The 43387-nt window shown below is 54.9% G+C and carries 37 protein-coding genes, 1 tRNA gene and 2 rRNA genes; 17 read left to right on the top strand and 23 right to left on the bottom strand.

Going from position 1 to position 43387, the window contains the following annotated elements:
* Window positions 1–70: 70 nt before the first annotated feature.
* The 3 genes from rrf (INF77_RS12090) to rrf (INF77_RS12080) all read left to right on the top strand — a co-directional run bounded on the left by rrf (INF77_RS12090) (window position 71) and on the right by rrf (INF77_RS12080) (window position 435).
* A 5S ribosomal RNA gene (gene rrf / locus INF77_RS12090) occupies window positions 71–186 on the top strand.
* 14 nt (window positions 187–200) lie between these two features.
* Window positions 201–276, top strand: a tRNA-Thr gene (locus tag INF77_RS12085).
* Window positions 277–319: 43 nt separating this feature from the next.
* Window positions 320–435 (top strand): 5S ribosomal RNA (gene rrf / locus INF77_RS12080).
* A 106-nt stretch (window positions 436–541) separates the two neighbouring features.
* Here rrf (INF77_RS12080) and INF77_RS12075 read toward each other — a convergent pair.
* The 7 genes from INF77_RS12075 to INF77_RS12045 all read right to left on the bottom strand — a co-directional run bounded on the left by INF77_RS12075 (window position 542) and on the right by INF77_RS12045 (window position 9931).
* On the bottom strand, window positions 542–1300 hold the full coding sequence (locus tag INF77_RS12075; protein WP_041907797.1) for an amino acid ABC transporter ATP-binding protein: 759 nt from the start codon (window positions 1298–1300) through the stop codon (window positions 542–544).
* Between the two features lie 7 nt (window positions 1301–1307).
* Window positions 1308–2411 carry an amino acid ABC transporter permease gene (locus INF77_RS12070; RefSeq protein ID WP_047367023.1) on the bottom strand — a complete coding sequence of 368 codons (1104 nt, stop codon included), beginning with the start codon at window positions 2409–2411 and terminating at the stop codon, window positions 1308–1310.
* Between the two features lie 9 nt (window positions 2412–2420).
* Window positions 2421–3602, bottom strand: a complete 1182-nt coding sequence (locus INF77_RS12065; RefSeq protein WP_048959000.1) for an amino acid ABC transporter permease — start codon at window positions 3600–3602, stop codon at window positions 2421–2423.
* A gap of 67 nt (window positions 3603–3669) precedes the next feature.
* On the bottom strand, window positions 3670–4695 hold the full coding sequence (locus tag INF77_RS12060; RefSeq protein ID WP_047367025.1) for an amino acid ABC transporter substrate-binding protein: 1026 nt from the start codon (window positions 4693–4695) through the stop codon (window positions 3670–3672).
* Window positions 4696–5143: 448 nt separating this feature from the next.
* A complete protein-coding gene (locus INF77_RS12055; protein ID WP_008502867.1) occupies window positions 5144–5365 on the bottom strand; it encodes a lipoprotein in 222 nt (73 codons plus the stop codon).
* A gap of 301 nt (window positions 5366–5666) precedes the next feature.
* Complete coding sequence (locus INF77_RS12050; RefSeq protein ID WP_193543073.1) at window positions 5667–8780, bottom strand: efflux RND transporter permease subunit; 3114 nt, start codon at window positions 8778–8780, stop codon at window positions 5667–5669.
* 11 nt (window positions 8781–8791) lie between these two features.
* On the bottom strand, window positions 8792–9931 hold the full coding sequence (locus INF77_RS12045) for an efflux RND transporter periplasmic adaptor subunit (protein ID WP_193532991.1): 1140 nt from the start codon (window positions 9929–9931) through the stop codon (window positions 8792–8794).
* 384 nt (window positions 9932–10315) lie between these two features.
* On the opposite strand from INF77_RS12045, the gene envR reads away from it, so the two are divergent.
* Window positions 10316–11032 (top strand): acrEF/envCD operon transcriptional regulator, encoded by a 717-nt coding sequence (envR, locus tag INF77_RS12040; protein WP_063155260.1) that lies wholly within the window; start codon window positions 10316–10318, stop codon window positions 11030–11032.
* Here envR and INF77_RS12035 read toward each other — a convergent pair.
* The 14 genes from INF77_RS12035 to INF77_RS11970 all read right to left on the bottom strand — a co-directional run bounded on the left by INF77_RS12035 (window position 10948) and on the right by INF77_RS11970 (window position 23877).
* Window positions 10948–13029, bottom strand: coding sequence for a bifunctional diguanylate cyclase/phosphodiesterase (locus INF77_RS12035; protein WP_193543072.1), 2082 nt, complete (start codon window positions 13027–13029; stop codon window positions 10948–10950). The genes envR and INF77_RS12035 overlap by 85 nt on opposite strands.
* Window positions 13030–13167: 138 nt before the next feature.
* Window positions 13168–13332, bottom strand: a complete 165-nt coding sequence (locus INF77_RS12030; RefSeq protein ID WP_014885446.1) for a DUF2556 family protein — start codon at window positions 13330–13332, stop codon at window positions 13168–13170.
* Between the two features lie 179 nt (window positions 13333–13511).
* A complete protein-coding gene (gene fis, locus INF77_RS12025; protein WP_000462905.1) occupies window positions 13512–13808 on the bottom strand; it encodes a DNA-binding transcriptional regulator Fis in 297 nt (98 codons plus the stop codon).
* 23 nt (window positions 13809–13831) lie between these two features.
* Window positions 13832–14797, bottom strand: coding sequence for a tRNA dihydrouridine synthase DusB (dusB, locus tag INF77_RS12020; RefSeq protein ID WP_193532843.1), 966 nt, complete (start codon window positions 14795–14797; stop codon window positions 13832–13834).
* Between the two features lie 330 nt (window positions 14798–15127).
* The gene (locus INF77_RS12015; RefSeq protein ID WP_041907814.1) at window positions 15128–15868 is read right to left on the bottom strand and encodes a carbonic anhydrase; all 741 of its coding nucleotides are present in this window, start codon (window positions 15866–15868) and stop codon (window positions 15128–15130) included.
* Window positions 15869–16005: 137 nt separating this feature from the next.
* Window positions 16006–16887 carry a 50S ribosomal protein L11 methyltransferase gene (prmA, locus tag INF77_RS12010; RefSeq protein WP_028014613.1) on the bottom strand — a complete coding sequence of 294 codons (882 nt, stop codon included), beginning with the start codon at window positions 16885–16887 and terminating at the stop codon, window positions 16006–16008.
* An 11-nt stretch (window positions 16888–16898) separates the two neighbouring features.
* Complete coding sequence (gene panF, locus INF77_RS12005) at window positions 16899–18350, bottom strand: sodium/pantothenate symporter (RefSeq protein ID WP_193532846.1); 1452 nt, start codon at window positions 18348–18350, stop codon at window positions 16899–16901.
* Window positions 18340–18582: a YhdT family protein gene (locus tag INF77_RS12000; protein ID WP_006178860.1), complete on the bottom strand. Its 243-nt coding sequence runs from the start codon at window positions 18580–18582 to the stop codon at window positions 18340–18342. The genes panF and INF77_RS12000 overlap by 11 nt, the downstream gene beginning before the upstream one ends.
* A gap of 108 nt (window positions 18583–18690) precedes the next feature.
* A complete protein-coding gene (gene accC / locus INF77_RS11995) occupies window positions 18691–20040 on the bottom strand; it encodes an acetyl-CoA carboxylase biotin carboxylase subunit (protein ID WP_003860388.1) in 1350 nt (449 codons plus the stop codon).
* A 10-nt stretch (window positions 20041–20050) separates the two neighbouring features.
* Window positions 20051–20515, bottom strand: coding sequence for an acetyl-CoA carboxylase biotin carboxyl carrier protein (gene accB / locus INF77_RS11990; protein WP_008502856.1), 465 nt, complete (start codon window positions 20513–20515; stop codon window positions 20051–20053).
* 21 nt (window positions 20516–20536) lie between these two features.
* Window positions 20537–20989, bottom strand: a complete 453-nt coding sequence (gene aroQ / locus INF77_RS11985) for a type II 3-dehydroquinate dehydratase (RefSeq protein WP_028014610.1) — start codon at window positions 20987–20989, stop codon at window positions 20537–20539.
* A gap of 234 nt (window positions 20990–21223) precedes the next feature.
* Window positions 21224–21823 (bottom strand): protein-methionine-sulfoxide reductase heme-binding subunit MsrQ, encoded by a 600-nt coding sequence (msrQ, locus tag INF77_RS11980; protein WP_193031327.1) that lies wholly within the window; start codon window positions 21821–21823, stop codon window positions 21224–21226.
* On the bottom strand, window positions 21824–22825 hold the full coding sequence (gene msrP / locus INF77_RS11975) for a protein-methionine-sulfoxide reductase catalytic subunit MsrP (RefSeq protein ID WP_028014608.1): 1002 nt from the start codon (window positions 22823–22825) through the stop codon (window positions 21824–21826).
* Between the two features lie 77 nt (window positions 22826–22902).
* Window positions 22903–23877: an MDR family oxidoreductase gene (locus tag INF77_RS11970; RefSeq protein WP_047367033.1), complete on the bottom strand. Its 975-nt coding sequence runs from the start codon at window positions 23875–23877 to the stop codon at window positions 22903–22905.
* 182 nt (window positions 23878–24059) lie between these two features.
* Between INF77_RS11970 and csrD the strand changes: the two genes are divergently transcribed.
* The 8 genes from csrD to tldD all read left to right on the top strand — a co-directional run bounded on the left by csrD (window position 24060) and on the right by tldD (window position 36324).
* Window positions 24060–26000 (top strand): RNase E specificity factor CsrD, encoded by a 1941-nt coding sequence (gene csrD, locus INF77_RS11965; RefSeq protein WP_193532844.1) that lies wholly within the window; start codon window positions 24060–24062, stop codon window positions 25998–26000.
* A 282-nt stretch (window positions 26001–26282) separates the two neighbouring features.
* Complete coding sequence (gene mreB, locus INF77_RS11960) at window positions 26283–27326, top strand: rod shape-determining protein MreB (RefSeq protein ID WP_000913396.1); 1044 nt, start codon at window positions 26283–26285, stop codon at window positions 27324–27326.
* Between the two features lie 61 nt (window positions 27327–27387).
* Window positions 27388–28404 (top strand): rod shape-determining protein MreC, encoded by a 1017-nt coding sequence (mreC, locus tag INF77_RS11955; RefSeq protein WP_028014605.1) that lies wholly within the window; start codon window positions 27388–27390, stop codon window positions 28402–28404.
* Window positions 28404–28892 carry a rod shape-determining protein MreD gene (mreD, locus tag INF77_RS11950; protein ID WP_008502849.1) on the top strand — a complete coding sequence of 163 codons (489 nt, stop codon included), beginning with the start codon at window positions 28404–28406 and terminating at the stop codon, window positions 28890–28892. The genes mreC and mreD overlap by 1 nt, the downstream gene beginning before the upstream one ends.
* 9 nt (window positions 28893–28901) lie before the next feature.
* Window positions 28902–29495 (top strand): nucleoside triphosphate pyrophosphatase, encoded by a 594-nt coding sequence (locus INF77_RS11945; RefSeq protein WP_041907832.1) that lies wholly within the window; start codon window positions 28902–28904, stop codon window positions 29493–29495.
* Window positions 29485–30954: a ribonuclease G gene (gene rng / locus INF77_RS11940; RefSeq protein ID WP_008502847.1), complete on the top strand. Its 1470-nt coding sequence runs from the start codon at window positions 29485–29487 to the stop codon at window positions 30952–30954. The genes INF77_RS11945 and rng overlap by 11 nt, the downstream gene beginning before the upstream one ends.
* Before the next feature lie 42 nt (window positions 30955–30996).
* Complete coding sequence (yhdP, locus tag INF77_RS11935) at window positions 30997–34794, top strand: AsmA2 domain-containing protein YhdP (RefSeq protein WP_193532845.1); 3798 nt, start codon at window positions 30997–30999, stop codon at window positions 34792–34794.
* 84 nt (window positions 34795–34878) lie between these two features.
* Window positions 34879–36324: a metalloprotease TldD gene (tldD, locus tag INF77_RS11930; RefSeq protein ID WP_028014602.1), complete on the top strand. Its 1446-nt coding sequence runs from the start codon at window positions 34879–34881 to the stop codon at window positions 36322–36324.
* Between the two features lie 46 nt (window positions 36325–36370).
* Here tldD and INF77_RS11925 read toward each other — a convergent pair whose 3' ends face one another.
* Together INF77_RS11925 and aaeR are read right to left on the bottom strand one after the other, a co-directional pair.
* Complete coding sequence (locus INF77_RS11925; protein WP_032644925.1) at window positions 36371–36985, bottom strand: YagU family protein; 615 nt, start codon at window positions 36983–36985, stop codon at window positions 36371–36373.
* Window positions 36986–37202: 217 nt separating this feature from the next.
* Window positions 37203–38129 (bottom strand): HTH-type transcriptional activator AaeR, encoded by a 927-nt coding sequence (gene aaeR, locus INF77_RS11920; protein WP_028014600.1) that lies wholly within the window; start codon window positions 38127–38129, stop codon window positions 37203–37205.
* 179 nt (window positions 38130–38308) lie between these two features.
* Here aaeR and aaeX point away from each other — a divergent pair, with 179 nt between their 5' ends.
* The 5 genes from aaeX (at window position 38309) to INF77_RS11895 (ending at window position 43287) form a co-directional block, all read left to right on the top strand.
* Entirely contained in the window at window positions 38309–38512 is a 204-nt protein-coding gene (aaeX, locus tag INF77_RS11915) for a p-hydroxybenzoic acid efflux pump operon protein AaeX (RefSeq protein ID WP_003860416.1), read from the top strand.
* 7 nt (window positions 38513–38519) lie between these two features.
* Window positions 38520–39452 (top strand): p-hydroxybenzoic acid efflux pump subunit AaeA, encoded by a 933-nt coding sequence (gene aaeA, locus INF77_RS11910; RefSeq protein WP_028014599.1) that lies wholly within the window; start codon window positions 38520–38522, stop codon window positions 39450–39452.
* A 5-nt stretch (window positions 39453–39457) separates the two neighbouring features.
* Window positions 39458–41425 (top strand): p-hydroxybenzoic acid efflux pump subunit AaeB, encoded by a 1968-nt coding sequence (gene aaeB, locus INF77_RS11905; protein ID WP_047364742.1) that lies wholly within the window; start codon window positions 39458–39460, stop codon window positions 41423–41425.
* 89 nt (window positions 41426–41514) lie between these two features.
* Window positions 41515–42969 (top strand): NAD-dependent succinate-semialdehyde dehydrogenase, encoded by a 1455-nt coding sequence (locus tag INF77_RS11900; RefSeq protein ID WP_028014597.1) that lies wholly within the window; start codon window positions 41515–41517, stop codon window positions 42967–42969.
* 45 nt (window positions 42970–43014) lie between these two features.
* On the top strand, window positions 43015–43287 hold the full coding sequence (locus INF77_RS11895; RefSeq protein ID WP_028014596.1) for a barstar family protein: 273 nt from the start codon (window positions 43015–43017) through the stop codon (window positions 43285–43287).
* Window positions 43288–43387 lie beyond the last annotated feature (100 nt).

Genomic DNA, 43387 nt, shown 5'->3' with positions numbered 1-43387 from the left:
TTACAACGCCGAAGCTGTTTTGGCGGTGAGAGAGACGATTTTCAGCCTGATACAGATTAAACAGAATTTGCCTGGCGGCTTTAGCGCGGTGGTCCCACCTGACCCCATGCCGAACTCAGAAGTGAAACGCCGTAGCGCCGATGGTAGTGTGGGGTCTCCCCATGTGAGAGTAGGGAACTGCCAGGCATCAAATTTAGCGTGCTGATATGGCTCAGTTGGTAGAGCGCACCCTTGGTAAGGGTGAGGTCCCCAGTTCGACTCTGGGTATCAGCACCACTTTATACTTAGGTTAAAGTTCGGCAAGAAGTAAAAGAATTTGTCTGGCGGCTTTAGCGCGGTGGTCCCACCTGACCCCATGCCGAACTCAGAAGTGAAACGCCGTAGCGCCGATGGTAGTGTGGGGTCTCCCCATGTGAGAGTAGGGAACTGCCAGGCATCAAATAAGTGAAGAGGCCATCCGAAAGGATGGCCTTTTTGCGTTTCTGCGCTGCACAAATCGTAGGCCGGGTAAGGCGAAGCCGCCACCCGGCAGAGCAAACGACTAATGAATTACCTGCGATAAAAATGCTCGCGTACGTTCTGACTTCGGATGCGCAAAGAACTCATCCGGCGGTGCCTGCTCAACAATCTCGCCGCGGTCCATAAAGATCACCCTGTCAGCTACCGTTCTGGCAAAACCCATCTCATGCGTTACGCACAGCATCGTCATGCCGGATTGGGCCAGCCCAATCATGGTATCCAGCACCTCCTTCACCATTTCCGGATCCAGCGCAGATGTTGGTTCGTCAAACAGCATGATTTTGGGTTTCATGCACAGCGAACGGGCGATAGCCACGCGCTGCTGTTGCCCGCCCGAGATCTGACCAGGAAACTTATTGGCATGCTCCGCGATGCGTACGCGTTCAAGGTAGTGCATCGCCAGCGCCTCCGCCTCCTGTTTCGGCATCTTTCGCACCCAAATCGGCGCAAGCGTACAGTTCTGCAGAACGGTCAGGTGTGGAAACAGATTAAAGTGCTGAAATACCATTCCCACTTCCTGCCGCACGCGTTCGATATTGCGGATATCTTCATTCAGTTCAATACCATCAACCACAATGCGCCCTTGTTGATGCTCTTCAAGATGGTTAATACAGCGAATGGTTGTGGATTTACCTGAACCGGAAGGGCCGCAAAGGACGATGCGTTCGCCCTGCTTTACCTTAAGATTGATGTCCTTCAGGACATGAAACTGTCCATACCATTTATTGACGTTTTCCAGCGTAATCATCGCGTTGGCGGTTGTCATAGTCATTTGGCTCATAATTTCCTCAGTGCGGTGTACGCCCGGTGTTAAAGCGCTTTTCCAGATGCTGGCTATAGCGCGACATGCTAAAACAAAAGATCCAGTAGATCAGAGCGGCAAAGACATATCCCTCGGTGGACATACCCAGCCAGACAGGGTCAACGGTTGCCTGCTGCACGCTGCTAAAGAGATCGAACAATCCGATGATGATCACCAGGCTGGTATCTTTAAAGAGAGCAATGATTGTATTGACCAGCCCAGGGATAACCAGCTTGAGTGCTTGCGGAAGGATCACCAGCCCCTGCGTTTTCCAGTAACCGAGCGCCAGCGATTCCGCCGCTTCGTACTGGCCTTTAGGCAATGCCTGCAGGCCACCACGTACAACTTCAGCGACATAGGCGGACTGGAAGAGAATCACCCCGACCAGGGCACGGATCAGCTTGTCGATCGTTGTACCTTCCGCCATAAACAGTGGCAGCATGACCGACGACATAAACAGTACGGTGATAAGCGGTACGCCGCGCCAGAACTCAATAAAGATAACGGAGAGCACGCGTACGACCGGCATTTTTGAACGGCGACCCAGGGCGAGTAAAATACCCAACGGTAGCGCGCCGGCGATCCCTACTGAAGCGATAATCAACGTCAGCGTCAGGCCACCCCACTGGCGTGTTTCAACGCGTTCCAGCCCCAGAAAACCGCCATACAGCAGCACCCAGACAATAATCGGATAAACCACCGCCCAGACGGCAATATAGCGTCCACGGTGAGGCAGCTTTTTCCAGAACATGACTGCAACAGAGAGCAGGCCGATAACCAGCGCCAGATTAATCCGCCAACGCTGTTCGTGGGGATACAACCCATACATGAACTGACCGAAGCGCTCATGAATAAATACCCAGCAAGCGCCGGCTTTTGTGCAATCAGCTCGGGTTGAACCGACCCAGTTGGCCTGTATAACCGCCCAGTTCAGCAGGGGAGGAATCAATTCCCACATTAGCCACAGGCAGACAATCGTCAGCAGGCTATTACTCCAGCTGGAGAAGAGATTCTTGCGTGCCCAGAGAATAAAACGTCCACCCGTCGAGCTGGCAGGGCGCGAGGAGTGCGACAGTATCGCTTTTGTCATCATAGATCCTTAGCGCTCGACCAGTGCTATACGACGGTTATAAAGGTTCATCAGCAACGAAATAGCCAGACTGATGATTAGATAGACGGACATGGTGATGGCAATGGTTTCTATGGCCTGTCCGGTCTGGTTAAGCACGGTTCCGGCGAAGAGAGACACCATATCCGGATAACCAATGGCAGCTGCCAGCGATGAGTTTTTGACAATGTTGAGATACTGGCTGGTCAGGGGCGGAATGATCACCCGTAAAGCCTGCGGAATAATAACCTGGCGAAGCGTCACGGTATTCGGCAAACCGAGTGAACGTGCCGCCTCGTGCTGCCCGTAAGGCACGGCCTGGATCCCGGAGCGGATGATTTCCGCAATAAACGCGGAGGTATAAATTGAAAGCGCCAGCGTGAGTGCTGCCAGTTCAGGAATTAACACCATACCACCCTGGAAGTTGAACCCGCGTAGGTGAGGAATATCCCAGTGCAAGGCTGCACCAAAAAGCCAGTGAGCAACTAACGGTAAGCCAACAATCAGCGCAGCGGCAACTGGCCATGTTTTACGAAGCTGTCCGGTTTTAATCTGATGCTTACGGTTATAGCGGAACAGGCCGACGGAAATCGCGAGCGCAACAATAATGGCGACGATAAAGGCGTAAATCCCTTCGGCCACCTGCGGAGAGGGAATGTATAACCCACGATTACTCAGGAAAAACAGCTCAAACGCATCGACGGCCTGGCGGGGACCGGGAAGATTACGCAGCACCGCGAAATACCAGAAGAAGATCTGCAGCAGCGGTGGGATGTTGCGAAACGTCTCAATATAGATGGTGGAAAGCTTTCGCAGCAGCCAGTTTTCAGAAAGACGCGCCAGCCCAATAAAGAAGCCCAGGATGGACGCGAAGACAATACAAAGTGCCGATACCAACAGCGTATTCAGTAAACCGACCACAAACACGCGTCCGTACGTGTCACCCTCCTGATAGTCGATAAGGTGCTGAACAATCCCAAAGCCCGCGCTGCGATCCAGAAACGCAAAACCGGAGGTGATACCGCGATTATTCAGGTTAGTGATGGTGTTATGGATGAGATACACGGCGATAAGAACAACCGCAACAATAGCAATAATCTGGAATAGCCAGGCGCGGACCGCGGGATGAGAAAAGGATAGCGATCCTTTTACGGCTGAGCGGCGATGGGACATAAAGAAACCTCAGTAACCATGACTCTGGAGTGGGCACTGCCCGAGCAGTGCCCGTTACAGCTATGACTTAACGTACTGGTGGCGCGTATTGAATACCGCCGTTATTCCAGAGATTGTTCTGGCCGCGTTTGATCTTCAGCGGGCTTTCCGATCCCACGTTACGCTCGAAGATCTCAGCGTAGTTACCCACCTGTTTGATGATGTTGTAAGCCCACTTGTTATCCAGCTTCAGATCCTTGCCGAAATCACCTTCTTTACCGAGCAGGTGCGCCATATCCGGGGTGGAAGGATTCGCCGCTTTCTCATCAACGTTTTTCGAGTTGATGCCCATCTCTTCTGCATTCAGCATGGCAAACAGCGTCCAGCGAACGATAGAGAACCAGTCTTCATCGCCACGACGCACAACCGGTCCGAGAGGTTCTTTGGAGATCACTTCAGGCAGGACAATCCATTCCGCCGGATTGCTCAGCTTAATGCGTAAGGCATACAGCTGTGACTGGTCAGAGGCCAGGGTGTCGCAGCGACCGGATTCCAGCGCTTTGGCTGATTCATCCGAGCGGTCGAAAGTCACAGGGGTATATTTCATCTTATTTGCTTTGAAATAATCCGCGACGTTCAGCTCGGTATCGGTACCCGCCTGGATACACACGGTGGCGCCATCCAGTTCTTTGGCGCTTTTCAGGCCCGCTTTATTGTGGGTCAGAAAGCCGATGCCGTCATAATAGGTCACGCCCGTAAATGACATCCCCATACCTGCATCGCGGGAGGAGGTCCAGGTGGTGTTACGCGAGAGCATGTCAACCTCGCCGGACTGCAGCGCCGTAAAGCGCTCTTTCGCCGTCAGCGGGGTGTATTTTACTTTGCTGTCATCACCAAAAACCGCTGCTGCGACGCCACGGCAGACATCCACATCAATACCGGTAAATTTGCCGTTCGCATCGGCATAAGAGAAGCCAGGCAGACCGTCGCTGATACCGCATTGAACAAAACCTTTCTTTTTAACGGCATCCAGCGTCGTTCCCGCATGGGCTTGACCGGCTATGGCAAACAACATGCCTGCAACGGTCAGGCTGGCTATCATCGTCTTTTTCATAATGGATCCTGTGTGGCGAAATTTATTGTTATAGAAGCGTTTTTAAGCGCTTAACCTGTCTGTGGCATTGGCCAACGTTTATAAAGCAAACGTAATGCCAGTTTTGAGTTCAGCGAGATAAGAGAAAACTGAACGCTTAATGCAGAGTGTAGACAGGCTTAAATAAAATGAGCGCCCCGAAACAGTGCGAAATTACAACCTGTGCCACAAATTGGAGCAAAAGTTTTTACCGGGATGAAATAAAAAGAAGAGATAGTTTCTTAGGTGAATATTGGCAGAGTATTCAATAGTATTAATGTATGAAAATCATCAGAGATAAGAAAAAGGTGTTGTTAGCGGTTGGTTGAAATGAAATATAAGAATAAATGCGGAACTTTTTTATTTATTAGAAAATGGTGCACTCATTGAAAGCAAAAGCGCGGCCGGAGCCGCGCTTTCTGAACAGATGTTACTTCGTCAGGGCAACAATACCTAACGTTAAACCCGCTACTGCGGCAGCGCCGCCGGCGATGGCACCCGCTGTTTCCCAGTTGTCCTGGGTGGTGCCTTTCATACAGGTATTGGTATGAACCAGTCGGCCCTGATCATCGTAAACCGGTACACAAGGAGAGTCGTGCGCGCAACCAGCAAGCAGCGCAGCGAGAAGTGCAACGGAAATGAATCTTTTCATGATGTTACCTCAATATTATTTCTTATTCGCTACATAGCCAGGAGAGCTATTAACGAACTGGAGATTATTTTACCACCAGGGTAAGTTCCCGTTACACGTGGAATAATCTCAAATTATGTAGTTTGTAAAAATCATGGAGAAAAAGCGTTTTCTGGATGAATTTATGGAGAGATTATGGAGTCGCAAGAGGGCGCTTTTACTTAATGCAAACTCATGAATTTTTAATATGCGATTCAATAATGACTAATCCATTGTTTATATTAAAATAAAAAAGGCACCAAACGGTGCCTTCAGGGATACGTTAATCCTTATGGTTGGTAAACCGTCTCCGGACAACCACAAAGAAAACGGGCACAAAGAAAATAGCCAGAAGCGTTGCGGAAAGCATGCCTCCCATCACACCCGTACCGACGGCGTTTTGCGCGCCGCTCCCGGCTCCGGTGCTAATTACCAGCGGCATGACGCCAAGAATGAAGGCCAGGGAGGTCATCAGGATCGGGCGAAGGCGCATTCTTGAGGCTTCCAGCGTGGCCTCAATGATACCTTTACCTTCTTTATCCATCAGGTCCTTAGCAAATTCGACGATCAGGATGGCGTTTTTCGCCGATAACCCAATCGTTGTCAGCAGGCCGACCTGGAAATAGACGTCATTGTTTAACCCGCGCAGCGACGCTGCGAAAAGAGCCCCGATGACGCCTAACGGCACAACCAGCATGACAGAGAAGGGTATGGACCAGCTTTCATACAGTGCAGCCAGGCACAGGAACACCACGATCAGTGAAATGGCGTACAGTGCAGGCGCCTGGTTACCGGAAAGGCGTTCCTGATAAGACATTCCCGTCCAGTCATAGCCGATGCCGGAAGGCAGTTTTGCCGCCAGGCTTTCCATCATCACCATGGCCTCACCGGTACTTTTCCCTGGGGCTGACTCACCGAGGATCTCCATGGACGGCATGCCGTTATAGCGTTCCAGACGAGGAGAACCGTAAACCCAGTGAGCGCTGCTAAAGGAGGAGAACGGCACCATTTCCCCATTCGCGCTGCGCACGTAGAGATTGTTGATGTCCCCCGGCAACATTCGGAATATCGCATCCGCCTGGACGTAAACTTTTTTCACGCGGCCATGATCGATAAAGTCATTCACATAGGTACCACCCAACGCCGTCGATATCGTCTGGTTGACGTCAGAAATGCTAATCCCCAGCGCCTGCGCTTTCTCCTGATCGACATCCAGTTTGAACTGCGGTGTATCCTCCAGGCCGTTAGGACGCACGCGAACCAGCAGGTCAGGGTGCTCTTTCACCATGCCGAGCAGCTGATTACGCGCCTGCGTCAGCTGGGTATGCCCCAGGTTTGCCTGATCGATAAGTTCAAAGTCGAAGCCCGTTGCGGTTCCCAGTTCGATAATGGCAGGCAGGTTAAACGGAAATACAAGGCCGTCTTTAATCTGGCTGAACGCTTTTGTCGCTCGGCCCACGATGGCCTCAACGCTATTTTTCTCCCCAGAACGTTCTTCCCAGGGCTTCAGGCTGACGAAGGCGATACCGGAGTTCTGGCCCTGACCGCTAAAGCTAAAGCCGTTAACGGTAAAGACGGATTCAACGTTCGCTTTCTCTTGGGTCAGATAATAGTCCTGAACCTGGTCGAGAACCTGCTGAGTACGCGTCTGGGTCGCACCCGCCGGGAGTTGAACCATCGTCATAAATACCCCCTGATCCTCTTCAGGCAGGAAGGAGGTAGGTAAGCGCAGGAACAGCACCGCCATCCCACCGACAATAATGACGTACACCACCAGATAGCGGCCGGTCTTACGCAAAATACTGCTTACGCTGTTGCTGTAGTGCTCCACGCTCTTATCAAAGAGCGCATTGAACCAGCCAAAGAACCCCCCTTTCTTCTCATGATGATCTCCAGAGACGGGCTTAAGCAGCGTTGCGCAGAGTGCGGGCGTCAGGATCAGCGCAACCAGCACGGAGAGCGCCATGGCTGAAACGATAGTCAGCGAGAACTGGCGATAGATGGCGCCCGTCGAGCCACCAAAAAAAGCCATCGGGACAAAGACCGCCGAGAGAACCATCGCGATCCCCACCAGCGCGCCCTGGATCTGCTCCATCGACTTCTGCGTGGCCTCTTTCGGCGGCAGCTTGTCCTCTACCATCACGCGCTCAACGTTCTCGACCACCACGATGGCGTCATCAACGAGTAGCCCTATCGCCAGTACCATCCCGAACATCGTCAGGGTGTTGATGGAGAAACCGAACGCCGCAAGAACCGCGAAGGTACCCAGCAGAACCACCGGCACCGCGATAGTCGGAATGAGCGTCGCGCGCAGGTTTTGCAGGAACAGATACATGACCAGGAAGACCAGAACGATCGCTTCAAACAGGGTCTTCACCACTTCATGAATAGAAATTTTCACAAAAGGCGTGGTGTCATAGGGATAGACGACCTTCAACCCCTGCGGGAAGAACTGTTGCAGTTGCGCCAGTTTGCTCTTGATGGCTGCCGCGGTATCCAGCGCGTTTGCCCCGGTTGCCAGCTTAATCCCCAGGCCGGTGGCTGCCTGCCCGTTGATTTTGGTCACCATATTGTAGTTTTCGCCGCCGAGCTCAATGCGAGCGACATCCTTCAGGTGAACCATCGAGCCGTCCTGGTTCACCTTGAGCGTCACGCGGCCAAACTCTTCCGGTGATTTCAGGCGAGTTTGCGCGATGATGGAGGCATTCAACTGCTGTCCAGGAACCGATGGCGTACCGCCCAACTGACCTGCCGCTATCTGGTCGTTCTGCGTTTTCAGCTGGTTGATAATATCCAGCGGCGTCAGCTGGTATTTATTCATCGCGTTGCTGTCGAGCCAGATGCGCATCGCATACTGGGCGCCAAACAGCTGAACGTCGCCGACACCCGTCGTTCGGCTGATAGCATCTTTGACGTTCGAGGCGACATAGTCGGAGATATCATCCTGAGTGAGGTTTTTGTTGTCCGAAACAAAACCGGCGACCAGCAGGAAGCTGCTGCTGGATTTCTCAACGCCAATCCCTTGCTGCTGTACCTCTTGCGGCAGCAGCGGCATGGCGAGCTGCAGTTTGTTCTGCACCTGCACCTGGGCGATGTCCGGATCCGTTCCTGACTCGAAGGTCAGTGTGATGGTGACATTACCTGCTGAATCGCTGGTGGAAGACATGTACATCAGGTTGTCGATACCGTTCATGTTCTGTTCGATAACCTGGGTCACGGTATCCTGCACCGTCTGGGCATCAGCGCCGGGGTAGGTCGCAGAAATCGCCACGGCTGGCGGAGCAATCGTCGGATACTGGGCGACGGGCAGTTTGAGAATGGCCAGCCCGCCTGCAATCATCAAAATGATGGCAAGTACCCAGGCGAAAACCGGCCTTTGAATAAAGAAATTAGCCATGTCGTCGTTCCTTAACTGGCGGGAGTCGTGATGGTATCTGGCGTGGCGACGACGGTAGCCCCTGGTCTGACTTTTTGTAATCCGCTGACAATCACGCGGTCACCGTTTTTCAGCCCTTCCGTCACCAGCCAGCGGTCGCCAATGGCCTGAGGCGCAACGACGGTACGTGATTCAACCTGGTTTTTATCATTAACCACCAGCACGGTTGCGTCGCCTCGCGGCGTTCGGGTCACGCCCTGCTGCGGAACCAGAATGGCATCTGGCTGTGTGCCTTCATCAATGCGGGCGCGAACGAACATCCCCGGTAACAGCAGGTGTTGAGGGTTCGGGAAAATGGCGCGCAGCGTGATTGAGCCGATGCTTTCATCCACCGTAACGTCGGAGAACTGAAGGGTGCCTTTCAGCGGATAGGGCTGACCATTCTCCATCAGCAGCTCAACGCTGCTGGCCGTGTCGCCTTTTTGCAGGCTCGTCTGCTTCAGGCGCATAAATTCATTGCTCGACTGGGTCACATCGACATAAATCGGATCAAGCTGCTGGACCGTCGCCAGCGCTGCGGCCTGCCCGTTCGTCACGAGCGCCCCTTCCGTCACGCTGGATTTGCCGATGCGGCCATCGACAGGGGACGTTACTTTGGTATACGCAAGGTTGATACGTGCGCTTTCAACGCCCGCTTTTGCGGCGACAACGCTGGCATCTGCCTGCTGGGCCGTAGCCACGGCCTGGTCATACTCTTGTTTACTGACATACTGTGTTCCCACCAGTGGGAGATAACGTTTCACCGTCAGGTGTGCAATATTGGCCGCCGCCTGCGCCTTTGCCAGCTCGCCTTTCGCGCTGTCGTAAGCCGCCTGATAGGTCGCAGGATCAATTTGATAAAGTGAGTCCCCAGCTTTTACATCGCTACCTTCCGTGAAGTTGCGACGCAGAATGATACCGCTAACCTGTGGACGAACCTCCGCAACGCGGAACGCATCTGTTCTGCCCGGGAGTTCAGTTGTGACGGCCAGCGGCGCACTTTTCACGATATGGACGCTGACCTGAGGCGCCTGTGCATGTTGTTGTTGATTTTCCTGGCCATCGCATCCAGTGAGCAGTACAGCGCAGACAATGAAACCGGCTAAGGGTAAACGTCTGAAATGATTCGTCATGACTGTTCCTTTAAATACCCATTAACCGATGTTTGCCGTAGATCGGTAGTGGGGCAGAGGGAAAAAATAAAATGTAGCTGCGTATAATAATGAGGGTATTTAATGTTTTTTAATTTATAAGTGCGAATGACGAGGCCTGAGAGGAAAATCAGAATCAGTCCCGTAGAAAATACGGCTATACTTCTGCCCGCTAAATCAGGCTAATAGAGCTTAACCGGTAAATTTATCCATTTCGTGAATTTAATTCCGAGCATGTATTTAGATTGTTTATAGATTAAGTAAATTGACTTTTTTTGTGCAAAATTAAAACGGCTTTTAGTGAATACTTCCAGCCATCCGAACCTGATGTTATGTATATACCCTGCGAGTAAAGAGTAGCTGTCAATGGCGCGTAAAAAGAAAGAAGAGGCTCAACAAACCCGACAGCAGTTGATTGAGGCGGCTATCGGGCAGTTTGCGACGCGAGGCGTAGCCAGCACGACGCTGACGGATATCGCCGATGCCGCAAAGGTTACGCGTGGTGCTATCTACTGGCACTTTACCAGTAAAGCAGAGATATTTAATGCCATTTGGGAACAGCAATTACCGCTACGTGACATCATTCGCGACAGGCTTTCTCTCTCCGAAAATGATGATCCGTTGTTAATACTTCGTGAGCAATTCATTACTGCGCTTCAGTATATCGCACGCGAACCCCGTCAATGTGCGCTATTACAAATTTTGTATCATAAATGTGAATTTACTAGCGATATGATTTCAGAGGATGAAATTCGGAAACGTATTGGGTTCAATTATGATTCTTTGCGCGTTACGCTGGAGAAATGTATTTCTCGAAACATCATTTCGTCGCAGGTGAACGTTGAGCTGACCATGATCGTATTCCACGGTTTTTTTAGCGGCATCATTAAAAACTGGTTAATGAATACCGACAGTTTTAATCTTTATCAGCAGGCGCCAGCCCTGGTCGACAGTATTCTGGCGACACTCCCTCTCTTGCGCGTGTCGCCTCATAATGATTACGGCTCAGCGCCTGGCAACATTTCACCCCGTGCACAAAGCGCCTCGATGGTCTGCACGCTGGCGGGTTTACCTAACAGATAACCCTGTAAGGTATTACAGCCCAGCTCCGTCAAAAAGACTTGCTGCGCTTCGGTTTCCACACCTTCGGCCACGACTTTCAGGTTGAGCGTTTTCGCGAGGGCCACAATCGCAGAGACAATGGTGGCATCTTCGCTTTCACCGCTTAACTCTTTCACAAACGCTCTGTCTATCTTCAGTTCACAGGCCGGTAAACGCTTGAGATACAGCAGGCTCGAATATCCGGTCCCAAAATCATCAATCGAGGCTTTCACCCCAGCATCCGTCAGCTCTGTCAGCACCCGCACGCTCTCATCGGGGTTGCTCATCGCCGTAGTTTCCGTGACTTCCAGGATCAACATTTCCGGCGGGACGTGATGACGCTCCAGGCAGTCGAGCACTGTTTTAACCAGCGAGGGCTGTTCGAACTGCAGCGTCGACAGGTTTACTGCCATTGACCAGTTTCGATGCCCCTGCAGATGCCATTCTCTCAGCTGGCGACAGGCTTCATTGAGCACCCAGTTACCAATAGGGATGATAAGCCCGGTTTTTTCCGCCAGCGGCAGGAAAAGATCCGGCGTCAGTAAACCCTGCTTCGGATGCTGCCAGCGCAGCAGCGCTTCAAACCCGAGGAGAGGGCCCGCGGGCGCGTGAAACTTTGGCTGATAAAGCAGGCGCAGTTCATTACGATCGACGGCCATCCACAGATCGTTCATTAACTGAAGATGGGTCTGCGCCAGAGTGTTCATGGAGGGCTGGAAAAAGTGATAGCCGTTTCGGCCCATATGCTTGGTGTGATACATCGCCGCGTCGGCGTTAAACATCAGCTCACGTTCGGTTTTGCCGTCGTGAGGGTACAGGGCGATACCAATGCTAAGCGTTACCACCAGTTCGTAGGGGTCGAGAGTGAACGGGCTATCGATCGCCCGCACCAGCGAATTTGCCAGCGAGGCCGCATCGTCCGGACCTTCTCCCTCAGCCAGCAGAACAAACTCATCGCCGCCAATGCGTGCAAGGGTAAACTGGCCCTTCAGGAGATGCAGCAGACGCTGCGTAACGGCGACCAGCAGCCTGTCACCGACATCATGGCCGTAGGCGTCATTGATGGCTTTAAAACCGTCGAGATCCATGAACATCAGGGCGAAATGGGTACCTTCACGGTCAGCTTTGCTGATGGCCTGATCGAGCCGGTCCTCCAGCAGGATACGGTTGGGCAGACGCGTCAGCGTATCGTGCAGCGCCAGCTGCGCAAGTTCCCGGTTCGCTTCTGCCAGCGACGAGGCCAGAAGGGCGGTTCGTGCCTGCAGGCGGGCATCCAGCATCGACACCAGCAGGGTGATCCCAAGAATAGAGAGCGCGACGACGCTGACCAGCACGGCCAGCCAGCTGCCGTTAATACCCTGATGGTGAACCATGGTGGACATTGGAAACTGCGCGGCCTTCATCCCGGCGTAGTGCATACCGGCGATAGCAATTCCCATCGTGATGGCGGCACCCAGGCGCATCAGCACCACCTGAGCGGCTTCGTGACGCAGGCGGAAGGTCAGCCACAATGCTGCAAGCGAAGCGGCAAGCGCAATCACGACCGAAATGGCCACCCACAGCGTATCCCAAACGATCCCCGGTCTCACCTCCAGCGCCGCCATACCGGTGTAATGCATGGCAACAATACCGATTCCCATTACCAGAGCGCCGGGGAGCAGGCGGCGCATGCGCAGCTGTTCACAGCTGACGAGCCATAGCGCAAACAGTGACGACCCCACGGCGATGACCATAGATAAAATCGTCAGGGTCGCGTTGTAGCTCATGCTCATGGAGAGATCCATCGCCAGCATGCCGATAAAGTGCATGGCCCATACGCCAATGCCCATCGCAACACCGCCTCCCGCCAGCCAGACGCGCGCTGCGACGCCCTGACTCCCGGCGACGCGTGCAGCCATATTCAGCGCGGTGTAAGCAGCAAGGATGGCAACAGCAAAGGAGAGGGCTACAAGGATAGGGTTGTATTGGCTAACCAGCATGGTCGGTTCTACTCGAGTATGACGTTACGCAGGAGAGGTTGAGAAGGGCGAGACATTATCACCGTCAGGTAACGGCTCAAAGGGATTTAAATCCCCGTTTTTAGTGGGTAATACGGGGAGATTGGTGACGGCAGGGTGTTAATCGAGTTCTGAACAGTTCACTAATTTCAGCGGATTGACGGAGTTCATATTGCGGCACTTGTCGGTTTCGGTGCTCATCAGTTCAATCCACTGCATCAGGAGGGCATCGAATAGAAAAACGGAGATTGCAAAGACGACCAGCCACCAGTATTTACGAATCATTGTGTCATTCCGCGAGAAGAGAGCCACTGAAGTGGTGGAAATATACACGAAAAGAAGCGGTTTAAAAGCGGGATAAGCAAAGGTTTACAAAGCGTTGACGGTGAAAGAATAAGACAATAAAAAAGGCGCATCCCCATGCCAGGTAGCGCCTTTTTAAACAAGCATTTAACAGATTAGTATCAGTTCATGCCATATTTTTTCAGTTTCTTACGCAGAGTACCACGGTTGATACCCATCATCAGCGCAGCGCGGGTCTGGTTACCGCGGGTGTATTGCATCACCATGTCCAACAGTGGCTGTTCAACTTCAGCCAGTACCAGCTCATACAGGTCATTAACATCCTGACCATTCAGTTGAGCAAAATAGTTCTTCAGTGCCTGTTTAACCGAGTCACGCAGGGGCTTTTGAGTTACCTGATCCTGAGAGTTAACGGTAGAAACGGTCAGTACGTCAGAATTTACGCGTTGTTCGAACATAGTTCTGTCAGCTCTTTATTTCATTACGCAAGATTTTCGAAGTATGCCTCCAACGCCTCCAGCTGTTCGCTGGCATCCTCAATGGCGTTGAATGTGCGCCGAAACTGGTCATCTGGAGCGTGCTCCTGGAGATACCAGGAGACGTGTTTACGCGCAATTCGGTACCCTTTTGCCTGACCGTAGTGGTCATGCAGTTCCCGAACATGCGAACAAAGCAAGCGCTTTACCTCTGCCAGAGGCAGTGGGGCAAGCAGCTCCCCAGTGTCCAGATAATGCTGGATTTCCCGGAAGATCCAGGGTCTTCCCTGAGCTGCACGTCCTATCATCAGAGCATCAGCTCCCGTATAGTCGAGTACAGCCCTGGCTTTACGCGGGTCAGTTATGTCGCCATTCGCGATAATCGGAATGGAAACCTTCTGCTTAACTGCCCGAATGCTGTCGTATTCAGCTTCACCATTGAACAAACAGGCGCGAGTGCGTCCGTGGATGGTCAGGGCCTGAATACCACAATCTTCGGCCAGTTGGGCAATCTCTACACAGTTACGGTGTTCCGGCGACCAACCCGTGCGAATCTTCAACGTAACAGGAACGTCCACTGCGCTGACAACCGCCGTCAGGATAGCTTTCACCTGGTCGGGGTATTGCAGAAGGGCTGAACCTGCAAGCTTGCGATTCACCTTTTTGGCCGGGCAACCCATATTGATATCAATAATCTGGGCACCACTTTCCACGTTAATACGCGCGGCATCTGCCATCTCTTCAGGCACGCTTCCGGCAATTTGCACGGTGCGAATACCTGGTTCATCAATGTGCACCATCCGAAGGCGGGATTTATCGCTTTCCCAAACCTGCGGGTTAGACGACATCATCTCGGATACGGTTAAACCGGCTCCCATCTCATAGCACAGCGTCCTGAACGGCCGGTCGGTAATACCTGCCATTGGGGCTGCGATCAGGCGATTTCTAAGCTGGTGGTGTCCGATGCGCATGAGTTAAGAAATGACCATACTGTGACTGCAAGGCGGCGTATATTACGCATTTTTTGCACGAGATGAAAGGCCAAACTTTGAACAATCCACTGTTGTAGATCAAGGAATCGCCGCGCAATCTTTTCGTTTAAAATTATTCATTATTGAAATCATTGGGTTATGCGCTGATGGCTATTTTATGTGCGCTTACAATTTCCCGTAACTTCTCATCATTTCTGAATAAATGCGACAGATGAGCGGGATAATCTGCTGTTTTTAACAGCAGATTTCCCCACTTCTTTGCGATCTGCGTCGCATTTTAGAACATGATCTCAGGGCAAAAAATAGACGTTATTCGAGGATAACACGACCATGGAGGGACTGTACCGGCCGGTTATTATCGTGATGCATTGTGTGGGTGAATTTCTCGAGCTGCCCGGCGGAGACCGTCAGAGGATGCTTAAGCACGATCCAGGTGACGCCTTCTGAACACGGTGGCGTTGTCAGCGAGCCGCTAAAGCGCCAGTACGTTTTATCTTCCGGCAGCAGCTTATTCAGGTTGAGCTCCTGCTTGATGGAGACGTTCAGCTCAGCCTGCTGAGGCATAACGTCCCACAGTTTATCAAGTTCACGGTTCTCTGCCCCTTTGTCGAACATGACCGCGACCACCGCCAGTTCCCCCTTCGCATTTTTATGCACAAGGTGCATTTCCATCGCGTAATGCTTGCCGTGTACGGTGTTTTCGCTCGGCGCGTGGAAGTGGAACTGCTGTAATGTCCAGGTTTGCTTATCCAGCGTGATAGTGTCGCGAGTGTCGGCCTGCTCGCTTGCCTGAATAGTATGGCCATTGTTTGTCAGCGTCACAGGGCCGTCAACGTAGTGCGTTTGCAGCGGGGAGAGATGGGCGTTAGCGGTTGAATCAATATCAATGGGAGACTGGTTCATTCCACTGTTACAGGTCTTGTACGCTTCATCCAGTTCACCCCAGTGCTCCGGTGAACTTTCTCCTTTGTAGCTCCAGTGTGATGCGCATGCTGAAGCCGAGATCATGCTCAGCGCTAACAGCGCTGCCTTGCTATAAACGTGTTTCATAATATTCTTCCCGTGAATTTTTATTATCCAAATCAAAATTTATCAGTATGATTTGTGGGGTTATTTTACTGGAGGCAGGCCAGGGGCGGGAGGAATATTGAGGAGAAAAGGCGTGGTCAGAGGACCACGCCAAATGCTTATTTTTTACGACCGGTAATGCGGCACCACTCTTCTTTCTCGACGACCGGGTCGAGCGCAAAGAGATCGGCGTAGGCTTCGCAAACGCTCTCCGCCTGGCTTGCCAGGATGCCGGAAAGTCCCAGCAGACCGCCCTCAACCGGCAGCACGCTGATTAATGGCGCCAGTTCACGCAGTGGGCCAGCGAGAATGTTTGCGACCACCACATCGGCTTTCATGGCTTCTGGCTGCGCTTCCGGCAGGTAGAGCTCCAGACGATCGGACACGCCGTTACGCTCAGCATTATCGCGGCTGGCCTGAATGGCCTGCGGATCGATATCGATCCCGATGGCTTTCGCCGCGCCCAGTTTCAGAGCGGCAATCGCGAGGATCCCGGAACCGCAGCCGAAGTCGATCACCGTCTTACCTTCCAGATCCAGACCATCCAGCCACTGCAGGCACAGAGACGTGGTTGGATGGGTGCCGGTGCCAAACGCCAGGCCTGGGTCAAGCATCACGTTCACCGCGTTTTCATCGGGAACCTCGCGCCAGCTTGGGCAGATCCACAGACGTTTGCCGAACTGCATCGGGTGGAAGTTGTCCATCCACTCGCGTTCCCAGTCTTTGTCTTCCAGCTGTTCGATTTTATGCGCGAAGCCTGCGCCCAGCAGCGGATGGTTTTCCAGAATCGCCACCACCTCTTTCATGTCGGTTTCGGCATCGAACAGGCCGATCACGTCGGTATCACCCCACAGGCGCGTTTCGCCCGGCAGCGGTTCAAAGACCGGCGTGTCGTGCGTGTCCTGAAAGGTGATGGAGACAGAGCCGGCTTCCATCAGCGCATCGCTTAGCTCTTCGGCGTTCGCGCCGGTTGTGTTCAGTTTTAGTTGGATCCACGGCATGGCAAAACTCTTTATTTATCAGTAGAAATCATAGCGGGTTGTGGGGCGGGCTGACCGAAACGGTTCCCCACCACAAACGCCAGTAAACTTAGCAGTAACGAAGGCACAATCGGATGGAAGCCCAGGTACTGAATCTTAAATGTCGCAAGGATGGCATACAGCACACCGCCAACAATCATCGCGCTCAGCGCGCCTGCAGCGTTCGCGCGTTCCCAGTAAAGACCTAATACCAGCGGCCACAGGAAAACGGCTTCAAGCCCACCAAACGCCAGCAGGTTCAGCCAGATGATCATCTCCGGCGGACGCCATGCAGATAACATCAGCAAAGCTCCTAACACCAGCGTAATGACGGCAGACATCCGCTTCAGGCGACGTTCATTTTCAACCTGCTCAGGGCGCAGGTTCAGATAGAGATCTTTAATGATCGTAGCGGAACTTTGCAGTAACTGGGCGTTAATGGTTGACATAATGGCGGCCATTGGCGCTGCGAGGAAAATTCCGGCGGCGAAGGGCGGCAGCACTTTAACCATCAGCGTCGGGATCACCAGATCCGGCACGGTAAGGTCGGGGATCACCGCGCGCCCTAATGCACCTGCCAGATGCATACCAAACATCAGGACCGCGACCACAATCGTCCCGATGATGATGCCCTTGTGAACGGCTTTACTGTCTTTATAGGAGATACAGCGCACGGCGGTATGCGGCAGACCAATCACCCCGAAGCAGACTAACACCCAGAACGAGGTCATAAAGGTCGGCGAGAGGATATCATCCGCGCCCTGCGGTGAAATCAGTTTCGGGTCAATCGCTTCCAGGGTTTCCACCGCATGAGTGAGTCCACCCGCGGCATGAACAATCCCCACCAGCAGAACAATCGTGCCGATGAGCATGACCATTCCCTGCAGCGTATCGTTCAGCACGCTGGCGCGGAACCCGCCAAACGCGGTATAGAGCGCGATGCTTACCCCGAAGATAAGCAGGCCTGTCTCGTAAGGGATGCCGGCCGCCGTTTCCAGCAGGCGTGCCCCGCCGATAAACTGTACCGTCATCGCGCCAATAAAGGCCACCAGCAGGCTTAAGCTCGCCAGCCACACCAGTAAGCGGCTCTGGTAACGGGCAAACAGCATGTCGTTGAGCGTGACGGCATTATAGCGGCGCGCCAGAATGGCAAATTTCTTACCAAGAATACCGAGGGAGAGCCAGACGGCAGGCAGCTGGATCATAGCCAGCAGTACCCAGCCTAACCCGTACTTGTAGGCCGCACCGGGGCCGCCAATAAACGAGCTGGCGCTGATATAGGTCGCGGTCAGCGTCATTGCCAGCACAACGCCGCCCATCGAACGGCTGCCGAGGAAATACTCGTTCAGAAAAGCACCGGTCGTTCTTTTGCGCATGGCGTAAATGGACAATCCAAATACGACCAGCAGGTATGCGACAAGCGGCAGAATGACTTCAAGCTGCATCATCGTCCTCCAGCGGAATATCCCGGTAGATGAATTTCACCATTGCCCAGCACAGCAGAATAAACACCAGCGGTACCAGCAGGCAGGCCATTTCGAACCAGTGCGGCAGGCCGGTGATGCCAATAGCGGAGTCAGGTAAGTAAGCAGTTACTAACCATGCAGCAAGATAGAGAAGGGTCAGCCACAGCGCCCAGCGCGCTTCTTTATGGGCCTGAACAAAACGTTTGTCCATTTTTTGTCCCTTGTGGATGCAGAAAGCGGGGATTGTACATGATGGGGCTTTGCGATCCCCAGAAATAAAAAAGGCCGGATAATCCGGCCTTTTAGCAACGCAGCTCTCTTACTTCTCGTTCAGTCCGAGTTTTTTCTCCAGGTAGTGGATATTCGTCCCACCATTCTGGAAGTGCTCGTCGCTCATGATACGCATCTGCAGATCAACGTTGGTTTTAATACCGTCGATGATCAGCTCCTGCAGGGCGTTCTTCATGCGGGCAATCGCCACGTCACGGTTTTCGCCGTAGCAGATCAGCTTACCGATCATTGAGTCATAGTACGGCGGTACGGTGTAACCGGCGTAGATGTGAGACTCCCAGCGCACGCCAAAACCACCCGGCGCGTGGAAACGCGTGATTTTACCCGGGCTTGGCAGGAAGGTGTTCGGGTCTTCGGCGTTGATACGGCACTCTACCGCATGGCCTTTCACCACTACTTCTTCCTGCTTGATGGACAGAGGCTGACCGGCTGCGATACGCAGCTGCTCTTTGATCAGGTCAACGCCGGTGATCATTTCGGTAACCGGGTGTTCAACCTGAATACGGGTGTTCATCTCAATGAAGTAGAACTCGCCGTTTTCGAACAGGAACTCAAAGGTACCCGCCCCGCGATAGCCGATATCAACGCACGCTTTGGCGCAACGCTCGCCGATGTAGCGACGCAGTTCCGGGGTAATGCCCGGCGCTGGCGCTTCTTCGACCACTTTCTGGTGACGACGCTGCATGGAGCAGTCACGTTCTGCCAGATAGATCGCGTTACCCTGACCGTCAGCCAGCACCTGAATTTCGATGTGGCGTGGGTTTTCCAGGTATTTTTCCATGTACACCATGTCATTGCTGAAAGCCGCTTTCGCTTCCGCTTTGGTCATGGAGATGGACTGCGCCAGTTCAGCATCGCTGCGCACAACGCGCATACCGCGACCGCCGCCGCCGCCGGACGCCTTGATGATAACCGGGTAGCCAATGCGTTTAGCATGAGCACGGTTAGCATCCATGTCGTCGGTCAGAGGGCCGTCAGAGCCTGGCACGGTTGGAACACCGGCTTTTTTCATTGCGGTGATTGCAGACACTTTGTCGCCCATCAGGCGAATGGTGTCGGCCTTCGGACCGATGAAGATAAAGCCAGAGCGTTCAACCTGCTCAGCAAAGTTGGCGTTCTCAGAGAGGAAGCCGTAACCCGGATGAATTGCCACCGCGCCGGTGATTTCAGCGGCGCTGATGATAGCCGGGATGTTCAGATAGCTTTTTACGGACGGAGCCGGGCCAATACAGACCGTCTCATCCGCCAGCAATACGTGTTTTAAATCGCGATCCGCGCTTGAGTGCACGGCCACGGTCTTGATGCCCAGTTCTTTACAGGCACGAAGAATACGCAGTGCAATCTCGCCACGGTTGGCGATAACAATTTTATCCAGCATGTTCGCCTCGTTACTCGATGACGACCAGCGGCTCGTCAAATTCAACCGGCTGACCACTTTCGACCAGAATCGCTTTCACAGTACCTGACTTGTCAGCTTCGATCTGGTTCATCATTTTCATCGCTTCAACGATGCACAGGGTATCGCCTACGTTGACTTTCTGACCCACTTCGATGAACGCCTTCGCGTCCGGGCTCGGGGTGCGGTAGAAAGTACCAACCATTGGGGAACGTACGATGTGACCACTGATTTCTGCTGCAGCGGCAGGTGCGGCTTCAGCTGCTGCTGGCGCAACGGCTGCGGAAAGCGCAGGCTGCTGCACTGGCGCAGCGTAAGCTTGCTGCATTACCGGGAAGCTAGCGGCTGGGGCTGCACGGCTGATGCGTACAGACTCTTCGCCTTCAGAAATTTCCAGTTCGGAGATGCCTGATTCTTCAACCAGCTCGATCAGTTTTTTAATCTTACGAATATCCATGAGTGGGTTCCGTACTCTTGTTTAGTGTGATTGTGACAAGCGTTTTACCGCTGTCTGTAAAGCGTATGAATAGCCGTCTGCGCCCAGTCCGCAGATAACGCCAGCAGCGATATCCGACAGATACGAATGGTGGCGGAACGGCTCTCGGGCGTGCACGTTACTCAGGTGGATCTCGATAAACGGGATACTCACCGCGAGCAGTGCGTCGCGGATAGCAACACTGGTGTGCGTAAACGCGGCCGGATTGATCAGGATATAGTCCACAGTGTCTTTAGCCTGATGAATACGGTCGATGATTGCGTACTCCGCGTTTGACTGAAAATGATCCAAATCCACATTCAGCGAGGCTGCTTCCGTGCTCAGACGGTTAACAATTTCGCTCAATGTCAGCGTGCCGTACTTCTCTGGCTCACGGGTGCCGAGCATGTTCAGGTTCGGTCCGTTTAAAACTAAGATGTGGAACTTATCAGTCATTATGCCGCTATCTCCTGCGATTTTCGGGTAAAAAACAAAATATACCGTCGAAGCGCAAATGTCACCTTTTCAGAGGCCTAAAACCGCTGTCAGGCGAACCAAGGTCGCACATTATAACGATTTCGTAGCATTTGGCAGCTAAATACTGGTCTTATCAGGGAAGATTATCAACCGCAATCCAAAAAAGATTTGCGGTTGAGAGGTAATCTGCGGGAAAACGCACAGTTTCGCGAACTATCGCAACCACTGGCGGAACTTCTTGTAACGCCATGCTAAAAGCGCCACGGCTGCCAGCGCGTAAAGGACCGGCTGCGGAGAGAGGATCTTCACCGACCACAGATAATGAATGGGGGCGAGGATCGCGACAAGATAGACGAAGTTGTGCAGCAACTGCCAGAGACGGCCCAGCTTTCGCTGCGCATACTGCGTGGATGTCAGCGCTAATGCCAGCAGGATCAGCCAGCTAACAATGCCCAGCATCAGGTAAGGGCGTGTTACCAGCTCGCGGCCAAGCAGTGTCAGATTGTTAATTCCCAGTTCCAGCAGGGCGTAACTGATGAGGTGCAGGGTCGCCCAGGCAAAACACCATAGCCCCAAAAGCCGACGGGTGCGTATCAATAATGGCTGTTTAGCGTAGCGCGCCAGCGGCGAGACGAGCAAGGTGGCCAGCAAAAATTTCAGAGCCATCCGACCGGTAAAATGCTGGATATCCTTTGCCGGATCGGCGCTAAAGAGGCCCTGGCTGGCCGCCCAGAACAGCCAGATAAAAGGAAGTATCCCGGCTAAATGCAGCAGCACTTTCAGCCAGGTAATCTGCTTTGCCGTTAAACGCACTCAGAAGTTCTCCCGTAAATTGAGGCCACGGTAAAGGGACGCCACTTCATCCGCATACCCGTTAAACAGCAGCGTGGGCTGGCGCTTCACGTCCAGCGCGCCGCCGGAGCCAATAAAGCGTTCCGTCGCCTGCGACCAGCGGGGATGATCCACATGCGGGTTCACGTTGGCGAAGAAGCCGTATTCACCCGGCGCCGCCAGGTTCCATGTCGTCGGCGGACGTTCGCGGGTCAACTTAATGCTGACGATCGATTTAATCCCTTTGAAACCGTATTTCCACGGCACGGTTAAACGGATGGGGGCACCGTTCTGCGGCGGAAGCGCCTTGCCGTAAACGCCGACGGTCAGGAGGGTAAGGGGATGCATGGCTTCGTCAAGACGTAACCCTTCAACGTAGGGATACTCCAGCCCGCCGCCGATGAACCGGTCTTTCTGGCCCGGCATCTCGTCCGGGGCGTAGCGCGTCTGGAAGGCGACGTATTTTGCGTTGCTGGTGGGTTCAACCATCGCCAGCAGCTTATGCAGCGGGAAGCCTACCCAGGGCACCACCATCGACCAGGCCTCTACGCAGCGCATGCGATAGATACGCTCCTCAAGCGGGAAGCGGGTGGTCAGATCGTGATGGTCCAGCGTCAGAGGTTTTGCCACTTCACCGTCGATTTTCAGCGTCCACGGATCGGTTTTCATGCTGCCGGCATTGGCGGCAGGATCGGCTTTATCCAGACCAAATTCGTAGAAGTTGTTGTAGCCGGTGACTTTATCTTCCGGCGTGAGCGCCAGCGTGTTTTGCCATTCGGCGGGTTTGGTAAAGGTAAGCGGGGCACCGGAAGGCGCCTTAGGGCGATCGTTGCCTTTAAACCAGTCGAGCAGGTCGGCGTGTGCCGCTGGAGAGAGCGTCAGTGCCGTGGCGCTGATGCCAAGCATTTTCAGGATCTGGCGGCGCTGTAACATAAAGACAGACTCAGACGTTACGTCGGCTTCCGTCAGTTTTCGGTTTTTCATGGCATCCTCCGTCATGCGTTTTTCTAAGCATGACGGAGGAGAAGCGTTAGCGCGAATATGTCACGAAAATTTGAAGATTAGGCGATTTTCACCAGCGCGCGGCCGTGGAACTGGTTATCCATGATCTTGCTGGCATATTCAGGTGCCTGGCTGAGCGTAATTTCGGTAGCGCTCTGGGTATAGAACGATTCCGGCAAATCGCGCACCAGACGCTCCCATGCCTCTGCACGGCGAGCCGCAGGCGTCATCACGGAATCCACGCCCTGCAGGCGGACGTTACGCAGAATAAATGGCATGACGGTCGTTGGCAGGGCAAATCCCCCGGCCAGGCCGCAGGCTGCCACGCATCCGCCGTAGTTCATCTGCGCCAGGACTTTTGCCAGCACCTTGTCACCGACGGTATCCACTGCACCTGCCCAGACCTGTTTTTCCAGCGGGCGGGTCTCGGCAAACTCATCGCGGCCAAGAATGCGGCTGGCGCCGAGCTGGCGCAGATAATCATGCGTGCTTTCACGGCCGGAAACCGCCGCAACCTGATAACCCAGCTTGTGCAGCAGCGTGACCGCCGTGCTGCCCACGCCACCGCTGGCCCCGGTAACAACAATTTCACCCGACTCGGGGCGAACACCCGCCTCTTCCAGCGCCATCACGCACAGCATGGCGGTAAAGCCTGCGGTACCAACGATCATCGCTTTGCGACCATCTATGCCTTTCGGCATAGGCACCAGCCAGTCGCCCTTCACGCGCGCCTGCGTTGCCAGCCCGCCCCAGTGATTTTCGCCCACGCCCCAGCCGGTGAGCAGCACCTGCTGGCCCGCATGAAAACGGGGATCTTCGCTGCTATGAACCCGGCCAGCAAAATCAATACCCGGCACCATAGGGAAATTTCGGATGATTTTACCCTTGCCGGTGATCGCCAGCGCATCTTTATAATTTAAACTGGACCAGTCGATGTCGACGGTGACGTCGCCTTCCGGCAGGCGAGTCTCTTCTACGTCCTGTACGGAGGCAAGCGTTTTGCCGTCCTGCTGTTCTAAGATTAAAGCCTGCATACGGGGTCCTCACGGCTCAGATGATTGGAAAAGAGTTCCTGAAGACTATACTCGCTCAGGGTAAAGCAATGCCGATTTAACGCAATAAATTGCCAGATACGCCAGGTTTGGTAGTATGCCGCATTTGAAATGCAAGTTAGCGCTTACTCGCTACCCCATCAACCCACGGAGTAATCTCAAGGATGCGATTAACGACGAAGTTCTCGGCTTTTATCACCCTGCTGACGGGGCTTACCATCTTTGTCACGCTTCTTGGTTGCTCTCTGAGCTTTTATAACGCCATTCAGGACAAACTGGTCAACCGGGTGCAGTCCGTTGCGTCGGTCATTGATACGCGTCTGTTGACCACTCCACTTCCTGAGCTATCCCGGGAGCTGGATGAGTTGATGGTGCCGGTTGATATTATTCAGGTCGACATCCAGCAGGGAAAGCATCCGGTTTTAAGCCATGAACGACAGGACAGCTATCGACCTGCGGGCGTGGTGAGCCAGTATCGGGAAGTAACGGTGCACTCCCTCAAAAATCCGGGGATGACCATACACATGGTCTACCTCGATCCGATGGCCAGCTATTTCCGTTCTATGATGACCACCGCGCCGCTCACTGTCGCCGTCGCCTTCATTATTTTGCTGATTTTTCTCGCGGTCCGCTGGCTGCGCCGCCAGCTTTCAGGCCAGGAACTGCTGGAGATTCGCTCCGTGCGCATCCTGAACGGTGAACGCGGCCCGCAGGTTCGCGGCTCGGTCCATGAATGGCCCTCACGCGCCAGCAGCGCGCTGGATACGCTGCTCTCAGAGATCCAGTTTGCCAGCGACCAGCGCAGCCGAATGGATACGCTGATCCGCTCTTATGCCGCGCAGGATAATAAAACCGGCCTTAACAACCGCCTTTTCTTTGACAATCAACTCGCCACGCTGCTCGACGACCCGGAAAAAGTGGGCACGCACGGGGTGGTGATGATGATTCGCCTGCCCGATTTCGATCTGCTGCGCGACACATGGGGGCAGCGGGCGGCGGAAGAAAATCTCTTTACGCTGATCAACCTGCTCTCCACCTTTATTATGCGCTATCCGGGGGCGCTGCTGGCCCGCTACCACCGCAGCGACTTTGCCGTATTGCTGCCGCATCGCACGTTGAAGGAATCAGAAAGCATTGCCAGCCAGCTACTTAAGGCCGTCGACGCGCTGCCGCAGAGCAAAATGCTCGACAGAGACGATATGGTCCATATGGGAATTTGCGCCTGGCGCGGCGGACAGTCGACAGAGCAGGTGATGGAGCATGCGGAAGCGGCCACCCGCAACGCGGTATTGCAAGGGGCGAACGGATGGGCGGTCTATGATGATTCGCTGCCTGAAAAAGGGCGTGGAAACGTGCGCTGGCGTACTTTGATTGAGCAAATGCTGAGTCGCGGCGGGCCGCGTATTTATCAAAAACCGGCGGTCATGAAGAACGGTTTTGTCCACCACCGGGAATTGATGTGCCGTATTTTCGACGGGACGGAAGAGGTTATTTCTGCGGAATATCTGCCGATGGTTCTGCAATTTGGGCTCTCCGAAGAGTATGACCGCCAGCAAATTACACGCTTGATTCCATTTTTATCATTCTGGCCTGAAGAGAATCTGGCGTTACAGGTTACCGTTGAGTCATTAATACGCCCGCGTTTTCAGCGCTGGCTGCGTGATACATTAATGCAATGCGAAAAATCGCAACGCAAACGCATTATTTTTGAACTTGCTGAGGCGGATGTGGGTCAACACATCAGCCGGTTGCGTCCGGTGGTCCGTTTGATCAACGCGCTCGGTGCCCGTGTCGCGGTAACGCAGGCGGGTTTAACGCTGGTCAGTACCAACTGGATCAAGGAGCTGGATGTGGAGCTATTAAAGCTACATCCGGGGCTGGTAAGGAATATTGAGAAGCGCACGGAAAACCAGCTGCTGGTTCAGAGTCTGGTTGAAGCGTGTAAGGGAACGCGAACACAGGTATTTGCCACAGGCGTGCGCTCCAGAGGCGAATGGCAGATGTTAACAGAGCGCGGAGTGACGGGCGGTCAGGGCGATTTTTTTGCCGCCTCTCAGCCGCTTGACACCAACGTGAAAAAATATTTGCAAAGATACTCTGTTTGACCTGCCGTTTACGTTGTTTTCACGTAGAATATCGCGCCTGTAGCTTTGAGTATGTCGAGCAAAAAGCCAGTGAACGACCTTTAATGGGTTACAAATATCAGTGAGGAACACGACTGTTTACTCAGCCCTGAGGGAGTCAGGGGATGAATTTGTAACAACAGGAAACGTACTGCACAAATTTTCACCGTTGCAGATGATTTTTGCGCCTTGTCGCTGCTGCGTGTGGTTGGTAAAGTAAGCGGATTTTGTTTTCCGCCCCAGCTTTCAGGATTATCCCTTAGTATGTTGAAAAAATTTCGTGGCATGTTTTCCAATGACCTGTCCATTGACCTGGGTACCGCGAATACCCTTATTTACGTAAAAGGACAAGGCATCGTATTGAATGAGCCTTCTGTTGTGGCCATTCGTCAGGATCGTGCAGGCTCGCCGAAAAGCGTGGCCGCAGTGGGTCATGACGCGAAGCAGATGCTGGGTCGTACCCCTGGCAACATCGCCGCTATTCGACCAATGAAAGACGGCGTTATCGCTGATTTCTTCGTGACTGAAAAAATGCTTCAGCACTTCATCAAGCAGGTTCACAGCAACAGCTTCATGCGCCCAAGCCCGCGTGTTCTGGTGTGTGTACCGGTTGGCGCAACCCAGGTAGAACGTCGCGCAATCCGTGAATCTGCCCAGGGTGCAGGCGCACGTGAAGTGTTCCTGATTGAAGAGCCAATGGCTGCGGCAATCGGTGCGGGTCTGCCTGTTTCTGAAGCCACCGGTTCTATGGTGGTGGATATCGGTGGTGGTACCACTGAAGTGGCCGTTATCTCACTGAACGGCGTGGTGTACTCCTCCTCCGTACGTATCGGTGGTGACCGCTTCGATGAAGCCATCATCAATTACGTGCGCCGTAATTACGGCTCTCTGATCGGTGAAGCCACCGCAGAGCGTATCAAACACGAAATCGGTTCTGCGTATCCGGGCGATGAAGTGCGTGAGATCGAAGTGCGTGGCCGTAACCTGGCGGAAGGTGTTCCACGCGGCTTTACCCTGAACTCCAACGAAATTCTGGAAGCACTGCAGGAACCACTGACGGGCATCGTGAGCGCGGTAATGGTTGCGCTGGAACAGTGCCCACCAGAACTGGCGTCCGACATCTCCGAGCGCGGTATGGTTCTGACCGGTGGTGGTGCGCTGCTGCGTAACCTCGACCGCCTGTTGATGGAAGAGACAGGTATTCCTGTCGTAGTTGCAGAAGATCCACTGACTTGCGTCGCCCGCGGTGGTGGCAAGGCGCTGGAAATGATCGACATGCACGGCGGCGACTTGTTCAGCGAAGAGTAGTCATGGTGAAAGGGTAGCGAATCGCTACCCTTTCTCTCTGACACGAGAATACGCATAGCCTATGAAGCCAATTTTTAGCCGTGGCCCATCGCTACAGTTTCGCCTCATTCTGGCGGTTCTGGTTGCGCTTGGCGTCATTATTGCCGATAGCCGCCTCGGTACGTTCAGCCAGATCCGAACGTACATGGATACCGCCGTCAGTCCTTTCTACTTTATATCAAATGGTCCCCGTGAACTGCTCGACTCCGTTTCTCAAACGCTGTCTTCACGAGACCAGCTCGAACTTGAAAACCGGGCATTACGCCAGGAACTGCTGCTGAAAAACAGCGAACTGCTGATGCTGGGGCAATACAAGCAGGAAAACGCGCGTCTGCGTGAACTGCTCGGCTCGCCGCTGCGTCAGGACGAGCAGAAGATGGTTACCCAGGTGATCTCCACCGTGAACGACCCTTACAGCGATCAGGTTGTGATCGACAAAGGGAGCGTGAACGGGGTGTATGAAGGTCAGCCCGTCATCAGTGATAAGGGCGTAGTAGGCCAGGTCGTTGCTGTCGCCAAACTGACCAGCCGCGTGCTGCTGATTTGCGACGCCACCCACGCGCTGCCGATCCAGGTCCTGCGTAACGATATCCGCGTGATTGCGGCCGGTAACGGCTGCACGGACGATCTGCAGCTGGAACATCTGCCTGCTAACACGGACATCCGTGTCGGCGACGTGCTGGTGACGTCCGGTCTCGGTGGACGCTTCCCTGAAGGTTACCCGGTTGCGGTGGTCTCTTCGGTTAAGCTGGATACGCAGCGTGCATACACCGTGATTCAGGCCCGTCCAACCGCCGGTTTACAGCGTCTGCGCTACCTGCTGCTGCTCTGGGGTGCCGATCGTAACGGTGCTAACCCGATGACGCCTGAAGAGGTGCATCGCGTGGCGAACGAACGCCTGATGCAGATGATGCCGCAGGTTCTTCCGCCAGCGGATTCTATGGGGCCGCCTGCGCCCGTGCCTGCGCCGGCAACCGGGTTAACGCAGCCGCAGCCTGATGCGCCGCCACCGCCTAAACTCTCTTCGGGAGGGCAGTAGTGGCAAGCTATCGTAGCCAGGGACGCTGGGTCATCTGGCTCTCGTTCCTCATTGCACTGTTGCTGCAGATTATGCCCTGGCCGGATAACATTCTCGTTTTCCGGCCAAACTGGGTCTTGCTCATTTTACTTTACTGGATCCTTGCCCTGCCGCATCGCGTAAATGTCGGCACGGGTTTTGTGATGGGTGCCATACTGGATCTCATTAGTGGCTCTACGCTGGGCGTGCGCGCCCTGTCCATGAGCATTATTGCGTACCTCGTCGCACTGAAATTCCAGCTCTTCCGTAACCTCGCGCTCTGGCAACAGGCCCTGGTCGTGATGCTGTTGTCGCTTGCTGCGGATATCGTTGTTTTCTGGGCAGAGTTTTTAGTGATCAACGTCTCTTTCCGACCGGAAGTGTTCTGGAGTAGTGTAGTAAACGGTGTGCTCTGGCCGTGGCTATTCCTGCTGATGCGTAAGGTTCGCCAGCAGTTTGCTGTGCAATAAAAGGTTTCTATGACGTCTCTGTATCTTGCTTCCGGCTCCCCGCGCCGTCAGGAACTCCTGACGCAGTTAGGGGTCTCTTTTGAACGCATCGTGACCGGCATTGAAGAAAAACGTGCTGAGGGCGAAAGTGCTCAGCAGTACGTGTCTCGCCTGGCACGCGAGAAAGCGCAGGCGGGCGTGGCCTGCGTGCCGCGCGATCTGCCCGTGCTGGGAGCAGATACCATCGTTATCCTTAACGGTGAAGTCCTCGAGAAACCGCATGACGCTGGCCATGCGGCGCGCATGCTGCGCAAGATGTCCGGGCAAACGCACCAGGTGATGACGGCCGTCGCGCTGGCGGACAGCCAGCACGTGCTGGATTGCCTGGTGGTTACGGATGTCACGTTCAGAGTGATTACCGACGACGAGATCGCCGCTTATATTGCCAGCGGTGAACCGATGGATAAAGCAGGTGCATACGGTATTCAAGGGTTGGGTGGCTGTTTTGTCAGGAAGATTAATGGCAGCTATCACGCCGTAGTCGGCTTACCGCTGGTGGAAACGTATGAGTTGCTGAGCAATTTTAACTCACTGCGTGAGGGAAGGGATAATTATGACGGCTGAATTGTTGGTAAACGTAACGCCATCGGAAACCCGTGTGGCCTATATTGACGGTGGCATTCTTCAGGAAATTCATATTGAGCGTGAAGCGCGGCGCGGAATAGTAGGCAATATCTACAAAGGTCGTGTCAGTCGTGTACTGCCGGGTATGCAGGCGGCTTTTGTAGATATTGGACTGGATAAGGCGGCATTTTTACATGCCTCCGACATCATGCCGCACACCGAGTGCGTCGCGGGCGAAGAGCAAAAGCAGTTTGCCGTGCGCGACATTTCCGAGCTGGTGCGTCAGGGCCAGGACTTAATGGTGCAGGTGGTGAAAGATCCCCTTGGCACCAAAGGTGCCCGTCTGACCACCGACATTACCTTACCTTCCCGCTATCTGGTCTTTATGCCCGGCGCGTCGCACGTGGGCGTTTCGCAGCGTATTGAGAGCGAAAGCGAGCGCGAGCGGCTGAAGAAAGTGGTCAGCGCCTACTGCGATGAACAGGGCGGGTTTATTATCCGTACCGCTGCAGAAGGGATCAGCGAAGAAGACCTGGCGTCGGATGCGGCTTACCTGAAGCGCGTCTGGACCAAAGTGATGGAGCGTAAAAAACGCAACCAGACTCGCTACCAGCTGTACGGTGAGCTGGCGCTTGCGCAGCGCGTGCTGCGTGATTTTGCCGACGCGCAGCTCGACCGCATCCGCGTGGACTCTCGCCTGACGTATGAAGCGCTGCTGGAGTTTACCGCTGAATACATCCCGGAAATGCCGGGCCTGCTGGAGCATTACACCGGGCGTCAGCCGATCTTCGATCTCTATGATGTCGAAAACGAGATCCAGCGAGCGCTAGAACGCAAGGTCGAACTGAAATCCGGCGGCTATCTGATCATCGATCAGACCGAAGCGATGACCACCGTCGATATCAACACCGGCGCGTTTGTCGGTCATCGCAATCTGGACGACACCATCTTCAACACCAACATCGAAGCCACGCAGGCGATTGCGCGTCAGCTTCGTCTGCGCAACCTCGGCGGCATTATCATCATCGACTTTATCGATATGAGTAATGAAGACCATCGTCGTCGTGTGCTGCACTCGCTGGAACAGGCGCTGAGTAAAGATCGCGTGAAGACCAGCATCAATGGCTTCTCGCAGCTCGGCCTGGTGGAAATGACCCGGAAACGGACCCGCGAAAGCGTGGAACATGTCCTGTGTAATGAGTGTCCAACCTGCCATGGACGCGGAACGGTAAAGACGGTTGAGACCGTCTGCTACGAGATCATGCGTGAAATTGTCCGTGTCCATCATGCCTACGACTCAGACCGTTTTCTGGTCTATGCTTCCCCTGCGGTGGCTGAAGCCCTGAAAGGCGAAGAGTCGCACGCGCTGGCGGAAGTGGAAATCTTTGTCGGCAAACAGGTAAAAGTACAAATTGAACCGCTCTATAACCAGGAGCAGTTTGACGTCGTAATGATGTAAAACGCAGTACGCTGCGTGACGAAAGCTGACAAGGAGAGATGCGTGAGGCGATTGCCGGGGATTTTAGTGCTTACAGGGGCAACGCTGGTCGTGATTGTCGCGTTGCTCGTGAGCGGGCTACGCCTCGTTTTACCGCATCTGGACAGCTGGCGTCCGCAGCTGCTGGCGAAAATCGAATCCACCACCGGCGTGCCGGTCGACGTAAGCCAGGTTAGCGCCAGCTGGCAGAATTTTGGCCCGACGCTGGATGTCCGTGACATCAAGGCCAGCCTGAAAGATGGCGGTCATCTCAAAATCAAACGCGTAACCCTGGCGCTGGACGTCTGGCAAAGCCTGCTGCATCTGCGCTGGCAGTTTCGCGATCTCACCTTTTATCAACTCCAGTTTCTGACCAATACGCCGCTGACGGGCGGTGATAACAATCAGGGCCTGGAAGCCAACCGCTTCAGCGATCTCTTCCTCCGCCAGTTCGATCATTTCGATCTGCGCGACAGCGAAGTGAGCTTTATTACCCTTTCTGGCCAGCGCGCCGAACTGGCGATCCCGCAGCTGACCTGGCTTAACGGCAAGGATCGACACCGCGCCGAGGGGCAGGTCAATCTTTCCAGCCTGAACGGCCAGCACGGCGTCATGCAGGTGCGTATGGACTTGCGTGACGATGACGGCCTGTTAAACAACGGCAAAGTCTGGCTGCAGGCCGACGATGTGGATGTAAAGCCCTGGCTCGGCGACTGGCTGCAGCAAAACATGCAGCTGGAAACCGCCCGTTTCAGCCTTGAGGGCTGGATGACCCTGACGAAAGGGAAATTTGCCAGCGGCGATATCTGGCTGAAGCAAGGGGGCGCGAGCTGGAAGGGTGAAAGACAGCAGCATCAGCTTTCCGTCGATAACCTCACCGCGCACGTGACGCAGGAAAAAGAGGGCTGGCAGTTCGCCATCCCGGATACGCGCATCACGATGGACGGCAAGCCGTGGCCGCGCGGTGCGCTGACGCTGGCCTGGATGCCGGAGCAGGACGTGGGCGGCGCGGCGAGTAAACGCAGCGATGAGCTGCGCATCCGCGCCAGTAACCTGGATTTGGCGGCCATTGAAGGCCTGCGCTCCATGGCGGCAAAGCTCTCTCCGGACCTGGGCGAGATCTGGCTGGCAACGCAGCCGAGCGGAAAAATTGATTCTCTGGCGCTGGATATCCCGCTTCAGGCGACGGAAAAAACCCGTTTCCAGGCAACATGGAAAGATCTTGCCTGGAAGCAGTGGAAGATGCTGCCGGGCGCGGAGCATTTCAGCGGCAAGCTGGAAGGCAGCGTGGAGAACGGCAGGCTCACGGCTGATATGCACAACGCAAAAATGCCTTACGAGACGGTCTTCCGCGCGCCGCTGGAAATTGAGCAGGGCAGCGCGGTGCTTAACTGGCTCCGTAACGATAAGGGCTTCCAGCTTGATGGTCGCCATATCGACGTCAAAGCCAAAGCGGTACACGCGCGGGGTGACTTCCGCTATTTACAGCCGCAGGGTGACGAACCGTGGCTGGGCATTCTGGCCGGGATCAGTACCGATGACGGTTCTCAGGCCTGGCGCTATTTCCCGGAAAATCTGATGGGTAAAGCGCTGGTCGACTATCTGAGCGGCGCAATTCAGGGCGGTCAGGCGGAAAACGCCACGCTGGTCTACGGCGGTAACCCGCATCTTTTCCCGTACAAACATAATGAGGGGCAGTTCCAGGTGCTGGTGCCGCTGCACGACGCCACCTTCGCGTTCCAGCCGGGCTGGCCCGCGCTGAAAAACCTGGATATCGAGCTTAACTTCCTCAACGACGGATTATGGATGAAGGCGGACAGCGTTGCGCTGGGAGGCGTAACGGCCAGCAACCTGACGGCCAACATCCCGGACTACTCAAAAGAGAAGCTGCTGATTGATGCCGACATCAACGGCCCGGGGAAAGCGGTGGGGCCGTACTTTGAGGAGACGCCACTCAAAGAGTCGCTGGCGGCGACCCTTCAGCAGCTCCAGCTCGATGGCGATGTGAATGCTCGCTTACATCTTGATATCCCGCTGGACGGTGAAATGACCACCGCCAAAGGTGACGTCCGTCTGAAGAACAACAGCCTGTACATTAAACCGCTTGATAGCACCCTGAAAGACCTCAGCGGACAGTTCAGCTTTGTGAACGGTAATTTGAAAAGCGAACCGCTGACCGCCAGCTGGTTTAATCAGCCGGTGAATATCGACTTCTCAACAGCCGAGGGGCAAAAGGCTTATCAGGTGGCCGTTAATCTGGACGGCAACTGGCAGCCGTCGCGTATGGACGTCCTGCCGAAGCCGATTGAGGCGTCAGTAGCGGGCGCGGTCGCCTGGCAGGGCAAAGTGGCAATCGACCTGCCTTATCACGCGGGTGCACACTATAAGGTCGACATTACGGGTGACCTGAAGAATCTTCAAAGCCAGCTGCCTGCGCCGCTGGATAAACAGGCCGGACAGCCGCTGCCGGTGAAGCTTAACGTGGATGGCAATCTGGACAGCTTCGCGCTGACCGGAAGTGCGGGCGGAACAAACCACTTTAACAGCCGCTGGCTGCTTAACCGCAAGCTTACCCTCGACAGAGCCATCTGGACGACGGACAGCAAAACCACGCCGCCGTTGCCTGAGCATGCGGGCGTTGAGCTGAATCTCCCGCCGATGGACGGCGCGGAGTGGCTGGCGCTCTTCCAGAAAGGCGTTGGGCAAAACGTTGATGAGGCCGCCCAGTTCCCGCAGACCATTACCGTACGCACGCCGTCGCTGATGCTGGGCGGACAGCAGTGGAACAATCTGAGCATTGTCTCCCAGCCAACCGCTAACGGCTCAAAAGTGGAGGCGCAGGGCCGGGAAATCAACGGCACGCTGACCATGCGCAATAACGCGCCGTGGCAGGCAGCGATCCGCTATCTCTACTACAATCCGGCTGCCGCGAGTAAAGATAAACCGGCGAATACATCGCCGCTGAGTAATACTACCCGCGTCGATTTTAGCGGCTGGCCCGATCTGCAGCTGCGCTGCGCGGAGTGCTGGCTGTGGGGGCAAAAATATGGCCGTATCGACGGTGATTTTGCCATCCAGGGGAATACGCTCAAGCTCTCCGGCGGATTGATCGACACCGGCTTTGGCCGCATGACGGCGGGTGGAGAGTGGGTGAATAACCCGGGCGAGCAGCGCACGTCTCTGAAGGGCGACATTAAAGGCAACAAGCTGGATGCGGCAGCCAACTTCTTTGGCATCAGCACGCCGCTGCGCGGCTCCTCGTTTAACGTTAATTATGATCTTCACTGGCGTGCCGCGCCGTGGACACCGGACGAAGCGTCACTGAACGGTATTCTGAAAACACACTTTGGCAAAGGTGAGATCGCCGACGTGAGCACGGGGCGTGCCGGGCAGATCCTGCGTCTGCTGAGTTTTGATGCGCTGCTTCGCAAGCTGCGCTTCGATTTCAGCGACACCTTCAGCGAAGGTTTCTATTACGATTCCATCCGCAGTACGGCGTGGATCAAGGACGGCGTTCTGCACACGGACGACACGCTGGTGGATGGGCTGGAAGCGGACATCGCCATGAAAGGCTCGGTCAACCTCGTGCGTCGCGAGCTGGATATGGAAGCCGTGGTGGCGCCGGAAATTTCCGCCAGCGTGGGTGTGGCGGCGGCCTTTGTGGTTAACCCGATTGTCGGTGCGGCGGTGTTTGCCGCCAGTAAAGTGCTGGGGCCGCTGTGGAGCAAGGTCTCCATTCTGCGCTACCGCATTACCGGTCCGGTGGATAAACCGCAGATTAACGAGGTGCTGCGCCAGCCGCGCAAAGATGCACAGCAATGATTTGACGTGGGCTGGTAATTGCCTCACTCTCAATAAATACGATCTTTATACCGCCACGGGCGGCAACGAACGAGTAGCAATACGATGAGTCTGAACCTGGTAAGTGAACATTTGCTCGCAGCGAACGGCCTGAGCCATCAGGACCTGTTCTCCATTCTTGGTCAACTGACCGAACGCCGTCTCGACTACGGCGATCTCTATTTCCAGTCGAGCTATCACGAATCCTGGGTTTTAGAAGACAGCATCATCAAAGATGGCTCATATAACATTGACCAGGGCGTCGGCGTGCGCGCCATCAGCGGTGAAAAAACCGGTTTTGCCTATGCCGACCAGATTAGCCTGGCCGCGCTTGAGCAGAGCGCGCAGGCCGCGCGTACCATTGTGCGCGATGCCGGCGACGGTCGCGTGAAAACCCTTGGTGAAGTGCAGCACTCCGCGCTTTATACCAGCATCGACCCGCTGCAGAGCATGAGCCGCGAAGAGAAGCTGGACATCCTGCGCCGCGTGGACAAAGTGGCCCGCGCGGCCGACAAACGTGTTCAGGAAGTCTCCGCCAGCCTGAGCGGTGTGTATGAACTGATTCTGGTGGCGGCAACGGACGGTACTCTGGCGGCCGATGTGCGTCCGCTGGTGCGTCTCTCCATCAGCGTGCAGGTCGATGACAACGGCAAACGCGAGCGCGGCTCAAGCGGCGGCGGCGGTCGTTTCGGCTATGACTGGTTCCTGGGTGATGTTGACGGCGAAGCGCGTGCTGACGCGTGGGCTAAAGAAGCCGTGCGCATGGCGCTGGTGAATCTTAATGCTGTTGCGGCGCCGGCCGGGACATTCCCGGTGGTGCTGGGCGCAGGCTGGCCGGGCGTGCTGCTGCACGAAGCGGTGGGCCACGGTCTGGAAGGCGATTTTAACCGTCGTGGGACGTCCGTGTTCAGCGGCCAGATCGGACAGCTCGTCTCCTCTGAGCTTTGCACCGTAGTGGATGATGGCACCATGCTTGACCGCCGCGGCTCGATTTCTATCGACGATGAAGGTACGCCAGGCCAGTACAACGTGCTGATCGAAAACGGCGTTCTGAAAGGCTACATGCAGGACAAACTCAACGCGCGCCTGATGGGCGTAGCGCCAACGGGTAACGGCCGCCGTGAATCTTACGCGCACCTGCCGATGCCGCGCATGACCAACACTTATATGCTGCCGGGCAAATCCACGCCGCAGGAGATTATCGAATCCGTGGATTACGGTATCTTTGCGCCAAACTTTGGCGGCGGCCAGGTGGATATCACCTCCGGTAAGTTTGTCTTCTCGACTTCAGAAGCGTACCTGATCGAGAAGGGCAAAGTGACCAAAGCGGTGAAAGGCGCGACGCTGATTGGCTCCGGCATTGAAGCCATGCAGCAGATTTCCATGGTTGGTAACGATCTGAAGCTGGATAACGGCGTGGGCGTCTGCGGTAAAGAAGGCCAGAGCCTGCCGGTTGGCGTGGGTCAGCCAACGCTGAAAGTGGATAATCTGACGGTGGGCGGCACGGCCTGACCTGAGCAAACATAAAAAATGGCGCTACAGATGTAGCGCCATTTTTTTAACGTAAGTTACCCAGCGGGATCTCCGGATCCGGCTCGTGAGTAATGCGGTTACGCAAGTCACGTCGAATGATTTCGATCGACCAGAACCAGACCAGATGACCCACGATCTCTGACACGTGTTCATACCAGGGCAGATCAAACAGCGGTGGCGTCAGCCCCATCAGCGGGAAGGAGAGCATGTGAACAAAAAGCTGTGCCAATGCACCCGCCAGCAAACCCTGCCAGAGTTTAATTTTCGGGAAGACTTCAGCAACGACACAATACCCAACCGCGAAGACGATTGAGAAAATAATATGCGTTACGCCGACCCAGTTAAATATATGTCCGGCAAAGGTATAAACTGCTGCGTTAGGATCAACTACGCCCAGCCAGTCGCGTAAAAACACATAGGGTGGATTTAAAAAATTGCGGGAGCAATCTATCTGGCCTGCGGCTCTTATTAATTGCTCAGGGCCGCATGCGCCGGTAAATAAATCGGTGGGACTGCGTGGCGGGAGTGGTACCTCGGCTCCCCATTTGACAAACGCGGAGACAATTCCTGCAATTAAGCCAATGAACGCGGCGAGTCCGTAGCGCCTGCGTGACGGCGGTGTTTGTTCAAATAGATTCATTTCGTTTCCTTGTTTAACGTCATCCTGCGGAATACATTTTATTATTCAAATCAGCAACAAAATAATAACAGTCTGAATGCCAGACTGTTTATAAGGTAAAGGGCAGGCGGCGGCAGTGTCAATTCGCTATTCCTGGTAGAAGCTAAAGAATATTCCTGGATGAAGGCTGGCTTCATCCGGAAATATTAATGGTGCGGATATTTCAGAAATTAATTACTTATTCCTTTCTTCTACCGCGCATTCCCTGAAACAGCTCTGCTACGTCGACAAAATAGTCGGTCAGATAGTTAATACACACCTGTACTTTGAGGGGCAGCTTGTCCTTCTCGGTATACAGGGCGTAGACCGGGCGCGGATCGGACTGATAGCGCGGGAAGAGGATCTCCAGCACGCCGCTGTTGATCTCATTGATCACCCACATCAGCGGCACGTAGGCGATCCCGGCGCCGGCCACCAGCCAGCGCGAAATGGTCATCGGATCGTTGGTGACGAACCGGCCTTCCGGCAGCAGCCTGGTGGAGATCCCTTCCGGAGCAATCAGCTCAAATTCATTATCGGGGCGGACGCTGTACTCCAGCCAGGAGTGGTTAGCGAGATCGGCAGGTTTCTCGGGCACACCGTACTGCGCCAGATAGCTCTTCGAGGCACAGACCACCATTGGCATGCTTCCGAGGCGACGTGAGAACAGGCTGGAGTCCTGCAACGCGCCAACGCGGATCACCACGTCTAATCCATCGGCGATCAGGTCTGGGGCAGGGATGCCCGTCACCAGATTGACGGTAAGCCCAGGGTACTCTTTCAGCATGTCCGCCGTCATGGCAGCGAGAACATTTTGTGCCATAGTTGAAGAACACCCTATACGCAGCGTGCCGATGGGCGTGTTGTTAAAGGCATAGAGTTGCTCGTGAACATCCTGCACTTCATGCAGCATGCGGCGACAGCCCTGATAGTAAATTTTACCGGCTTCCGTCAACCCGATGCTGCGGGTGCTGCGGTTGAGCAGCTTAACCTGAAGCTCATCTTCCAGTTTGGACACCGTCTGGCTGATGGATGAGACGCTCATCTGAAGCTGGCGCGCAGCGGCGGTAAATGAGCCGAGTTCAACCACTTTGGCGAAGACGGACATGCGTTTTAAACGTTCCATTGTTCACTCTGGCTTAAAAGTGATTTAGATCACATATGATAGATAACAGCATAACAGTTACGTTAATATATTATTAATTACATAACGGCTGCGCCATTCTCGCCCTGCGTTTCTAGCTCTCCTGCGATGGCGTGCGCTAAAAAATTCTGAAGCCTGCACTCTCTCTTATCAAGGTCAACATGAGTCTGTTTCCCGTTATCGTGGTGTTCGGTCTGTCGTTCCCACCGATATTTTTCGAGCTTCTTTTATCACTGGCGATCTTCTGGCTGGTGCGCAAGGTGCTGGTCCCGACTGGGATCTACGATTTCGTCTGGCACCCTGCATTGTTCAATACCGCGCTGTATTGCTGCCTGTTTTACCTGATATCGCGCATGTTTGTCTGAGGTTGATGTGAAAACGCTAACAAGAAAAATCTCCCGCACCGCCATTACCATGGCGCTGGTTATCCTCGCGTTCATCGCTATTTTTCGCGCCTGGGTTTATTACACCGAATCACCGTGGACGCGTGACGCGCGCTTTAGCGCCGATGTGGTGGCAATTGCCCCCGACGTGGCCGGCCTTATCACGGCGGTTAACGTTCACGATAACCAGCTGGTGAAGAAAGATCAGGTCCTGTTCACCATCGACCAGCCTCGTTACCAGAAGGCGCTGGAGGAAGCAGAAGCAGACGTGGCCTATTACCAGGCGCTGGCCGCAGAGAAACGCCGTGAGGCAGGCCGTCGTAACCAGCTTGGCGTTCAGGCCATGTCCCGCGAAGAGATTGACCAGTCCAACAACGTGCTGCAAACCGTGCTGCACCAGTTAGCGAAAGCGCAGGCAACGCGCGATCTGGCGAAGCTCGACCTGGAGCGTACCGTGATCCGCGCGCCGGCCGATGGCTGGGTGACCAACCTGAACGTCTATGCCGGGGAGTTTATCACCCGTGGCTCAACCGCCGTGGCGCTGGTTAAACAGAACTCCTTCTACGTGCTCGCCTATATGGAAGAGACCAAGCTGGAGGGCGTTCGTCCGGGTTATCGCGCAGAAGTCACGCCGCTTGGCAGCAACCGCGTCTTTAAAGGTACCGTCGACAGCGTTGCCGCAGGGGTAACCAACTCCAGCAGCTCTAACGATGCCAAAGGGATGGCGACGGTGGATTCTAACCTGGAGTGGGTGCGTCTGGCGCAACGCGTGCCGGTACGTATTCATCTGGATGAGCAGCAGGGCAACCTGTGGCCAGCGGGTACCACGGCGACGGTGGTGATCACCGGAGAAAAAGATCGGGATGCCAGCCAGGACTCCCTCTTCCGTAAAATTGCCCATCGCCTGCGCGAGTTTGGTTAATCGCCATGGGTATCTTTTCCATCGCCAGTCAGCACATTCGCTTCGCCGTGAAGCTGGCGTGCGCCATCGTGCTGGCGCTGTTCGTTGGCTTCCACTTCCAGCTTGAAACCCCTCGCTGGGCGGTGCTGACCGCCGCGATTGTCGCGGCGGGCCCTGCCTTCGCCGCGGGTGGAGAACCCTACTCTGGTGCGATCCGCTATCGCGGGATGCTACGTATTATCGGGACGTTTATCGGCTGTTTCGCGGCGCTGACCATTATTATTCTGATGATCCGCACGCCGCTGCTGATGCTAATGGTGTGCTGCATCTGGGCGGGCTTCTGCACCTGGGTCTCGTCTCTGGTAAAAGTTGAGAACTCCTACGCCTGGGGGCTGGCGGGCTATACCGCGTTGATCATTGTCATCACCATCCAAAGCGAACCGCTGCTCGCGCCGCAGTTTGCCGTGGAGCGCTGCAGCGAGATTGTGATTGGTATTGTCTGCGCGATCGTGGCCGACCTGCTTTTCTCCCCGCGCTCGATCAAGCAAGAGGTGGATCGCGAGCTGGACGCGCTGATCGTTGCCCAGTACCAGCTGATGCAGCTGTGCATTAAACACGGCGACAGCGAAGAGGTGGATAAAGCCTGGAGCGGGCTGGTTCGTCGTACGCAGGCGCTGGAAGGGATGCGCAGCAACCTCAATATGGAGTCGTCTCGCTGGGCGCGGGCGAATCGTCGCCTTAAAGCCCTGAATACCGTCTCCTTAACGCTGATTACCCAGGCGTGCGAAACCTATCTCATCCAGAACACCCGCCCGGAAGCAGTCACCGACACGTTCCGTGAGCTGTTTGCCGAGCCGGTAGAGACCGTACAGGACGTGCATAAGCAGCTTAAGCGCATGCGCCGGGTGATTGCCTGGACCGGGGAGCGCGAGACGCCGGTGACGATCTACACCTGGGTTGGGGCCGCAACGCGCTATCTGCTGCTTAAGCGCGGCGTGATCGGTAACACCAAAATCAGCGCGGCGGAAGAAGAGGTGCTCCAGGGCGAAGTGGTGATCAAGGCGGAGTCTGCCGAGCGGCATCACGCGATGGTCAACTTCTGGCGTACCACGCTTGCCTGTATGCTCGGCACGCTGTTCTGGCTGTGGACGGGCTGGACGTCTGGCAGCGGGGCGATGGTGATGATTGCCGTCGTGACCGCACTGGCGATGCGTCTGCCTAACCCGCGCATGGTCGCCATTGATTTCCTCTACGGCACCATCGCCGCGCTGCCGATAGGCGCGCTCTATTTCCTGGTCATCATCCCGTCGACGCAACAGAGCATGCTGCTGCTCTGTATTAGCCTGGCGGTGATGGCGTTCTTTATCGGCATTGAAGTGCAAAAGCGCCGCCTGGGATCGCTGGGGGCGCTGGCGAGTACGATTAACATCATCGTGCTGGATAACCCGATGACCTTCCACTTCAGCCAGTTCCTCGACAGCGCGCTGGGTCAGCTGGTGGGCTGCTTCCTGGCGATGATGGTGATTCTGCTGGTCCGGGATAACTCGCAGGCGCGGACGGGGCGCGTATTGCTGAACCAGTTTGTATCGGCTGCCGTGTCGTCGATGACTACCAATACCGCGCGTCGTAAAGAGAACCACCTGCCCGCGCTCTACCAGCAGCTGTTTTTACTGCTGAACAAATTCCCGGGCGACATAGCGAAGTTCCGCCTGGCGTTAACCATGATCATCGCGCACCAGCGTCTGCGCAACGCGCCGGTGCCGATCAACGACGATCTCTCGGCCTTCCACCGTCAGCTGCGTCGTACCGCCGACCATGTGCTTTCCGCCAGCAGTGACGACAAACGCCGTCGATACTTTACCCAACTGCTTGAAGAACTAGATATTTATCAGGAAAAGCTCAAGCACTGGCAAGCGCCGCCACAGGTGACCGAGCCGGTAGGGCGGCTGGTGTTTATGCTGCATCGCTACCAGAATGCCCTCACGGATAACTAACTGAAGTAAAAAAACCGACGCCAAAAGCGCCGGTTTTTTTGTGGCTATACTTATTCCAGCACGTACTTACATTCAGGAAGGGAGGACACATGACGACTCAGGCGCTTCAGGACAACACTCTTTTTCAGACCGGCTATCTGGTCGACGGCATCTGGAAAACGCTGGACACAACGTTTGATGTGCTGAACCCCGCGACCGGTGAGGTCATCGCTAAAGTTGCGAAAGCGGGTAAAGCGCAAACCGAAGAAGCGATCGCAGCGGCCACCAAAGCCTTCCCGGCATGGCGTGCCAAAACCGCGAAAGAGCGTTCGGCGATTCTGTACCGCTGGTACGAACTGATTATTGAAAATAAAAGCTGGCTCGGGCGGTTAATGACCACCGAGCAGGGCAAGCCCCTGAAAGAGGCGGAAGGGGAAGTGGAGTATGCCGCCAGCTTTATCCAGTGGTTTGCCGAAGAGGCCAAGCGCGCGAACGGTGAAATTATTCCGCCAATCAAGCCCGGCTCGCGCATTCTGGCGACCCGTGAACCCATCGGCGTCGTCGCGGCCATCACGCCGTGGAACTTCCCGATGGCGATGCTCACCCGCAAGCTAGGCCCGGCGCTGGCAGCCGGGTGTACCGGTGTCATCAAACCGGCCAATAACACGCCGCTCAGCGCCTTTGCGCTGCTGACGCTGGCAAAACAGGCGGGCGTGCCCGACGGTGTGCTCAACGCGGTGGCCGGAAATACCCATGAAATCAGCGATGCGATCATGGCCAGCCACGACGTGCGTAAAATCTCCTTTACCGGTTCGACCTCCGTCGGCAAAACGCTGGTGCGCAACGCCGCAGAAACCATGAAAAAAGTCTCGATGGAGCTGGGGGGAAATGCTCCGTATATCGTCTTTGAGGATGCCGACATCGAGGCTGCGGTAAAAGGCGCAATTGCCAATAAATTCCGCAATGCCGGGCAGGTCTGCGTCAGCGTGAACCGCTTCTACATTCAGGAAACCGTCTACGACAAGTTTGTGAATAAGCTCGCAGATGCGGTTAATGCCCTTAAGGTGGGGAATGGCCTTGAGGACGGCGTCGTCGTCGGGCCGCTGATTGAATCCGCCGCGGTCGACAAGGTCCGTGAGCATGTTGAAGATGCTGTCACACGAGGGGCGACCGTGCTGGCGGGCGGCAAACCCCATCCGCTGGGCGGTAATTTCTGGATGCCAACCGTGCTGGGCGACTGTCACGAAGGCATGAAGCTGGCAGAAGAAGAGACGTTTGGTCCGGTTGCGGCGTGTTTCCGCTTCACCTCGGAAGATGAAGTTATCCAGCGTGCGAATAACACGCCTTACGGGCTGGCAGCTTACTTCTACACCCAGAACCTTTCCCGGGTTTTCCGCGTTTCACAGGCCATCGAGAGCGGGATGATTGGCATTAACGAGTGCGCCGTTTCCACCGAGCTGGGGCCTTTCGGCGGCGTAAAAGAGTCCGGTCTTGGACGTGAGGGATCCGTGCTGGGGCTGGAAGAGTATCTGGAAGTTAAAACCCTGCATATCGGGGGATTATAATAGACTGGGCGGCATCTGCCGCCCGCCTGGACTGGGTGGCTGGCAATGAAAACCTATACTTTTGATTTTGACGAAATCGACAGTCAGGAAGACTTTTATCGGGAATTTATCCGGGCGTTTGATCTTGAACGGGAAAGCGTGACCAATCTGGATACGCTGTGGGACGTGGTCACCGGCAGCATGCTGCCGCTACCGCTGGAGATTGAGTTTATCCATCTGCCCGATAAGCTGCGCAGACGTTTCGGCGCGCTGATATTACTCTTCGATGAAGCGGAGGAAGAGCTTGAAGGACAGCTTCGCTTTAACGCGCGGCATTAAATGAAAAAAGCCCCTGACCACGAGGCCAGGGGCAAGTCGTATGATGAGATACGACGAGGGTTTATTTATACAGTTCAGCCGTGGCGTGCCAGTGGTCACC

It is taken from the genome of Enterobacter cloacae complex sp. P1B, assembly GCF_014982345.1.
GTDB lineage: Bacteria > Pseudomonadota > Gammaproteobacteria > Enterobacterales > Enterobacteriaceae > Enterobacter > Enterobacter bugandensis.
The sequence above is the reverse complement of the archived record's forward strand: the minus strand, read 5'-3'. Positions and strand labels throughout refer to the sequence as shown.

Bases quoted from the DNA above. Each gene is read 5' to 3' on its own strand.
- INF77_RS12075 (WP_041907797.1), bottom strand. From the start codon at position 1,300: ATGAGCCAAATGACTATGACAACCGCCAACGCGATGATTACGCTGGAA.
- INF77_RS12070 (WP_047367023.1), bottom strand. From the start codon at position 2,411: ATGACAAAAGCGATACTGTCGCACTCCTCGCGCCCTGCCAGCTCGACG.
- INF77_RS12065 (WP_048959000.1), bottom strand. From the start codon at position 3,602: ATGTCCCATCGCCGCTCAGCCGTAAAAGGATCGCTATCCTTTTCTCAT.
- INF77_RS12060 (WP_047367025.1), bottom strand. From the start codon at position 4,695: ATGAAAAAGACGATGATAGCCAGCCTGACCGTTGCAGGCATGTTGTTT.
- INF77_RS12055 (WP_008502867.1), bottom strand. From the start codon at position 5,365: ATGAAAAGATTCATTTCCGTTGCACTTCTCGCTGCGCTGCTTGCTGGT.
- INF77_RS12050 (WP_193543073.1), bottom strand. From the start codon at position 8,780: ATGGCTAATTTCTTTATTCAAAGGCCGGTTTTCGCCTGGGTACTTGCC.
- INF77_RS12045 (WP_193532991.1), bottom strand. From the start codon at position 9,931: ATGACGAATCATTTCAGACGTTTACCCTTAGCCGGTTTCATTGTCTGC.
- envR (WP_063155260.1), top strand. From the start codon at position 10,316: ATGGCGCGTAAAAAGAAAGAAGAGGCTCAACAAACCCGACAGCAGTTG.
- INF77_RS12035 (WP_193543072.1), bottom strand. From the start codon at position 13,029: ATGCTGGTTAGCCAATACAACCCTATCCTTGTAGCCCTCTCCTTTGCT.
- INF77_RS12030 (WP_014885446.1), bottom strand. From the start codon at position 13,332: ATGATTCGTAAATACTGGTGGCTGGTCGTCTTTGCAATCTCCGTTTTT.
- fis (WP_000462905.1), bottom strand. From the start codon at position 13,808: ATGTTCGAACAACGCGTAAATTCTGACGTACTGACCGTTTCTACCGTT.
- dusB (WP_193532843.1), bottom strand. From the start codon at position 14,797: ATGCGCATCGGACACCACCAGCTTAGAAATCGCCTGATCGCAGCCCCA.
- INF77_RS12015 (WP_041907814.1), bottom strand. From the start codon at position 15,868: ATGAAACACGTTTATAGCAAGGCAGCGCTGTTAGCGCTGAGCATGATC.
- prmA (WP_028014613.1), bottom strand. From the start codon at position 16,887: ATGCCGTGGATCCAACTAAAACTGAACACAACCGGCGCGAACGCCGAA.
- panF (WP_193532846.1), bottom strand. From the start codon at position 18,350: ATGCAGCTTGAAGTCATTCTGCCGCTTGTCGCATACCTGCTGGTCGTA.
- INF77_RS12000 (WP_006178860.1), bottom strand. From the start codon at position 18,582: ATGGACAAACGTTTTGTTCAGGCCCATAAAGAAGCGCGCTGGGCGCTG.
- accC (WP_003860388.1), bottom strand. From the start codon at position 20,040: ATGCTGGATAAAATTGTTATCGCCAACCGTGGCGAGATTGCACTGCGT.
- accB (WP_008502856.1), bottom strand. From the start codon at position 20,515: ATGGATATTCGTAAGATTAAAAAACTGATCGAGCTGGTTGAAGAATCA.
- aroQ (WP_028014610.1), bottom strand. From the start codon at position 20,989: ATGACTGATAAGTTCCACATCTTAGTTTTAAACGGACCGAACCTGAAC.
- msrP (WP_028014608.1), bottom strand. From the start codon at position 22,825: ATGAAAAACCGAAAACTGACGGAAGCCGACGTAACGTCTGAGTCTGTC.
- INF77_RS11970 (WP_047367033.1), bottom strand. From the start codon at position 23,877: ATGCAGGCTTTAATCTTAGAACAGCAGGACGGCAAAACGCTTGCCTCC.
- csrD (WP_193532844.1), top strand. From the start codon at position 24,060: ATGCGATTAACGACGAAGTTCTCGGCTTTTATCACCCTGCTGACGGGG.
- mreB (WP_000913396.1), top strand. From the start codon at position 26,283: ATGTTGAAAAAATTTCGTGGCATGTTTTCCAATGACCTGTCCATTGAC.
- mreC (WP_028014605.1), top strand. From the start codon at position 27,388: ATGAAGCCAATTTTTAGCCGTGGCCCATCGCTACAGTTTCGCCTCATT.
- INF77_RS11945 (WP_041907832.1), top strand. From the start codon at position 28,902: ATGACGTCTCTGTATCTTGCTTCCGGCTCCCCGCGCCGTCAGGAACTC.
- rng (WP_008502847.1), top strand. From the start codon at position 29,485: ATGACGGCTGAATTGTTGGTAAACGTAACGCCATCGGAAACCCGTGTG.
- tldD (WP_028014602.1), top strand. From the start codon at position 34,879: ATGAGTCTGAACCTGGTAAGTGAACATTTGCTCGCAGCGAACGGCCTG.
- INF77_RS11925 (WP_032644925.1), bottom strand. From the start codon at position 36,985: ATGAATCTATTTGAACAAACACCGCCGTCACGCAGGCGCTACGGACTC.
- aaeR (WP_028014600.1), bottom strand. From the start codon at position 38,129: ATGGAACGTTTAAAACGCATGTCCGTCTTCGCCAAAGTGGTTGAACTC.
- aaeX (WP_003860416.1), top strand. From the start codon at position 38,309: ATGAGTCTGTTTCCCGTTATCGTGGTGTTCGGTCTGTCGTTCCCACCG.
- aaeB (WP_047364742.1), top strand. From the start codon at position 39,458: ATGGGTATCTTTTCCATCGCCAGTCAGCACATTCGCTTCGCCGTGAAG.
- INF77_RS11900 (WP_028014597.1), top strand. From the start codon at position 41,515: ATGACGACTCAGGCGCTTCAGGACAACACTCTTTTTCAGACCGGCTAT.
- INF77_RS11895 (WP_028014596.1), top strand. From the start codon at position 43,015: ATGAAAACCTATACTTTTGATTTTGACGAAATCGACAGTCAGGAAGAC.